General features: G+C 67.8%; 57 protein-coding genes and 1 pseudogene (2 of these 58 cut by a window edge). 27 read left to right on the top strand and 31 right to left on the bottom strand.

All coding sequences use genetic code 11. The annotated features are described in order from the left end of the window. Both L5G28_RS10570 and L5G28_RS10565 read left to right on the top strand, forming a co-directional pair. Positions 1–1,409 carry the 3' portion of a DEAD/DEAH box helicase gene (locus L5G28_RS10570; RefSeq protein ID WP_237001511.1) on the top strand. 1,339 nt of this gene lie to the left of the window's left edge, so only the last 1,409 of its 2,748 coding nucleotides appear in the window; its start codon lies off the left edge, out of view; its stop codon occupies positions 1,407–1,409. Between the two features lie 102 nt (positions 1,410–1,511). Beyond that, the gene (locus tag L5G28_RS10565; protein ID WP_237001510.1) at positions 1,512–2,549 is read left to right on the top strand and encodes a DUF4333 domain-containing protein; all 1,038 of its coding nucleotides are present in this window, start codon (positions 1,512–1,514) and stop codon (positions 2,547–2,549) included. A gap of 81 nt (positions 2,550–2,630) precedes the next feature. Here L5G28_RS10565 and L5G28_RS10560 read toward each other — a convergent pair whose 3' ends face one another. Continuing rightward, positions 2,631–3,581 (bottom strand): 5'-3' exonuclease, encoded by a 951-nt coding sequence (locus L5G28_RS10560; protein ID WP_237001563.1) that lies wholly within the window; start codon positions 3,579–3,581, stop codon positions 2,631–2,633. 55 nt (positions 3,582–3,636) lie between these two features. Here L5G28_RS10560 and L5G28_RS10555 point away from each other — a divergent pair, with 55 nt between their 5' ends. Continuing rightward, positions 3,637–4,749 (top strand): M24 family metallopeptidase, encoded by a 1,113-nt coding sequence (locus L5G28_RS10555; RefSeq protein WP_237001509.1) that lies wholly within the window; start codon positions 3,637–3,639, stop codon positions 4,747–4,749. A gap of 152 nt (positions 4,750–4,901) precedes the next feature. On the opposite strand, the gene L5G28_RS10550 is transcribed toward L5G28_RS10555, so the two are convergent. Together L5G28_RS10550 and L5G28_RS10545 are read right to left on the bottom strand one after the other, a co-directional pair. Beyond that, positions 4,902–5,270: a nitroreductase family protein gene (locus L5G28_RS10550; RefSeq protein WP_237001508.1), complete on the bottom strand. Its 369-nt coding sequence runs from the start codon at positions 5,268–5,270 to the stop codon at positions 4,902–4,904. A gap of 206 nt (positions 5,271–5,476) precedes the next feature. Continuing rightward, a complete protein-coding gene (locus L5G28_RS10545; RefSeq protein WP_237001507.1) occupies positions 5,477–5,890 on the bottom strand; it encodes a PPOX class F420-dependent oxidoreductase in 414 nt (137 codons plus the stop codon). A gap of 65 nt (positions 5,891–5,955) precedes the next feature. On the opposite strand from L5G28_RS10545, the gene dprE2 reads away from it, so the two are divergent. The 4 genes from dprE2 to L5G28_RS10525 are packed head-to-tail and all read left to right on the top strand — an operon-like array spanning position 5,956 to position 9,479. Next, on the top strand, positions 5,956–6,705 hold the full coding sequence (gene dprE2 / locus L5G28_RS10540; protein WP_237001506.1) for a decaprenylphospho-beta-D-erythro-pentofuranosid-2-ulose 2-reductase: 750 nt from the start codon (positions 5,956–5,958) through the stop codon (positions 6,703–6,705). Continuing rightward, positions 6,702–7,961, top strand: coding sequence for a precorrin-6y C5,15-methyltransferase (decarboxylating) subunit CbiE (gene cbiE / locus L5G28_RS10535; protein ID WP_237001505.1), 1,260 nt, complete (start codon positions 6,702–6,704; stop codon positions 7,959–7,961). Before dprE2 ends, cbiE begins: the two co-directional genes overlap by 4 nt. Then, positions 7,958–8,734, top strand: coding sequence for a cobalt-precorrin-4/precorrin-4 C(11)-methyltransferase (locus L5G28_RS10530; protein ID WP_237001504.1), 777 nt, complete (start codon positions 7,958–7,960; stop codon positions 8,732–8,734). Before cbiE ends, L5G28_RS10530 begins: the two co-directional genes overlap by 4 nt. Then, positions 8,727–9,479, top strand: coding sequence for a cobalt-precorrin-6A reductase (locus L5G28_RS10525; RefSeq protein ID WP_237001503.1), 753 nt, complete (start codon positions 8,727–8,729; stop codon positions 9,477–9,479). Before L5G28_RS10530 ends, L5G28_RS10525 begins: the two co-directional genes overlap by 8 nt. Here the strand turns inward: L5G28_RS10525 and L5G28_RS10520 are convergent. The 3 genes from L5G28_RS10520 to cobG are packed head-to-tail and all read right to left on the bottom strand — an operon-like array spanning position 9,467 to position 12,795. Continuing rightward, positions 9,467–10,954, bottom strand: a complete 1,488-nt coding sequence (locus L5G28_RS10520; RefSeq protein ID WP_237001502.1) for a precorrin-2 C(20)-methyltransferase — start codon at positions 10,952–10,954, stop codon at positions 9,467–9,469. The two genes, L5G28_RS10525 and L5G28_RS10520, sit on opposite strands and share 13 nt — an antisense overlap. After that, positions 10,951–11,574, bottom strand: coding sequence for a precorrin-8X methylmutase (locus L5G28_RS10515; RefSeq protein WP_237001501.1), 624 nt, complete (start codon positions 11,572–11,574; stop codon positions 10,951–10,953). Before L5G28_RS10515 ends, L5G28_RS10520 begins: the two co-directional genes overlap by 4 nt. Before the next feature lie 60 nt (positions 11,575–11,634). After that, entirely contained in the window at positions 11,635–12,795 is a 1,161-nt protein-coding gene (gene cobG / locus L5G28_RS10510; RefSeq protein ID WP_237001500.1) for a precorrin-3B synthase, read from the bottom strand. Positions 12,796–12,989: 194 nt separating this feature from the next. Between cobG and cobN the strand changes: the two genes are divergently transcribed. From cobN to L5G28_RS10485, 5 genes are all read left to right on the top strand, one after another. Continuing rightward, positions 12,990–16,604, top strand: a complete 3,615-nt coding sequence (cobN, locus tag L5G28_RS10505; protein WP_237001499.1) for a cobaltochelatase subunit CobN — start codon at positions 12,990–12,992, stop codon at positions 16,602–16,604. 82 nt (positions 16,605–16,686) lie between these two features. Continuing rightward, positions 16,687–17,220 carry an FxsA family protein gene (locus L5G28_RS10500; RefSeq protein ID WP_237001498.1) on the top strand — a complete coding sequence of 178 codons (534 nt, stop codon included), beginning with the start codon at positions 16,687–16,689 and terminating at the stop codon, positions 17,218–17,220. Positions 17,221–17,232: 12 nt separating this feature from the next. Further along, complete coding sequence (locus L5G28_RS10495; RefSeq protein WP_237001497.1) at positions 17,233–18,852, top strand: amidohydrolase; 1,620 nt, start codon at positions 17,233–17,235, stop codon at positions 18,850–18,852. Between the two features lie 53 nt (positions 18,853–18,905). Beyond that, entirely contained in the window at positions 18,906–20,513 is a 1,608-nt protein-coding gene (lnt, locus tag L5G28_RS10490; RefSeq protein WP_237001562.1) for an apolipoprotein N-acyltransferase, read from the top strand. Next, a complete protein-coding gene (locus tag L5G28_RS10485) occupies positions 20,510–21,277 on the top strand; it encodes a polyprenol monophosphomannose synthase (RefSeq protein ID WP_237001496.1) in 768 nt (255 codons plus the stop codon). The genes lnt and L5G28_RS10485 overlap by 4 nt, the downstream gene beginning before the upstream one ends. 47 nt (positions 21,278–21,324) lie before the next feature. On the opposite strand, the gene L5G28_RS10480 is transcribed toward L5G28_RS10485, so the two are convergent. After that, positions 21,325–21,669 carry an RNA polymerase-binding protein RbpA gene (locus L5G28_RS10480; RefSeq protein WP_008376263.1) on the bottom strand — a complete coding sequence of 115 codons (345 nt, stop codon included), beginning with the start codon at positions 21,667–21,669 and terminating at the stop codon, positions 21,325–21,327. A 155-nt stretch (positions 21,670–21,824) separates the two neighbouring features. On the opposite strand from L5G28_RS10480, the gene L5G28_RS10475 reads away from it, so the two are divergent. Then, complete coding sequence (locus L5G28_RS10475) at positions 21,825–22,106, top strand: hypothetical protein (protein ID WP_237001495.1); 282 nt, start codon at positions 21,825–21,827, stop codon at positions 22,104–22,106. Continuing rightward, entirely contained in the window at positions 22,103–23,197 is a 1,095-nt protein-coding gene (locus tag L5G28_RS10470) for a DUF475 domain-containing protein (protein ID WP_237001494.1), read from the top strand. The genes L5G28_RS10475 and L5G28_RS10470 overlap by 4 nt, the downstream gene beginning before the upstream one ends. Before the next feature lie 10 nt (positions 23,198–23,207). On the opposite strand, the gene L5G28_RS10465 is transcribed toward L5G28_RS10470, so the two are convergent. From L5G28_RS10465 to L5G28_RS10440, 6 genes are read right to left on the bottom strand one after another with little or no spacing between them, the layout of a single operon-like run. Continuing rightward, the gene (locus L5G28_RS10465; protein ID WP_237001493.1) at positions 23,208–23,711 is read right to left on the bottom strand and encodes a hypothetical protein; all 504 of its coding nucleotides are present in this window, start codon (positions 23,709–23,711) and stop codon (positions 23,208–23,210) included. Continuing rightward, positions 23,708–24,322, bottom strand: coding sequence for a hypothetical protein (locus L5G28_RS10460; protein WP_237001492.1), 615 nt, complete (start codon positions 24,320–24,322; stop codon positions 23,708–23,710). Before L5G28_RS10460 ends, L5G28_RS10465 begins: the two co-directional genes overlap by 4 nt. Beyond that, positions 24,319–24,936, bottom strand: coding sequence for a hypothetical protein (locus tag L5G28_RS10455; RefSeq protein WP_237001491.1), 618 nt, complete (start codon positions 24,934–24,936; stop codon positions 24,319–24,321). The genes L5G28_RS10460 and L5G28_RS10455 overlap by 4 nt, the downstream gene beginning before the upstream one ends. After that, positions 24,933–25,706 carry an ABC transporter ATP-binding protein gene (locus L5G28_RS10450; RefSeq protein WP_237001490.1) on the bottom strand — a complete coding sequence of 258 codons (774 nt, stop codon included), beginning with the start codon at positions 25,704–25,706 and terminating at the stop codon, positions 24,933–24,935. The genes L5G28_RS10455 and L5G28_RS10450 overlap by 4 nt, the downstream gene beginning before the upstream one ends. A gap of 10 nt (positions 25,707–25,716) precedes the next feature. Further along, on the bottom strand, positions 25,717–26,802 hold the full coding sequence (locus tag L5G28_RS10445) for a FecCD family ABC transporter permease (RefSeq protein WP_237001489.1): 1,086 nt from the start codon (positions 26,800–26,802) through the stop codon (positions 25,717–25,719). Further along, positions 26,783–27,844, bottom strand: coding sequence for an ABC transporter substrate-binding protein (locus L5G28_RS10440; protein ID WP_237001488.1), 1,062 nt, complete (start codon positions 27,842–27,844; stop codon positions 26,783–26,785). The genes L5G28_RS10445 and L5G28_RS10440 overlap by 20 nt, the downstream gene beginning before the upstream one ends. A 236-nt stretch (positions 27,845–28,080) precedes the next feature. Between L5G28_RS10440 and L5G28_RS10435 the strand changes: the two genes are divergently transcribed. Together L5G28_RS10435 and L5G28_RS10430 are read left to right on the top strand one after the other, a co-directional pair. Beyond that, positions 28,081–28,911 (top strand): adenylate/guanylate cyclase domain-containing protein, encoded by an 831-nt coding sequence (locus tag L5G28_RS10435; RefSeq protein WP_237001487.1) that lies wholly within the window; start codon positions 28,081–28,083, stop codon positions 28,909–28,911. A gap of 127 nt (positions 28,912–29,038) precedes the next feature. Beyond that, positions 29,039–29,317, top strand: a complete 279-nt coding sequence (locus L5G28_RS10430; RefSeq protein ID WP_372477209.1) for a hypothetical protein — start codon at positions 29,039–29,041, stop codon at positions 29,315–29,317. Positions 29,318–29,381: 64 nt separating this feature from the next. Here L5G28_RS10430 and L5G28_RS10425 read toward each other — a convergent pair whose 3' ends face one another. The 5 genes from L5G28_RS10425 to L5G28_RS10405 all read right to left on the bottom strand — a co-directional run bounded on the left by L5G28_RS10425 (position 29,382) and on the right by L5G28_RS10405 (position 34,573). Next, on the bottom strand, positions 29,382–29,537 hold the full coding sequence (locus tag L5G28_RS10425; RefSeq protein WP_237001485.1) for a hypothetical protein: 156 nt from the start codon (positions 29,535–29,537) through the stop codon (positions 29,382–29,384). A gap of 93 nt (positions 29,538–29,630) precedes the next feature. Continuing rightward, positions 29,631–30,665, bottom strand: a complete 1,035-nt coding sequence (locus tag L5G28_RS10420) for an LLM class F420-dependent oxidoreductase (RefSeq protein ID WP_237001484.1) — start codon at positions 30,663–30,665, stop codon at positions 29,631–29,633. A gap of 177 nt (positions 30,666–30,842) precedes the next feature. Beyond that, entirely contained in the window at positions 30,843–32,999 is a 2,157-nt protein-coding gene (katG, locus tag L5G28_RS10415; RefSeq protein WP_237001483.1) for a catalase/peroxidase HPI, read from the bottom strand. A gap of 94 nt (positions 33,000–33,093) precedes the next feature. Next, positions 33,094–33,534: a Fur family transcriptional regulator gene (locus L5G28_RS10410; protein ID WP_237001482.1), complete on the bottom strand. Its 441-nt coding sequence runs from the start codon at positions 33,532–33,534 to the stop codon at positions 33,094–33,096. Positions 33,535–33,541: 7 nt separating this feature from the next. Further along, positions 33,542–34,573 carry a phosphotriesterase family protein gene (locus L5G28_RS10405; RefSeq protein WP_237001481.1) on the bottom strand — a complete coding sequence of 344 codons (1,032 nt, stop codon included), beginning with the start codon at positions 34,571–34,573 and terminating at the stop codon, positions 33,542–33,544. A 113-nt stretch (positions 34,574–34,686) separates the two neighbouring features. Between L5G28_RS10405 and L5G28_RS10400 the strand changes: the two genes are divergently transcribed. The 3 genes from L5G28_RS10400 to L5G28_RS10390 are packed head-to-tail and all read left to right on the top strand — an operon-like array spanning position 34,687 to position 39,805. After that, positions 34,687–35,418 (top strand): phosphatase PAP2 family protein, encoded by a 732-nt coding sequence (locus L5G28_RS10400; protein ID WP_237001480.1) that lies wholly within the window; start codon positions 34,687–34,689, stop codon positions 35,416–35,418. 9 nt (positions 35,419–35,427) lie between these two features. Continuing rightward, entirely contained in the window at positions 35,428–37,401 is a 1,974-nt protein-coding gene (locus L5G28_RS10395; RefSeq protein ID WP_237001479.1) for a serine/threonine-protein kinase, read from the top strand. 49 nt (positions 37,402–37,450) lie between these two features. Continuing rightward, entirely contained in the window at positions 37,451–39,805 is a 2,355-nt protein-coding gene (locus L5G28_RS10390; RefSeq protein ID WP_237001478.1) for an ATP-binding cassette domain-containing protein, read from the top strand. Here the strand turns inward: L5G28_RS10390 and L5G28_RS10385 are convergent. From L5G28_RS10385 to L5G28_RS10375, 3 genes and pseudogenes are all read right to left on the bottom strand, one after another. Beyond that, a pseudogene (locus L5G28_RS10385) lies at positions 39,790–40,618 on the bottom strand (MFS transporter); the annotation flags it as partial. The gene L5G28_RS10390 and the pseudogene L5G28_RS10385 overlap by 16 nt on opposite strands. A gap of 216 nt (positions 40,619–40,834) precedes the next feature. After that, positions 40,835–41,014: a hypothetical protein gene (locus tag L5G28_RS10380; RefSeq protein WP_237001477.1), complete on the bottom strand. Its 180-nt coding sequence runs from the start codon at positions 41,012–41,014 to the stop codon at positions 40,835–40,837. A 65-nt stretch (positions 41,015–41,079) separates the two neighbouring features. Then, entirely contained in the window at positions 41,080–42,297 is a 1,218-nt protein-coding gene (locus L5G28_RS10375) for an oxygenase MpaB family protein (RefSeq protein WP_237001476.1), read from the bottom strand. A gap of 150 nt (positions 42,298–42,447) precedes the next feature. On the opposite strand from L5G28_RS10375, the gene L5G28_RS10370 reads away from it, so the two are divergent. Continuing rightward, on the top strand, positions 42,448–42,993 hold the full coding sequence (locus L5G28_RS10370; protein ID WP_237001475.1) for a TetR/AcrR family transcriptional regulator: 546 nt from the start codon (positions 42,448–42,450) through the stop codon (positions 42,991–42,993). Positions 42,994–42,997: 4 nt separating this feature from the next. Here L5G28_RS10370 and L5G28_RS10365 read toward each other — a convergent pair whose 3' ends face one another. Continuing rightward, entirely contained in the window at positions 42,998–43,879 is an 882-nt protein-coding gene (locus L5G28_RS10365; RefSeq protein ID WP_237001474.1) for a hypothetical protein, read from the bottom strand. A 216-nt stretch (positions 43,880–44,095) separates the two neighbouring features. Here L5G28_RS10365 and L5G28_RS10360 point away from each other — a divergent pair, with 216 nt between their 5' ends. Both L5G28_RS10360 and L5G28_RS10355 read left to right on the top strand, forming a co-directional pair. Further along, the gene (locus tag L5G28_RS10360) at positions 44,096–44,980 is read left to right on the top strand and encodes an SDR family oxidoreductase (RefSeq protein WP_237001473.1); all 885 of its coding nucleotides are present in this window, start codon (positions 44,096–44,098) and stop codon (positions 44,978–44,980) included. Positions 44,981–45,065: 85 nt separating this feature from the next. Further along, complete coding sequence (locus L5G28_RS10355; RefSeq protein ID WP_237001472.1) at positions 45,066–45,494, top strand: ChaB family protein; 429 nt, start codon at positions 45,066–45,068, stop codon at positions 45,492–45,494. Between the two features lie 91 nt (positions 45,495–45,585). On the opposite strand, the gene L5G28_RS10350 is transcribed toward L5G28_RS10355, so the two are convergent. Both L5G28_RS10350 and L5G28_RS10345 read right to left on the bottom strand, forming a co-directional pair. Then, the gene (locus tag L5G28_RS10350) at positions 45,586–46,140 is read right to left on the bottom strand and encodes a Dps family protein (RefSeq protein WP_237001471.1); all 555 of its coding nucleotides are present in this window, start codon (positions 46,138–46,140) and stop codon (positions 45,586–45,588) included. Positions 46,141–46,177: 37 nt separating this feature from the next. After that, positions 46,178–46,582: a hypothetical protein gene (locus L5G28_RS10345; RefSeq protein WP_237001470.1), complete on the bottom strand. Its 405-nt coding sequence runs from the start codon at positions 46,580–46,582 to the stop codon at positions 46,178–46,180. Between the two features lie 192 nt (positions 46,583–46,774). Here L5G28_RS10345 and L5G28_RS10340 point away from each other — a divergent pair, with 192 nt between their 5' ends. Next, positions 46,775–47,437 carry a PAS and ANTAR domain-containing protein gene (locus L5G28_RS10340; RefSeq protein WP_237001469.1) on the top strand — a complete coding sequence of 221 codons (663 nt, stop codon included), beginning with the start codon at positions 46,775–46,777 and terminating at the stop codon, positions 47,435–47,437. A gap of 140 nt (positions 47,438–47,577) precedes the next feature. Continuing rightward, positions 47,578–47,868, top strand: coding sequence for a hypothetical protein (locus L5G28_RS10335; protein ID WP_237001468.1), 291 nt, complete (start codon positions 47,578–47,580; stop codon positions 47,866–47,868). Positions 47,869–47,902: 34 nt separating this feature from the next. On the opposite strand, the gene L5G28_RS10330 is transcribed toward L5G28_RS10335, so the two are convergent. From L5G28_RS10330 to L5G28_RS10320, 3 genes are all read right to left on the bottom strand, one after another. Beyond that, positions 47,903–48,229, bottom strand: a complete 327-nt coding sequence (locus L5G28_RS10330; protein WP_237001467.1) for a hypothetical protein — start codon at positions 48,227–48,229, stop codon at positions 47,903–47,905. A 76-nt stretch (positions 48,230–48,305) separates the two neighbouring features. Then, positions 48,306–48,734: a VOC family protein gene (locus L5G28_RS10325; protein WP_237001466.1), complete on the bottom strand. Its 429-nt coding sequence runs from the start codon at positions 48,732–48,734 to the stop codon at positions 48,306–48,308. 106 nt (positions 48,735–48,840) lie between these two features. After that, positions 48,841–49,689, bottom strand: coding sequence for a helix-turn-helix transcriptional regulator (locus L5G28_RS10320; RefSeq protein WP_237001465.1), 849 nt, complete (start codon positions 49,687–49,689; stop codon positions 48,841–48,843). Positions 49,690–49,826: 137 nt separating this feature from the next. Between L5G28_RS10320 and L5G28_RS10315 the strand changes: the two genes are divergently transcribed. Next, on the top strand, positions 49,827–51,437 hold the full coding sequence (locus L5G28_RS10315; protein ID WP_237001464.1) for an AMP-binding protein: 1,611 nt from the start codon (positions 49,827–49,829) through the stop codon (positions 51,435–51,437). 64 nt (positions 51,438–51,501) lie between these two features. Here L5G28_RS10315 and bluB read toward each other — a convergent pair whose 3' ends face one another. The 3 genes from bluB to L5G28_RS10300 are packed head-to-tail and all read right to left on the bottom strand — an operon-like array spanning position 51,502 to position 53,465. Beyond that, positions 51,502–52,161: a 5,6-dimethylbenzimidazole synthase gene (bluB, locus tag L5G28_RS10310; RefSeq protein ID WP_237001463.1), complete on the bottom strand. Its 660-nt coding sequence runs from the start codon at positions 52,159–52,161 to the stop codon at positions 51,502–51,504. 25 nt (positions 52,162–52,186) lie between these two features. After that, positions 52,187–52,654 (bottom strand): nuclear transport factor 2 family protein, encoded by a 468-nt coding sequence (locus L5G28_RS10305; protein WP_237001462.1) that lies wholly within the window; start codon positions 52,652–52,654, stop codon positions 52,187–52,189. 28 nt (positions 52,655–52,682) lie between these two features. Then, a complete protein-coding gene (locus tag L5G28_RS10300; RefSeq protein ID WP_237001461.1) occupies positions 52,683–53,465 on the bottom strand; it encodes an SDR family oxidoreductase in 783 nt (260 codons plus the stop codon). A 101-nt stretch (positions 53,466–53,566) separates the two neighbouring features. On the opposite strand from L5G28_RS10300, the gene L5G28_RS10295 reads away from it, so the two are divergent. Continuing rightward, the gene (locus L5G28_RS10295) at positions 53,567–54,436 is read left to right on the top strand and encodes a MarR family transcriptional regulator (protein ID WP_237001460.1); all 870 of its coding nucleotides are present in this window, start codon (positions 53,567–53,569) and stop codon (positions 54,434–54,436) included. Between the two features lie 4 nt (positions 54,437–54,440). On the opposite strand, the gene L5G28_RS10290 is transcribed toward L5G28_RS10295, so the two are convergent. Continuing rightward, positions 54,441–55,106, bottom strand: a complete 666-nt coding sequence (locus tag L5G28_RS10290) for a TetR/AcrR family transcriptional regulator (RefSeq protein ID WP_237001459.1) — start codon at positions 55,104–55,106, stop codon at positions 54,441–54,443. Positions 55,107–55,408: 302 nt separating this feature from the next. On the opposite strand from L5G28_RS10290, the gene L5G28_RS10285 reads away from it, so the two are divergent. Next, a protein-coding gene (locus L5G28_RS10285; RefSeq protein WP_237001458.1) for an acyl-CoA dehydrogenase family protein crosses the window boundary here: on the top strand, positions 55,409–55,440 show its beginning. Its footprint extends 1,114 nt past the window's final position; only the first 32 of its 1,146 coding nucleotides appear in the window; the start codon lies at positions 55,409–55,411; its stop codon lies beyond the right edge, outside the window.

Raw genomic sequence — 55,440 nt, 5'->3', positions numbered from 1 at the left:
CGGGCGCGCGGACGTTCCCGCTGAAGAGTTCGTTCGCGCCCGAATACAACATGGCCATGAACCTGATCGACCGACTCGGGTTGGACGGTTCGCGCACCCTGCTGCGGCGTTCATTTGCCCAGTTCCAGACCGATCGGTCGGTGGTCGGCCAGGCCCGTCAGCTCGATTCGACGCAGCGGTCGCTGCGCAAGGTCGACACCGAACTCGATGCGGCGTCGACGAGGCACTCCCTCGACCCGGATGTGTTCGCCGAGTACGTCGACCTCCGTGCGGCCATCAAGCAGCGGGAGCGTGCCCAGCGGTTCGTGCGGCGTCTCGACGGTGAGCAGGCGGTCGCCGAGAGCCTCGGTGCGCTCACCCGCGGACAGGTCGTGTCGGTGCAGTCCGGCAGGCATCGAGGTCTTGCCGTGGTCCTCGATCCGGCGTGGAAGGGCGCCGACCCGAAACCGCTCGTGTTGAGCGAGGACGGCTGGGTCGGCCGCATCGGTTCCGCCGAGTTCGTCAATCCGCCGGATGTCCTCGGCGATCTGCGGGTCCCGAAGGACACGCGCACGCGCCACGCTCGACGCGAGATCGCGGCGGCGCTGCGCAAGTCGGGCATCGAACGGCCGCGCGGCAGAGTCAAGAAGAAGGCCGCGCCTACCGACCACGAGTTGGAGGAGATGCGGGGGCGACTCCGCCGCCACCCGGTACACAAGGCGTCCGGCCTGGACGATCTGTATCGGCTCGCCGAGCGGAAGGCCCGCGTCCAACGTGAAGTCGACTCGTTGAGGACGGCCGTCCAGGAGCGGACGTCCCAGTTGGAGAACGACTTCGACGCAGTTGTCGGGGTGCTGCTCGACTTGAGTTATCTGGAGGACGACGGCGAAGGATCGATCCGGGTGACGCCGACGGGCGCGGTGCTGCGCCGCATCTACAGCGAGAGCGATCTTCTGGTCGCCGAATGCATCCGCGCTGGAGTCTGGGATCGGTTGTCGCCACCGGATCTGGCCGCGGTCGTGTCGGCGGTGCTGTTCCAATCGCGCCGTGATTCGTACCGGGGAGGCGTCGACTCGATGCCCGGGAACCGCGCGCTGCGCGATGCGTTGACTGGGACGCTCGAGGTGTGGGAGGCGACCAATCGTGTCCAGGAACGCCACGGAGTCGTTCAAACACGTGAGCCGGATACCGGCTTCTGCGTGGCCGTCTCGGCGTGGGCGTCGGGCCGTTCGCTGAGGGAGGCGTTGCTCGCGGCGACCGAACAGGGAAACCTGTTGTCACCCGGCGACTTCGTCCGCTGGAACCGGCAGGTCATCGACCTGCTCGAACAGATCCGCGGCAGTGTCGATCCCAATGCGCCGCTGGCGGGCGCCGCCCGCCGGGCCGTCGCCGGGGTGCGCCGCGGCGTCGTCGCCTCCGAACTCGATTGACGGGTCGACACCGAGGATTCATACCGGGTGCACCGGTCACGCTGCGGTAGCGTGACATCCAACGCAGATCGGGTATGTGAGAGTGATGAGGAGAGGTCCGAGATGACCAACGGTAACGAGCCGACTGACGCGGGTACGCCGGACGACGACAGGACGTCGATCGTGCAGCGTCCGGACCTCCCGGCGGCCCCGTCGCCGACCGAGGGGCCGGAAGGCTCAGACGCGACGACTATCTCGCAGCTGCCGGCGACACCAGCTCCCGAATCCGGTGCGCCCCAACAGGGTTCAGCCCAGCAGGGTTCAGGTCAGCCGGATGTGCCGCCGGCCGCGCAGCAGCAGTCGGCGTACCAGCCGACCGAGTTCGCGCAGCAGCCGGTGCAGGCGGGCCAGCAGCCGTTCGCAGCGGGCACCACACCGTTCTCTCAGTCGGGAGTTCCGTCGGACCCGACGACGGTCCAACAGGCACCCCAATACGGTCAGGGCCAGTACGGTCAGCCCCAACCCGGCCAACCCCAGTACGGCCAAGCCCAGCCCGGGCAAGCCCAGTATGGGCAGTCCCCGTACGGGGCGCCGGCCTACGGTGCTGCCGGTCAGCCCCAGTTCGGGCAGGGTCAGCCCCAGTACGGGCAGGGTCAGCCCCAGTACGGTCAGGGTCAGTACGGCCAACCCCAACCCGGCCAACCCCAGTACGGCCAACCCCGGTACGGGGCGCCTGCGTACGGACAACCCCAAGCCGGCCAACCCCAGTATGGCGCCGATCCGACGTTGAACCCGTACACCCAGCAGCCGGGCGCGGGCGGCAGCTCCGGTGGCAAGGGCAAGTTGATCGCGATCATCGGTGGCGCCGTGGTGATCATCGCCGCGATCGTGCTGATCACGGCTTTCGTGTGGCCGAACTGGGCGAAGGGCAGCCTCAATCAGGACGCCGTCCAGTCAGGTGTGCAGAAGATCCTCACCGACCCGCAGCCGGACGGCTACGGCATCTCCGACGTGAAGGATGCCAGCTGCCCCGACGGCCAGAAGGCCGAGTCGGGCACCACGTTCACCTGCTCGGTGACCGTCAACGGCGAGAACAAGCACGTGACCGTCACTGTGAAGGACTCGGACGGCACATACGAAGTGTCACGTCCAACCAACTGATCCGTCGTCCCTAGTCTGTCGTCCCTAACCTGTCGTCCCTAACCGGTCGTCACTGTTTGACCCGTTGGAGTGGGGCGCGACCTATGCGAAGGTCTCGTCCCACTCCAATGCTTTGGCGAGCCGGTTGACGCTGGCGGAGACGCCGAGTTCGGCGACGAGTGCGCGTAGACCGTCGACGTCGTCGGGCGTGGTGGGCAAGCGATCGTCGGTCCGACTCTCGACGGTGTCCGCGTCGGTCCGGACGGCGACGACGACGCGCGCCGCGGTCAGGTAGTCCGTCGACGCGAGGATCGACTTCCGGGCACGGGCGGCCAGCGCCGACCCCGGGTCGTGGGCGGCGACTTCGAGCGCGTCGAGGTCGCCGTACTCGGTGATGAGTTTGGCTGCGGTCTTGTCGCCGATGCCGGGGACGCCTGGCAGCCCGTCGGACGGGTCGCCGCGCAGGATCGACATCTCGGCGTACGCGGTGCCCGCACGGTCTTCGGGCACGTTATATTTCGCAGCCACCTCGGCGGGCCCCATGAGTTCGGCGTTCTTGAGGCCGCGTCCGACGTAGAGGACACGGACCGTCACCGGGTCATCGGCGACTACTTGCAGCAGGTCGCGGTCGCCGCTGACGACGAGGACTGAGTCGGCGGCTTCGGCGAAGGCGAGTGTTCCGATCACGTCGTCCGCTTCGCATCCGCGCGCGCCGGACGTCGTGATGCCCGCGCAGCGGAGCGCTTCGATGATCATGTCGACCTGTGGGGTCAGCGTGTCGGGGACCTCTTCGACGTCGCCTGTCGTCGTGCCGTCGCCCGGGGTCGCGACGCGGTGCGCCTTGTAGGACGGGATCAGGTCGGTCCGGAACGTCGGCCGCCAGTCGAGGTCGAGGCAGACGACGAGGCGCGTCGGCCGGTGTTCGGCGACGAGTGCGGCGATCGTGTCGACGAATCCGCGTACCGCATTCACGGGACGTCCGTCGGGCGACGTCATCTTCTCGGGCAGAGCGTAGAAGGAACGGAACCACAGGCTGGCACCGTCGAGCAGCATCACCGATCCGGTCATGAACAACACTCTTGCATATGCGTGCAATACCCTGGGGCGCATGGCAGCCCGATTCGACTCCACCGTGTACGCGCAACGACTCGATCGCGCAGCGATCCTGGCCCGGGATGCCGGGATCGACGCGATCATCGTCGGAACCGGCCCCGACTTCCGTTATCTGACAGGTTCGGATGCCGATACCTTCGAGCGGCTCACCGCTCTCGTCGTCCCGGCGGACGGTCGTGCGCGGGTCGTGACCGCTCGCCTGGAGTTGGCGTCGCTGCGTGATTCGGCGATTGGTGACCTGCCGGTCGACGTCGTCGACTGGGTCGACGGCCAGGACCCGTACGCGTTGGCGACCGAGTACCTCGCGTCGGATGCCCGACTGGCCGTGTCCGACGCGCTGCCCGCACTTCACCTGATTCCGTTGGCGGCTCGGACACCTCGAGCACCAGAGCTGGCGACCGCCGTCCTCCGCGAGCTCCGCATGATCAAGGACGACGCCGAGATCGAGGCCTTGCGCCGTGCCGGGGCCGCGATTGACCGCGTCCACGCACGAATGGGCGAGTTCCTGGTCCCCGGGCGCACGGAGGCCGAGGTCGCCGCGGACATCGACGCCGCGATCCTCGCGGAGGGCCACACGCGCGCGGAGTTCATCATCGTCGGTTCGGGTCCGAACGGCGCTGACCCGCACCACGAGCACTCCGACCGGGTGATCGGTGCCGACGACATCGTGGTGATCGACATCGGCGGCCCCGTCGATCCCGGCTACAACTCCGATTCGACACGCACCTACTGCTTCGGTCCGCCGCGCGCCGACATCGCCGCCGCGTACGACGTCCTGGAGAGGGCCCAGGCTGCCGCGGTCGCGGTTGCGCGACCGGGGGTCACCGCCGAAGCCGTCGACGCTGCCGCGCGGACCGTCATCGAGGACGCGGGGTACGGGGATCAGTTCATTCACCGGACCGGACACGGTATCGGTCTGTCCGTGCACGAGGAGCCGTACATCGTCGCTGGCAACGACGACGTGCTGCGCGAGGGTATGGCGTTCAGCATCGAACCCGGCATCTATGTCGCAGGGGAATGGGGCGCCCGCATCGAAGACATCGTCGTGCTCACCGCGGACGGCTGCGAGCCGTTGAACTCCCGTCCGCACGGTCTGGTGCAACTCTAGTGTCGGCGCTCACACGTTCTCGTCACCAGTCCGCCGTCTCGTCAGTCCGGCAGTTCGTCACTGTGGTCGTCGGCCTCGTGGGGGATGTGGGTGTCAACCCCGCAAACCAACACCGCTCAGGCCGCGCAACGTCGTGGCGACGGTGTCGGGCCTCAGCGGTGTTGGTTTGGTTGGCGGCGGCATGTCATGCGACCGCGATCGTGCGCGGCCGACCGCGGGCCCCGGCCAACGCGGCCGGGGCAGCATTCCCGCGAAGACTCAGTGCGGAACTGTGCCGACCGGCATGACCGCGGTGACGATGTGCCCCGGCGGGAGCCACGGTGCGGTGGCCACGGTGCGGGGGCCGCCGCGATCGCGTCGTCGTCGACGCCGCCGAGGAGGACGGTGCCGAAACCGGTCTCGGCCGCCCAGAGGTAGACGTTCTGCGCGATCAGGCCGGTCTCGATCCAACAGAAGCGTGTGCCCCGGTCCTTCCCCTGATCGGCGAACGCGTGGTCGGCTGCCGCGGTGTCGGCGGACACCGGTCACCGCGTGCGTGATCACGGTGATGTGGACGTCGTATCGGGCGTGTGCAGACCCGTGCCCGCGCCGCCCATGACGACTCGGTCCGGCCACCGTGGCGACGAGATCGCGCAGCACGTCCGCATCGATCGGATCGCGCCGGTACGCCTTCGTAGACCGGCGACGGGCCAGGAGATCGGCCAGTCCTGTCATCCGACAGCCGCGATCATGCGTCGGGCCCGGTGAACATCGTGGCCGAACCGAGGACCCGCTGGCACGTCACCTCGATCACCACGCGCTTGGGGTTCTCCCTCGGCTGTCGATACCGAGCCTCGTAGCGGACTTCGGCGTCGTGGACCGAGTCTGCGTCGGTGAGCACCCGGGCCGGACCTTCGACGGTCAGCCATCGAGCACCGTCGACGTGCGTCAGAGCGGCGTACCCGCCGCGTGCCGCGTTCGTCGCCTTCTGGTTACCGCCGGAGGTGATGACCCGTGCGACTCCGGCGTCGAGGTCGACGGTGACACCGACCGGGCAGACGTGTGGCGTGCCGTCGGCACGCACCGTTGCCAACGTCGCTATATGCCGCTCGGTGAGCAGGTCGTGGGCGGCGGGCGAGAGGTCCGAGAGAGTGTGCGGCATGTGTTCGACACTATCGGCGCGCGCCGTCTCGACACCCATCGGCGGGCGACTGGAATACTGCAGGGGTGGGAACCATTGTGCTCTTCGGCGGACGCAGCGAGATCGGCGTCGCCACCGCAGTCAGGCTGGCCGCAGGCAATACGGTCGTGCTCGCGGCCAGACGACCGGACGATCTGGCCGTGGAGTCCAGGGTGTTGCAGGCCGCGGGCGCGACGCGGGTGCACACGGTCGCCTTCGACGCCGACGACGTGTCGTCGCACCCCGGTCTCATCGCGTCGATCGTCGCCGACCACGGGCCGATCGACGCGGCGATCATCGCGTTCGGCATTCTCGGCGACGCCGCGCGCGCCGAGACGGACGTCGAACACGCCCTCGCGATCGCCCACACCGACTATTACGCGCAGATCAGCGTCCTCACGCCCCTCGCGGTGGCGCTTCGCGAGCAGGGATCGGGCACCATCATCGTCTACTCGTCGATCGCCGGAGTCCGGGTCCGCAAGGGCAATTACGTCTACGGGTCGACCAAAGCCGGCCTCGACGGTTTCGCGAGCGGCCTTGCGGATGCGTTGCACGGCAGCGGCGTCCACCTGCTGTTGGCCCGCCCTGGTTTCGTCATCGGTGCGATGACCCGGGATCTGATGGCGTCCGGCGTCGAACCCGCGCCGATGTCGGTGACTGCCGATCAAGTCGCCGACGCGGTCGCGACCGCCTACCGCAAACGGCGTGGCGAGGTCTGGATCCCCGGCAGGCTGCGGGCGGTCGCGTTCGCGATGCGTTTCGTGCCGCGCGCGATCTGGCGACGGTTGTCGCGGTGAGCGCCGACGTCATCGTCGTCGGCGTCGGCGCCGACGGCTGGTCCGGGCTCGCCGCCGCCGCACAGGCCGAACTGTCGCGGGCCAGGATCGTCTACGGATCGATCCGGCAATTGCGCCTCCTGCCCGGTGAGGTCCGCGCCGATCGCGTGGTCTGGCGGAGCCCGATGAGTGCGCACCTGGCCGAACTCGCACGCTCGATTGACCCAGACTCGACCAACCCAGACTCGATTAACCCAGACTCGACGGCCGCGGGGGCGCCGATCCACGTGTTGGCCAGCGGCGACCCGATGTTCCACGGCGTGGGTGCCTCGCTCGTCCGCGCGTTCGGCGCTGAGCGCGTCCGGGTGATCCCGCACCCGTCGAGCGCATCCCTGGCCGCGGCACGTCTCGGCTGGGATCTCGCCCGCACCCGCGTCGTCAGCCTGGTGACCGCGCCCGTCGAGACACTTCTCGGCCATCTCACCGGCGGTGCGCGGACGCTCGTCCTCTCGCGAGACGCCGCGACCCCCGCCGACGTCGCAGATCTGTTGACCGCCGCCGGATTCGGCGCGTCGTCGATGACGGTGCTGTCCGACCTCGGCGCACGGACCGAACGCGTCGACAGCGGGCACGCCGCCACCTGGACGGGCACGCCGTCCCCACTCAACATCGTCGCCGTCGACTGTGTCGGGCCCGCACACAGTCGCGCGCCGGGACTCGACGACGACGAGTTCACCAATGACGGCCAGTTGACCAAGCGCCCGATCCGCGCGCTCACCGTCAGCGCGCTGCGGCCCGCCGACGGTCAAACCCTCTGGGACATCGGCGCAGGCGCCGGGAGCATCGGCATCGAATGGTTGCGGCTGGCCCAGACGGGCCGCGCCGTCGCCTTCGAGGCCGACCCGGCCCGAACATCGCACATCGTCGACAACGCGCGTAGGCACGGCGTCGCCGACCGACTGGAACTGCGCGGCGCCGCACCGGACGCATTGACCGACGCGCCGAGGCCGGACACCGTCTTCGTCGGCGGCGGACTGTCCGCCGACCTCCTCGAACGGGCATGGGCCGCACTGCCTACGGGGGGTCGGATCGTCGCCAACGCGGTCACGTTGCAGACCGAACGCCTCATCTCCGACGCGGCCGACCGGTGGGGAGGCGACCTGATGCGCGTCAGCGTCGAACGTGCTGCACCGCTTGGCCGTTCGACGGCGTGGCGGCCTGCACTTCCGATCGTCCAGTGGACGGCTGTCCGAACCGATGACGAAGGAATGCGATGACCGTCTACTTCATCGGGGCGGGCCCCGGAGCCGCAGACCTGATCACCGTGCGCGGCGCCGACCTCCTCGCACGATGCCAGACCTGCCTGTACGCGGGATCGCTCGTACCCAGAGAACTCCTCGACCGGCTGCCGGACGGGGCCGTCGCCGTCGACACCGCGACGATGCCGCTCACCCGGATCGTCGCCGAGATCGCTGCAGCCCACGCCGCCGGCCACGACGTCGCACGGCTGCATTCGGGCGACCTCGCGCTGTACTCGGCGCTCACCGAGCAGACTAAGCGGCTGCGCGACCTCGACATCCCGTACGAGTTGGTGCCCGGTGTTCCGGCGTTCGCAGCGGCCGCCGCGGCACTGGACGCCGAACTCACCGTGCCGGGCGTCGCGCAGAGCCTGCTCATCACCCGCGTGTCGACGCTGTCGACGAACATGCCGCCGGGGGAGGACCTCGCGTCGCTCGCACGCACCGGGGTGACGTTGGCGCTGCACCTCGCCGCGCACCGTACCGAGCAGATCGTCGCCGACCTCACGCCGCACTACGGCGCCGGCTGCCCGACCGCCACCGTCGCGTTCGCCTCGCGCGGCGATCAGCAGATCGTGCGAGCGCCACTCGCCGACCTTCCGCACTCATTGGCCGACGCCGGTATCACCAAGACCGCGGTCATCTTCGTCGGAGCCGCGCTCGACGGAGCCGCACATCCGGCTCTGGTGGACAGCTACCTGTACTCGCATGCCCGGATGAGCAAGCTGCGCACCGGTGCCGCCGATGCCTGACGTCCTCGTCCTGGGCGGCACCGGCGACGCGCGTGCCGTCGCCGCCGCGCTCGTCGACGACGGCGTCGACCTGGTGAGTTCACTGGCGGGCCGGGTGCAGAGTCCACGGTTGCCGGTCGGCGAGGTGCGGATCGGCGGGTTCGGCGGCCGGGACGGGCTCGCGGACTACCTTCGCGGGAACGGGGTCCGCGTCGTCGTCGATGCGACGCATCCGTTCGCCGCACGGATCACGCCGAACGCCGTGGCGGCGTGTGCGGCCGCCGGAGTGGCATACCTACGCGTGGCGCGCCCGGCGTGGGAGCCGGAACCGGCGGACCGCTGGACTCGTGTGCCGGACGTCAATGCGGCGGCGACCGTCGTCGCCGCACGCGGTGGCCGGGTCTTCCTCACCACCGGTCGCCAGGATGTTGGGGCGTTCGCCTGCGTCGACGACGCCTGGTTCCTGATCCGCGTCGTCGATGCGCCGGACACGGAGCTCCCGCCGCACCACGAGCTCCTGCGCTCGCGGGGACCGTACACGGTGGAGTCCGAGCGGGAGTTGTTGGAGCGGCACGCGATCGATCTGCTCGTGACGAAGAACAGCGGCGGGCCGCTGACCTCCGCGAAACTCCGTGCGGCCGCCGAACGGGGAATCGAGGTGGTCGTCGTCGACCGGCCGAGTGAGCCGACGTCGATCGAGACGGCGCCGAGCGCCGACGACGCGGCCGCGCGGGTACGGATGCTGCTGCAGCGCTATCGGCCGTAATGGCGGGGCGTGAACGCCAGGTCGCCGCCCGAGCGACGCGCCGCGACCGTCGACGACGAACCGATGATCACCAGGGTGCGCATGTCGACCGTCGACGGATCGAACTCGGCAGCGGTCGTCACGGACACGCGTTCGCCGTGGCCTCCGACGTCGCGCCCCTGGATCACGACGCGGTCCGCGGGGACGAGCTCGGCGAGGAGTTCCGTCAACCGGACGATCTGCTCGGTCCGCTTCGACGAGGCCGGGTTGTAGATCGCGACGGCGAGGTCCGCGGCGATCGCGTGGCGTAGTCGGTCCTCGATCACCGCACCGGGTTTGAGCAGGTCGGACAGTGAGATGACCGCGAAGTCGTGCCCCAACGGCGCACCGGCGGCGGCAGCGACGGCGTGCGCGGCGCTCACTCCCGGAACCACGCGGACGCGGACGTGCTGCCAGGCAGGTTCGGACGCCACCTCGGCCACCGCCGCCGCCATCGCGAACACGCCGGGGTCGCCGGATGAGACGACGACGACGCGGGCGCCGCGCGACGCGAGGTCCAGCGCGAACTCGGCGCGTTCGGCTTCGACCCGGTTGTCGCTGGCGTGCACGCGTTGCCCGGGCCGTGCGGCGACCCGCTTGAGGTAGGTGCGGTAGCCGATGAGGTCGGTCGCGGCGGCGAGCTCTGCGGACACCTGCGGCGTCGTCTGGTCCACCGGGCCGGGGCCCAGGCCGATGACGACCACTTCGCCGCCGCTCGACGTCTCGCCCGCGAACGGATTGTTGCGGCCGCCCGGCACGACGATCAGCGAGAAGTAGGGGACCGTCGCCGGGTCGACGTCGGCGACGCGTTCCACCCGCTGGCGATCGGTCGACGCACGCTCGACATACCACGCCTCGTCGAGCCGGCCGGCCGCCACGAGAGCGTCGCGGACCTTGACGAAGGTTCGACCGAGCTTCATCACGGCGAGCGCTTTGCCCGAACGGAAGCCGGCGACGAGCTCACCCGGCTCCGCCGTCCCGGGCAGCACCGTCAGGGTCTCCTCGCCCTCGACCAGCGGGATGCCGACGGCGGCCGATGCCGCGCTGACCGAGGTGACGCCCGGGATGATCTCGGCGTCGAACCGGTCGACGAGACGCTTGTGCATGTGCATGTACGAGCTGAAGAAGAGGGGATCGCCTTCGGCCAGCAGGACGACGTCGCGGCCGGCGTCCAGATGCTCGGCGAGTCGGGCCGCACTCGCGGTGTAGAAGTCGCTCATCGCGCCCGCATATCCGCCGGGGTGGTCGGTGGTCTCGACCGTCAGCGGATACATGAGTCGTTCGTGGGTCTGCCCGTCGCGCAGGTAGGGGCGCGCCACCGACAGCGCGATCGAGTTGCCGTGTCGCGCCGAGTGGAAGGCGATGACGTCGGCCGCACCGATGACGCGTGCGGCTTTGACCGTGACCAGTTCGCTGTCGCCGGGGCCGAGCCCGACACCCCACAGCTTGCCGCTCATTCGACGACGCTCGCGAGTGCGTTGAGGGCGGCGGCGGTGATCGCCGAACCACCGCGTCGACCGGTGACGGTGAGGTATTCGAGGTCGGTGCGCGCGGCGAGCGCGGCGCACGACTCGGCCGCTCCGATGAAGCCGACGGGGGCACCGATGATGGCTGCCGGGCGGGGCCAGCCCTCGTCGATCAGGTCGAGGAGCGCGAACAGTGCGGTCGGTGCATTGCCGATCGCGACGACCGAGTGCTCGAGGTCGTCCCGCCAGTACTGCAGCGCGGCAGCGGTTCGGGTGTTCCCCAGCTTCTCGGCGAGCTCGACGACGCCGGGTTCACGCAGGTGACAGCGCACGTCGTTGTCGGCGGGAAGGCGAGTCCGGGTGACGCCGGAGGCGACCATGTTCGTGTCGCACAGGATGGGGCCGCCCGACGCCAGCGCGGCGCGGGCCGCGGCGACCACACCCGGTGTCGCGACGACGTCGTCGGCCAGATCCGTCTGCCCGGACGCATGGATCATGCGTACGACGACGGGCTCGACGTCGGCCGGGAAACGGGCCAGATCCGACTCCGCTCGGATCGTTGCGAAGGACTGGCGGTAGATCTCCGCGCCATCACGGACGTAGTCGGTCATAGTGCGTTCGACAGTACTGAGTGGGTCGATGCGAAAGTCGTCGTGGGTCTCGGGTGGGCGCTAGCGTGCTGCGTCGCGGCGCTCGTGGACGTAGCCGTCGGACGATGCGAGCACTCGTACATGGGTGCGGGCCGGCGAGCCGCAGCCGCGCGCGCAGCCGACCCAGTGTTCCGGCGTTCGGGCGCCGACCTCCGAATCGAGGTCGGCGACCCGGCCGCGCAGATCGCCGCGGACGTCCGCGAGCGACTTCGCACAGCCCGACGAGCCGATGCACGCGGTGAGCGCGGTCCACGGAGATCTCGCGTCGAAGTCGAAACCGAGCGGGGCCAGGACACGGACCACCGCGTCGGCGACGGCGTCGTCGAGGTCTCCCACCAGGATCTCGCGTTCAGGGGTCACCGTGACCGGAGTCCCGATCGCTGCGACGTAGCGGGCCTGTTCGGCGGTCAGGCGACCGAACGGCACCACGGCGCCGACCGTCACCCGGCCGTCCGTCTGCGTGAACCAGCCCACTCGCGGCTCCCGATGTCGAGCCTGCGGCACCGCCGTGTCGCAGGCGCCCAGCCGCGCGTAGAGAGCGTCGGTCCGGTCGGCGTCGAGGTCGGCGACCCGCCACGCGCCGTCGGCGACTTCGACGAACACGGCGGCGGCGGCGACCATCGCTTCGGCGAGACCGGCAAGGCGCACGGGTTCGCCGACGGCACGACCACCGACGACGACCGCCGCACTGTCGCCGTCGAGCGCCACGCCGGTCACGTCGGTTCCGTGCGCCACGACATCGCCGCGACCGTCGTCGAGACCGAACCAGAAGCGTCCCGACAGCCCCGACGACCACGGGCGGTCGACGATCGCGGTGTGCAGCGCAGGCGCGACCGGACGCAGATCCGCTGTGCCGCCGACCCGGCCGGTGAGCGGCGACATCGCGATGTTCCGCACCCGGTCGTGCGCGGACCCGCGCACGAGGCCGGCTGCGGTCACCGCGGCGGCGAACTCCGGGACCCGACCGGTCGGGATCCCGCGCACCTGCAGGTTGCCGCGGACGGTGATCTCGATGCCGCCGTCGCCGAACTCGTCGGCCGCGTCGGCCATCGCCTCCAGAGCGGCCGCGCCGATGACGCCGCCCGGCACCCGGATTCGCGCCAGTTCGCCGTCGAGGGCGCTGTGCGTCGCGAAGACGCCGGGACAGCGGTCGGGGACGGGGCCGGACGCGGGTGAAGTCACCTCTCCACAGTAGGCCGCACCGCTGCCGATACTCTGATCGAGAACCAACGACGTGGAAGCCGGTGAGAAGCCGGCGCGGACGCGCCACTGTGAGGGCCGCAGGCTTGCGGCCCGAGCCAGACCCACGTCGTTCGACCGGGACAGCCGGTCGGTCCCAACGACGCCGGGCGCGCCAACCCGGCTAGGAGCGATCAGTGATCACGCTGCTGTCCACATCCGACACCGACCTGCGCACCGCCGCGACCTGTGGAGCCGACTACCGAGTCGCCAACCCGAGCCGCATTCTGCTCGACGAGATCGCGTCACTGGTCGACGGAGCCGATCTCGTCGTCGTCCGAATCCTCGGCGGGCGCCGCGCGTGGGAGGACGGCCTCGACGCTGTTCTCGCGCAGCCGATCCCGGTCGTGGTGCTCTCCGGTGAACTCAATCCCGACCCCGACCTCATGGCGCTGTCGACGGTGCCGACCGGGGTCGCCGCACAGGCCCACAGCTACTTCGTCGCAGGCGGCCACGCGAACCTCGCCGCCGTTCACGATTTCCTGTCCGACACGGTCCTGCTCACCGGTCTCGGGTTCGCGGCACCGGTGCAGACACCAGCCTGGGGTGTGCTCGAGCGGACGACCGCGCCCACCGCGCGGCCCGAACGCATTGGCGTCCTGTACTACCGCGCCCAGCACCTCGCCGGGAACACCGAATACGTCGACGTGCTCTGCACCGCGATCGAAAGCGCAGGCGCCGAGGCGGAGGCCGTGTTCTGTGCGTCGCTGCGGGCGGCTGACGACGACCTGATCGACCACCTCGGAACGTTCGACGCGTTGATCGTGACCGTGCTCGCGGCGGGCGGCACCCAGCCTGCCACGGCAGGTGCGGGCGGGGACGACGAGGCATGGAATGTCGAGCGTCTCGCCGCGCTCGACATCCCGATCCTGCAGGGGCTCTGTCTCACGTCGTCGCGGGAGGACTGGGCGTCGCAGGACGACGGTGTTTCGCCGCTCGACGTCGCGAGCCAGGTCGCCGTACCGGAGTTCGACGGCCGGATAATCACAGTCCCGTTCTCGTTCAAGGAGTTCGACGAGAACGGCCTACCGTTCTACGCGCCCGACGCCGAACGATGCGCGCGGGTGGCGGGCATTGCCGTCCGTCACGCGCGTCTCCGTCACCTGCCCGCGGCCGAACGGCGGGTCGCCTTGCTGCTGTCGGCGTACCCGACCAAGCACGCGCGGATCGGCAACGCCGTCGGCCTGGACACGCCCCGCAGCCTCGTCCACCTCCTCCGAGCCCTGGCCGATACCGGGTATCAGGTGACCGGCGACGTTCCCGGACTCGGTACGACTCCCGACGACGACGATCCCGACGCGTTGATGCACGCGCTCATCGACGCGGGCGGACAGGACCAGGACTGGCTCACCGAGGAGGCGCTCGCCGCCAACCCGATCCGGGTGTCGGCGGCCGACTACACGGCGTGGTTCCAGACGCTGTCCGACGGGTTGCGGGAGTCGGTGACCGGGCACTGGGGGCCGCCGCCGGGGGAACTGTTCGTCGACCGCACCCACAACGCCGACGGCGACATCGTCATCGCGGCGATGACGTTCGGGAACGTGGTCCTGCTGGTGCAGCCGCCGCGCGGATTCGGGGAGAACCCGGTCGCGATCTACCACGACCCCGACCTGCCGCCGAGCCACCACTATCTGGCGAGTTACTGCTGGCTCGCGTCCCGCAACGACGACGACGGTTGGGGATTCGGCGCTGACGCGATCGTGCACATCGGCAAGCACGGCAATCTCGAATGGCTGCCGGGAAAGACGCTCGGCATGTCAGCCGACTGCGGAACCGATGCCGCTGTCGGCGATCTGCCGCTGATCTACCCGTTCCTCGTCAACGATCCGGGCGAGGGCACCCAGGCGAAACGCCGTGCGCACGCGGTACTCGTCGACCACTTGATCCCGCCGATGGCGCGCGCCGAATCGTACGGGGACATCGAACGTCTCGAACAACTCCTGGACGAGCATGCGAACATCTCGGCTCTCGACCCGTCGAAGCTGCCTGCCATCCGGCAGCAGATCTGGACGTTGCTGACCGCCGCGAAGATGGACAGCGACCTCGGATTGGACCAGCGTCCCGACGAAGACGTGTTCGACGACATGCTGCTGCACGTCGACGGCTGGCTGTGCGAGATCAAGGACGCGGCGATCCGCGACGGCCTGCACGTCCTCGGACAGGCGCCGGACGCCGAGACCGAGGTCGACCTGGTGCTGGCGATGCTCCGGGCGCGGCAGATCTGGGGCGGATCTCAGACGCTTCCCGGTCTGCGTGAAGCGCTCGGCCTCGCCGAGAACGAGTCGGCACGCGGGGACGTCGACCGGGTCGAGGCGACGGCCCGCGGCCTGGTGTCCGCGTGCGCCGCAGGCGATTGGTCGGACGACGCCGTCGCCGCGGCATCCCACGGGCAGCCGGACCAGGTCGGGAAGATCCTGGCGTTCGCCGCCCACGAGGTGATTCCCCGACTGCGCCAGACCTCCCGCGAGATCGACCAGGTGCTCCACGCGCTCGACGGAGGGTTCATCGAAGCGGGTCCGAGCGGATCACCGCTGCGCGGGCTGATCAACGTGCTGCCCACCGGCCGCAACTTCTACTCGGTCGACCCGAAGGCCGTCCCGTCGCAACTCGCGTTCGAGACCGGTCGCGCGATGGCCGATTCGCTCGTCGAGCGATATGTCGACGATCACGGCGAGTTCCCCGCGTCGGTCGGCCTGTCGGTGTGGGGGACCAGCGCGATGCGCACCTCCGGCGACGATGTCGGCGAGATCCTCGCGCTGCTCGGCGTCGCACCGGTCTGGGACGAGATGTCGCGCCGCATCACCGGGCTCGAACTGGTGCCACTGGCCGAGCTCGGCCGTCCGCGCATCGACGTGACGATCCGGATCTCCGGGTTCTTCCGCGACGCGTTCTCACACGTGGTCACGATGCTCGACGACGCCGTCCGGCTCGCCGCGGACGCCGACGAACCCGACGACCGGAACTATGTGGCCGCGCACGCCCGGGCGGCCGTCGCCGACCACGGTGACGCCCGCCGCGCCACGACCCGCGTCTTCGGGTCCCGGCCCGGCACCTACGGTGCGGGCCTGTTGCAGTTGATCGACTCCAAACAGTGGCGGACCGACGAGGACCTCGCCGCCGTCTACACCGAGTGGGGCGGCTACGCCTACGGCCGCGACCTCGACGGGGTGGCCGCCGTCGACGACATGCGCGCCGCCTACCGGCGGATCGCCGTCGCCGCGAAGAACACCGACACCCGCGAACACGACATCGCCGACTCGGACGACTACTTCCAGTTCCACGGCGGCATGGTCGCCACCGTGCGCGCGCTGACCGGCGAGAATCCGGAGGCCTACATCGGTGACTCGACTCGGCCTGACTCGGTGCGCACCCGCACCCTGCACGAGGAGACGTCGCGAGTGTTCCGGGCGCGCGTGGTGAATCCACGGTGGCTCTCGGCGATGCGCCGTCACGGATACAAGGGCGCCTTCGAGATGGCGGCGACCGTCGACTACCTGTTCGGCTACGACGCGACGACCGACGTCGTCGCCGACTGGATGTATGAGCAGTTGACCGAGCAGTACGTCCTCGACGAGACGAACCGCGACTTCCTCGAGCAGGCCAACCCGTGGGCGTTGCACGGCATCTCCGAGCGGCTCCTCGAAGCGGTCGAGCGCGGCATGTGGCATGAGCCGCCCGCGGAACTCCTCGACCGGTTGCGGCAGGTGTACCTGGAAGCCGAAGGTGACATCGAAGGACGCTCCGAGGACTGACTCGTCCCAGTCGGGAACTCTTCGGGCAGGCCGGGCGTTGCACCAGTGAACACCACCTCGTGTATCGGAGAGTGACGAAGCAATGATCAGGCTCGCAATCGTGGCCTACCTCGTCGTGGAGATCGCGGCGTTCTGGGCGCTCACCCACTTCCTCAACTTCGGGTGGGCGCTGTTGATCACCGTCGGCGCGGCGGCCGTCGGGTTCGCAGTCCTCGGCCGACGTGCGCGGACACTCACCGCGGACCTGCGTCGGGCCGCACGCCGCGAACCGACCGACGCCCGACCGGCGGGCGACAGCGTCCTGTTCGCGGGCGCCGCACTGTTCACCGTCCTGCCCGGAGTCGTGTCCACCGTCGTCGGACTGCTCCTGATGACCCCGCCCGCGCGGAAGATCCTCCGGCCGGCCGTCGAAGCGGGCATGATGCGCCGCGCGTCGATCTTGGTCGCAGGTGTGCCCGGTGGGCGCGCGCCGGGCGGCCGGTACGTGGACGGGACCGTCGAGGGCAGCGTCGTCGACGAGACGTCGGACGTCGTCGACGTCACCGCGCGACGTCCCGACGGCTCGGTCTACATCGACTTGCCCGGCCTCCCCGAGCCGCCCACCGCCCGTCCCTGACACAATCGTCGTGTGACGACTCAACTGCTCCTCGGCGGGACGGTCTATTCCTCGCCCGCGGCCCCCGATGCCACCGCCCTCGCGATCACCGACGGAATCGTCGTGTGGGTCGGAACCGATGACGTGGGACGCGCTCTGCACCCGGACGCGGAGATCGTCGACCTGGGCGGGCATTTCGTGGCGCCCGCGTTCGTCGACTCGCACGTCCATCTGACCGACACCGGCCTGCGGCTCACCGGACTGGACCTGAGCGGGGCCACCAGCCGCTCCGACTGTCTGCAGCGGCTCGCCGCGCATCTGGAGACCTCTGACGACGCGATCGTCTGGGGGCTCGGGTGGGACTCGTCGACCTGGGACGGTTCGGACGCCGAAGGGCTGCCGCCGACGACGGCCGACCTCGACGCGGTGGCCGGGGACCGCCCCGTCTACCTGGCGCGCGTCGACGAGCATTCGGCCGCCGCGTCCAGCGCACTGCGCGAGCTCGTCCACGGCATCGAGGCTGCCACCGGGTTCGACCCGCAGACCCCGCTCGTGGCCGACGCCCACCACCGCGTCCGCGCCGCCGCACGTGCCCTCATCACCCCGGAGGCGCGGCGCCGAGCCCAACTGACCGCGCTCGACCACGCCGCGTCACGCGGGGTGGTCGTCGTCCACGAGAACGGCGGCCCCGACATCAGCGGCGTCGACGACTTCCGGTCGATCGCCGACCTCGACCATCCGGTGCAGGTCCGGCGCTATTGGGGGCAACCGGTCAGCACCCTCGAAGAGGCCAGAGCCGTGATGTCGGCGATGGGTGCCGACGCGATCGGCGGTGATCTGTTCGTCGACGGAGCGATCGGCTCGCGCACCGCGTGGCTGCGCGACGAGTACTCCGACGCCCCCGGTGAGTACGGCGTCAGCTACCTCGATGAGGAGACCATCGCGGCGCACCTGCGCGCGACGACCCTCGCCGGCGTGCAGGCGGGCTTCCACATGATCGGCGACGGGGCCGTCGCCGCCGTCGCCGCGGCGATGACCGCAGTCGCCGACGAACTCGGCACGGCTGCGCTCGCCCGGTGCGCCCACCGTCTGGAACACGCCGAGATGGTGACCGCCGACCAGGCCGAACTGTTCGCCCGGTGCGGAGTCATCGCATCGATGCAGCCGCTGTTCGACGACGAATGGGGCGGCGACGACGCCCTCTATATACACCGTCTCGGCGAACGCGCCGCGGCTCTCAACGACTTCGCCGGACTGGCCCGGGCAGGCGTCGCACTGGCGTTCTCGAGCGACGCCCCGGTCTGCGACATCGACCCGTGGGCGACCATCCGCGCCGCCGTCCACCACCACACCCCGACCAACGCCATCTCGCCACGAGCGGCGTTCGCCGCGTGCACACGCGGCGGATGGCGGGCAGGCGGAGTCAACGACGGCCTGACCGGAACGCTCGTGCCCGGTGCGCCGGCCCACTACGCGGTGTGGGACGCCGACGAATTGGTCGTCGCAGCCTCCCACCAGGGTGTCCAGCGCTGGTCGACGGATCCGCGGTCCCGGGTCCCCGCGTTGCCCGACGTCGCACCCGGCGCGCGTCTACCCGAGTGCGTCCGCACCGTGATCGGTGGCCAGACCGTGTACGAACGGCCGACTGCGTGAGTCTGCCCGCCTGGGCGTGGCGTCTGATCGGCGCTGCGGCCGGCGGTGGACTGATGTTCGCGGCGTTCCCGCCGCGCGACCTCTGGTTCCTTGCGCCGGTATCACTCGGCATCCTCTACGCGGTGCTGCGAGTGGGGCGCCCCCGCATCCGAGTCGGCGCGCTCACCGGCCTCGTGTACGGCCTGGTGTTCTTCGTCCCGCTGCTCCCGTGGATAGGTGAGTACGTCGGTCCGCTGCCGTGGCTCGCGCTTGCGGTGATCATGGCGCTCTATCTGGCCGCGTTCGGCGCCGTCGCCACGGTCACCATGCGCCTACGGTGGGCTCCGCTCTGGTTCGCCATCGCGTGGACGGGCGTCGAAGCCGTTCGCTCGTCCTTTCCGTTCGGCGGATTCCCGTGGGGGAGGGCGGCGTTCAGCCAGACATCGGGCCTGTTGCTGCCCACTGCCTCCGTCGTCGGAGTACCAGGCCTGTCGTTCCTCGTCGCGCTCGTCGGCGCGGGCGCGGCATCGCTCGTCCTCGCGGCAGCGGCGGCGCGCACGGGCTCCTGGTCGTGGCGGCGGGCGACCGCGGCGGCCGCGGCGCTGATCGTTCCGTTGATCGCCGGCGGCGTCCTGCTGGGCACCGGTGCGCCCGGAACGCACTCGACGTCCACGCTGGAGGTGGCGGCCGTTCAGGGCAACGTGCCGCGTTTGGGCCTCGACTTCAACGCGCAGCGGCGCGCAGTCCTCGACAACCACGTGAACGAGACGATGGAACTGGCCCGACAGGTGCAACGCGGTGAACGTCGCCGACCCGACCTCGTCCTGTGGCCGGAGAACGCCTCCGACATCCCGCCTCTGCAGAACGAGGACGCGGCAGCCGAGATCCGTACCGCGGTCACCATGGCCGGCGTCCCGATCACAGTCGGCACCCTCATGCCGAACGCTGATGGGCCGACCAACAGCGTCCTGCTGTGGGGGCTGACCGACGGGGTCGCCGACCAGATGCCGTCCGACCGGTACGACAAGCACATCATCCAGCCGTTCGGCGAATACCTGCCGTGGCGCGACTTCTTCCGCCACTTCTCCTCGTACGCCGACCGCGCAGGCAATTTCCAAGCCGGTACCGGCCCCGCGATCCTCACCGCCGACACCCCGAACGGGCAGGTGCGGGTCGGGGTGTCCACCTGTTGGGAGGTCGCCTTCGACCGCTCGCCGCGGCAGGCGGTGAACGACGGCGCACAGTTCCTGTACGTGCCGACCAATAACGCGACGTTCGGCCTCACCGACATGAGCAGCCAGCAGTTGGCGATGTCCCGGGTGCGTGCCGTCGAGACCGGACGGTCGGTCGCCGTGGTGTCGACCAGCGGTCTGAGTGCGCTGATCCGCCCGGACGGATCGATCATCACCGAGAGCGGGCTGTTCGAGCCGGCGATCCTGCAGAGCCCACTGGACCTGCGGGACGGGACCACCCCGGCCGTCTGGTTAGGCGCCTGGCCCGAGCGTGTGGCGCTGCTCGCGTTGCTCGCGGGATTTTTGTACGCGCTGTGCACAACGACTAGCCTCGAAATGTTCGCCGGTGGATCACGGCTCCGCTCGATCAGCGGGGGAACGAATCGACCGGTGGACGAGGACAGCGGTCGGCACGACACTGCCGCACGCACAGACGAAGGAGCACGATGAGCGGTACCGATCAGAACGTGGTCACTGAGCACGGTGGCCGGGCCCTCGTCGTCGTGCCGACGTTCAACGAGCGCGAGAACCTGCCGCTTATCGTCGAGCGACTGTTCTCCGCACTCACCGACATCCACCTCCTCGTCGTCGACGACTCAAGCCCCGACGGCACCGGCGAGGTCGCCGACCAGCTCGCACGCGAGGACTCTGCGGGCCGTATCCACGTCTTGCACCGCACCGCCAAAGACGGTCTCGGCAAGGCGTACCTCGCCGGATTCGCATGGGGACTCGGCCGCGACTACCGAGTGATCGTCGAGATGGACGCCGACGGTTCGCATGCACCCGAGCAACTGCATCGTCTGCTGGCCGGAATCAACGACGGCGCCGACCTCGTCATCGGTTCGCGCTACGTCCCCGGCGGCGCGCTCGTCAACTGGCCGAAGCGACGCGAGCTCCTGTCGAAGGGCGCCAACACGTATGCGCGTCTGGCTCTCGGCGCCAAGATCAACGACATCACCGCGGGCTACCGCGCGTTCCGTCGCGAAGTGCTTGAGAAGATCGGACTCGACGAGGTCGAGTCGGCGGGGTACTGCTTCCAGATCGATCTCGCCTGGCGCACCCTGCAGCATGGGTTCACTGTGCGCGAGGTCCCGATCACGTTCACCGAGCGAGCCATCGGCGAATCGAAGATGGACGGCGGCGTGATCGCCGAATCGTTCATCAGCGTGGCGCGCTGGGGGATTCAGGGACGCCTCGGCACACACCGCCGCTGACACACCGAAGGCCCCGGCGCGAGCCGGGGCCTTCGGAATGTGTTCTCTTACGCGGTTCCGCCGCGACGGCGCTGCTTGAGCAGGTCCAGTCGTTCGGCCAGAAGCACTTCGAGCTCCTCTTCCGAGCGACGCTCCAGCAGCATGTCCCAGTGGGTGCGCGGGGGCTTGCCCTTCTTCTCCTCGGGCTCGGCGCCTTCGAGAATGGTGCCTTCCATACCGTTCTTGCACGGCCACTTCGACGGGATCTCCGCGTCGTCGGCGAACGGGATGTCGAAGATCTCGCCATTGTCGGTGCGGTACTGGACGATCCGCCGCGGTGCGAGGTCGTGGTCGCGATCGGTCTCGTAGCTCACCGCTCCGAGTCGGCTACCGCGCAGTACTCGATCAGCCATTCATGGTTCCTCTCAACAGACAGTCGATCCCTAACAGTCTACGCGTCACCGCGCGTGGGCGCGCAGACGCGTCGTATCAAGCGAGTAACGTCCACGGAGTGTCATCGACGTCCCAACACAAGCGCCCCTACGCATGCGCGTGGTGTGGGCGACAGATGGTCGACTCCGTGTCAGGCCGCCGACGGAAGTATTGCAAGCGGTCCTGCCGCCAGCGGGCCTACGAACAGCGAACGCTCGTAGCGGGTACCGCTATTCCCGGCGACGCTCTGATCCTGTCCGCCGACGAGGCCGAATCGCTCGGCGACCGACTGTTCGCACTGCGGTGCGCGGCGCAAGACGTCCGGACCGCGATCGGTGAGATGGCCGATCCGGCGACGTTGCAGGAGATGGCCGACGAACTGGTGCGCCTCGCCGAAGAATCGGAGCGTCTGCGTTGATCGCGCGAGTATTCGGCGCGTCGTTCGTCGTCACGATCCTCGCGCTCGTCGTCGCATTCCTGTACGCGGGCTGGTCGGGAGTCGCGCTGTGCGCGATTCTCGGCATCCTCGAGATCTCCCTGTCGTTCGACAACGCCGTCATCAACGCGACCATCCTCGAACGCATGAGCCCGATGTGGCAGAAGATCTTCCTCACCGTCGGCATCCTCATCGCCGTCGTCGGCATGCGTCTGCTCTTTCCGCTCGTCATCGTGTGGGCCACCGCCGGCCTCAACCCGGTCGACGCCATGGATCTCGCGCTGAATCCGCCGGCCGACGGTGCCGCCACGTTCGCGGACGGATCGGCGAGCTACGAGACGCTGCTGACCGACGCCCATCCCCAGATCGCGGCATTCGGCGGCATGTTCTTGATCATGCTGTTCCTGGACTTCGTCTTCGACGACTCCGGCATCACCTGGCTCAGCCCGATCGAGGGGCCGCTCGGTCGCCTCGGGCGGCTTCCGGGCGCGTCGACCGTCGTCGCGCTGGCGGCTCTCGTCACCGCAGCCCAGTTCGCCGCCGACGACGCCACCGTGTCGGTGTTGACCGCAGGCATCCTCGGCCTGTTCACGTATCTGGTGGTCAACGGTCTGACCGGCCTCATCGAACAGGATGAACCCGACGATTCCGCCGGGCCGAGCGAAGCGGCCAAGGCCGTCGGCAAGGCTGGCCTGTTCCTGTTCCTGTACCTGGAGGTCCTGGACGCATCGTTCTCGTTCGACGGAGTCATCGGCGCCTTCGCGATCACCTCGGACCCGATCCTGATCGCGCTCGGACTCGGCTTCATCGGAGCCATGTTCGTCCGCTCGATCACCGTCTACATGGTCCGCGCCGGAACGCTGTCCGAATACCGGTACCTCGAACACGGCGCACACTGGGCGATCGGCGCGCTCGCCGTGATCATGCTGGTGAGCGTCGACGAGAACATCGAGGTGCCCGAGATCGTGACCGGCCTGATCGGCGTCGCGTTCATCGGTGCGGCGACCCTGTCGAGCATCTGGGCCAATCGCCGCGACGCGGCCCGTCAGTCGGCGAGTCCGGTCGCCGACTGACGGGGTCGCACTAGCCGATCTGTTCGTACACTTCACCGACGGGGCGGGCGAGCAGCCGGTCGGTCATCTCACGTTTGAGGACCCGCAGATGCGCGTCCTCGTCGGCAGAGCGGTCCACTTTGGCGCCGAGCGCGATGAACTCGTCGGTGACGAGGCCGTCGTCGCGCAACTGCAGCAGGACGGTGCGCCCGTCGTAGGAGAACTCCCACACGTACCGGGCCAGCGTGGTGCCGCGTTCGGGCTTCGCCAGGTCCGGGTCCACCACGAACCGGTCGCCGGTGACCGCCCGCAACACCATTTCGATGGCGTCCCGGCCGCCCGGTCCCGGGAACGCGGTCCTCACCTGCACGCGCCGACGCTCGACGTCGCCGAACAGCGCGACAGCGTGCTGCAGTGCGCAGAATCCGTGCGCGACACCGCCGGGGAAGGTGGGCCCGTGGTACTTCATCACGTCGTCGACGGCCAGCTCGATCGGCGTTCCATCCTCGTACACGGTCAACATCTGATCTCTCATCCTCTCGTCGCCCAGTGCAGGGCGGAATACAGCATCTGGGTGGCACCGGGCATGAACCCGGAGCCGTGGTGGTAGACGGGATCCATCGTGGTCACCAGCAGCCGACCTGCGGTGGTGTTCTCGTCGACGTAGAGAATGGATCCGTCCCGTTCACCGTCCTCGGTGTGCAGGTCGACGAGGCTGACCGCGCCCGCCGGCGGCTCGAGAACCCCGTGGTAGTGCCAGATCACGGACTTCTCGGAGAAGAACTGCCACGCGGCATGCTCCGGGTGCTGGGTGCGGAGACGATGATCCTCGCCGGTCCGCCACCACCAGAAGACGGTCGGTCGGGGCTGTTCGCGGACACCGGGAAGCCAGTCGCCGACATGGTTCTCGCCGAACGCGACGACCGTCGCGCCGCGTGCGAGCGCTGCGGAGATCTCGCTCGCCCAGGCGGTCAGCAGATCCGGTCGCAGGCGATCGGCCACCACGAGCACGTCCGCGTCCCGCACCGCGTCGGGGCGATCGGTCCGCACATGCATCGGTGCAAGGCGGTACGGCGCGAGAGCCGGATCGGCGAGCGTCGCGAGGTGGCTGTGACTGCCCCCATGCAGGAATGCGATTCGCGTCATCGGCCCTCCAACCATTCGATGATCTGTGTTCGCAGGGCGGCGGTGCCGCGGTGTTCGCCCGCGAACTGCAGTAGATCGTTTCCGCCGTGCACGAGCACCCGGCCCGCGCCGATCGGGTACTCGTAGTCGATCGGGGCCGCGGTGCGGCCGATCGTGTGGACCACTCGCGCCTCGTCTGGCAAGTCGAGATAACAGCCGCGTCCATAGAACCCGGCCACGCCGATCTGTTCCAGCTCGTCGAACGGGACCGGGCCGGTGCGGCCGCTGTTGTACAGCAACGCCTTCGGATCGACACCCGAGAACACCGGGTGGTCGCACACTCTGTTGAGGGCGAGGTCGGCCGGCGACCGGAAGTCGAGTCTGCGCCAGCGGCTCAGTCCGTCGAGGAAGATCCGCTGCACGTGGCCGTTGACGAGCATCCGACCGCCGTCGCGCACGTACGCAGTCAAGTCGTCGCGGTGTGCGGCGAGGAACTCCTGGTCGACGTCGCCGGTCAGGTAGACGCCGGTCGTCTCCGGTGTGCACGCCCCGAGAAGGTCGTACACGTCCACCTCGTGGAAGCCGTCGACGAGTTCGCCCTGGCGCGGCGCCATCATCGCCTTCAGAACACTCATGCCACTCCTCGCCCGAAGTCGGGCACGGTCAATCGTCGGATCGCGCTCGGGGTCGTGACGTCGGCGGTGACGATCGGGACGCCGTACATCTCGCTGAGCAGTTCGTCGGTGAGCAGTTCACGGGTGGGGCCGACGCGTTGGTCGGCGCCGGACACCATGAGCATGGACCGCTCGGCGATGTGCAGGGCGTGGTCGGGATGGTGCGTCGTCATGATCACCGACATGCCTTCGTCCGCGAGTGCGCGGAGCACCGTCAGAACGCCTGCCTGGTTCCGCAGGTCGAGCGCGGAAGCAGGCTCGTCGAGGACGATGGTGTCGCATTCGGACACCAGTGCCCGTGCGATGAGGACCAGCTGCCGCTCGCCGCCGCTGAGCCCCGTGTAGTCGCGTTCGGCGAGGTGCTCGGCGCCCACGCGCACCAGTGCCTCTTCGGCGGCTCGGCGGTCGGCCGCCGTCGGCGCGCTGTAGAGCCGCACCTTGCGGGCACGACCCATCAGGACGATGTCGAGCACGCTGAACGAGAACACCACCGAATGGCTCTGCGGAACGTATCCGACGCTCCCGGTCGTGGCAACCGATCCGGACACCGGCCGCAGCAGACCCGACAGACATTTGAGCATCGTCGTCTTTCCACGCGCGTTCGGCCCGAGTACGGCGAGTACTTCCCCCGCGTGTGCGGCCACCGAGACGTCCTGGAAGATCCAGGGGCGGCCGGCGGCGTACCGGAACGAGATCGAGTGCGCTTCAAGCAATGGCATTCCCTTAGACATGGGAACCCCCTTAGACATGGGAGCCCCACAGTCTGGACCGGTTCCGAATCAGGAGCAGGACGAAGAACGGGGCACCGACGAGTGCGGTCAGGATGCCGATCGGGATCTCCGTGCTCGTGGCCGAGCGGGCGATCGTGTCGATCACCGTCAGGTAGGTGGCGCCGAGCAACACGCTGATCGGCAGGACCCGGCGGTTGTCGGTGCCGACCATCATGCGGACCAGGTGTGGGACGACGAGCCCGACCCACCCGACGACGCCTGCGACGGCGACCGATCCGGCGGTGATGAGCGCGACGCCGACGAGGAGGACTGCCCGGAGCACGCCCGGCCGCAGCCCCATCGCGGTGGCGTCCTCGTCGCCCATCGACAGGATGTTGAGTCGCCACCGCAGCGCGAGCATCACCGTGCCGGCGATGATGATCGGGACCGCTGCGATCATCAACTTGGTGTAGGTGGCCGACCCCAGTGATCCCATGAGCCAGAACACGATCGACGGCATCTCGCTGTACGGGTCAGCGATGTACGTGATGAAGGAGACGAGCGCCTGGAACATCGCGCCGACGACGGTGCCGCCGAGGATGATCATCAGCAGCGGCGCACCCGGCACAGCTCGGGCGATGGCGAGCACCAGCAGAAGGGCGGCGATGCCGCCGAAGAAGGCTCCGCCGACCAACGCGGCACCGCCGGCCCCGGTGAGCAGGATGAGCACGCCGCCGAACGACGCACCCGACGAGACGCCGAGCATCTGCGCGCTGGCGAGCGGATTCCGGAACACACCTTGCATCACGGCACCGGTGAGTGCGAGGCCTCCGCCGATCAGGATCGACAGGAGAACGCGGGGGAGTCGGACGTCAATGACGGTCGAATACTCCTGCGGGTACCACGTCTGTTCGATCGGGAGCACCTGTCCTAGGAGGATTCTGACGATCTCGTTGACCGGGACGAAGTAGCGGCCGATGGCGAGCGAGCCGATCGCTACCACGATGAGGACAGCGGTGAACGTGAGAATCAGCAGGACGTTGGCTTCGGACAACCGGCGACGTACGGGGGCTTCGGGCGCCGGCGCCGGTGCGAGGTCAGCGGCGGAACTGGTCATAATCTGCCGCATCGCCGTTCATGTCGAGTCGGAGCACCTGGTCGATCTCGTCCTCGGAGATGTCGTAGGCGAACAGATCGTCGAACGCGTCGCGCATCTGTGTGCGCAGTTCACCGTTGCGTTCGGTGGGGTAGAGGATCTGGTTCATCCACTGCCACATCAACGGTGACTCAGCACTCGGCACCTGCCAGCGGTAGCCGCCGAGGGGTGTCTTGTAGACGCGCTTGTTCTTCACGGCACTGGTGCCCGCGAGTCGCGAGTCGGCGTAGATATCGGCGGGCGTGCTCGTGTCGAAACCGCTGAGCATGATCACCTCGGGGTTCCACGCGAGGATCTGTTCGGCGTTGACCTGGCCAGAATCGGAGACGAAGCCGTCGGTCACCAGGTCGGCGCCGACCAGGTCGAACTGGAAACCGTCGTAGCCGTCGGCAGTCGTCGTGCTATACGTATCACCGGTCTTCGACAGGATCATCGCTCGCGGGCGCTCGCCGCTCTGCTTCGCGACGCGGTCGCGCATCTTCGCGATCTCGGCGTGTTGCCAGTCGACGAGTTCGGTGCCGCGTTCGGGTTTGCCTGCGATCTGTGCGAACAGGGTGATCCAGTTCTCGAGGTCTTCCTGGGTCCCGTACTCGAGACCGACAACCGGCATCCCCGCGGAGTCGATCGGTTCGGTGACCCCGGTGCCGCGGTCGCCCCACTGCACCACCACGTCGGGGTCTAGTTGCAGCAGGGTCTCGACGTTGGGCACGAAGTCGTTTCCGGCGACGACGGGCGACTCTGCCGACGCGGGGAACATCGTCGCGAACATGCCTCCTCGGTTCGCGGTCAGCGTCGACTCGTTGATGCCGACGATGCGGTCATAGCTTCGGTCGACGGCGGCGAAGATCGCGGGCGCAGGCATCACGGTGAACGCCACCTTGTCGGCGGGACCGTCGAGCGTGATCGTCTGGCCACGTTGATCGACGATCGTGAGGGCCGATGGACCGGCCGAATCGTCGGTGGTCACAGCGTCGCGGCTGGAGCATCCCGCAGTCAGTGCCATGGCCGCGATCATGGCGGTCGCCATCCATCGCCTGCCGCTGTCGGAATGTGGTCGACGTCGTCGGGACATCGTGGAAGTGGGCATGGGAGGGCCTTCTTTCAAGTAATCCTAAGCTAACTTAGGTTAGCGTTGGGTCAATCATTCGCACGGACTGGGTCGCACGATCGGGTGGCGGCCACGATCAGGCGGCATGATGGAAGCGAACCGATCCGATGACCCGTCGTAGACTCTGATTCGTGACCGAACCGCGCTCGGATGAGCCGTCCGACGACGACCAGTCGTCACCCCTGCATCGGGCCGGAGACTTTCTCTCGCGCACCGATTCGTCGAAGGCTGCGGTGCGAGCGGCGCGTCTGGCGCGCAAGCTGGCGCCGCAGGAGAACACGGTGTTCCCGAGCCACGAGCGGACCTCGGACCGGCTGGCTCGCCTGATCGGCGACACGAAGCCTGGTCGACAGAGTGCGACTCGAGAGCTCGGTCTGGCCTCGGTGTCGTTGTGGCAGAACATGATCGAACGACGACGACCGTCGGCAAGCAACGTCCCCGTACCGGTGACGATCCTGTTCACCGACCTCGTGAGCTTCTCCTCGTGGGCGCTCCGCGCGGGTGACGACCAGGTCCTCGACCTGCTCAAGCAAGTGAACGATGCATGCGCCCAGGTGATCCGCAGTCACGGCGGCCATGTGGTCAAGACTCTCGGCGACGGCACGATGGCGGTGTTCATCGACGCCACTCAAGCGGTCGAGGCGGCCTACGAGTGCGGGGAGGCGGTCGCCGCGATCACGGTCGGCGGTCATCGGCCCGCCTTACGCGCCGGACTGCACACCGGCGAGCCGCGCGCCGTCGGCGATGACTTCATCGGAGTCGACGTCAATATCGCGGCGCGCGTCTGCGACGCTGCGGGCGCGGGCGAGGTGTACGTCAGCGAGGCGACGCTCGCGGACCTCGACACCGGCCGATACCTGGTCAAGAAGCGGCGGTTCCGCGCGAAAGGCGTTCCGAAGGACCTGCACGTCTTCCGCGTGCTGCCGCGCTACGACGACACCGATCCGGTTCCGCCGCAATAGCGTTGCGCCCGCAATAGTGTTTCGCCCGCAATAGTGTTCGCGCCAGTCGGCAGTCCCCGGCATCGATGAGGCTGTCGATGTGTGGCGTGCAGCGGCGCACGATCGGTCCCCGAGGATAATGGACGACGTGGCACTCTTCGACGACGACGAACTCGAGCATTTCTATCGTCGTATCGAATCTCGTACCGAGGCGGCCAGCGCCCGCCCTCGGCGGCGACGGCGCGTCGTGACGACAGCGGCGATCGTCTGCCCGACACCCGAGAAGATCGCCTACCCGGATTATGCTGCGGTCACCGGCGCCATTCTCGCGCTGACTCGGCAGTCACGGTCGCGCCCGTCCCTGCGCTCCTACGAATGCCGATGCGGCTACTGGCATCTCACGAGCGGTGTACCGCGACCGGAATGACCCCAACGTGAACGGGCCCCGACCGTGATGGTCGGGGCCCGTTCACTCAAAGGTGTGGTCAGTATCAGCGACGACGCGGCGTGGGGCCGAGTACGGCGACCGGCGAGTTCGACAGGTGGAGTGCCGCGCGGTCGGAGTTGCTCATGTTCATCATCTTGTTGATACGGCGGGTGTACCCGCGGAGTGTCGACGCAAGCGCCGGACTGGTGCTCTTTCGCATGGTGGAGTCCTCCTCCGTCTTCTTCAGTCCACACTAAGGTAACCCAGAATCCACCCGCAGTCAACTACCGTTCCGGAGTCGTTAACCTCGCGTTCACCTTGTGAGGTTGGCGAGCCTCGCGATCTCGTCGGCGGAACCGGGGGAGACGAGCATGGTGGTCACGCCGGCCTGCTCCCAGACACCGATCTGCTCGCGGACGTGCGTCTCGTCGCCGACGATCGCCGAATCGTCGACAGCCTCGTTCGGAATGATCTGCGCGGCTTCGTCCTTCCGACCCGAACGGAAAAGGGCAGTCACCTCGTCAACGACGTCCGAGTAGCCCATCCGGCGATACACCTCGGCGTGAAAGTTCGTGTCCTCGCTGCCCATGCCGCCCATGTACAACGCGAGAAACGGTTTGATCGCCGCGTACGCGGCTTCAGGGTCGTCGGTGAGGACGATCTGCGCGGTCGCGCAGATCTCGAACGTGTCGCGTGTATTCCGGGCGCCCGGGCGGGCGAAACCTTCGTCGAGCCACTCGTTGTACTGGTCAGCCAGCCGTGGCGTGTAGAACAGCGGCAGCCAGCCGTCCGCGATCTCGGCGGCGAGCGCGATGTTCTTCGGACCCTCCGCGCCGAGGAACACCGGGATGTCGGGGCGTAGCGGGTGAACGATCGGCTTGAGTGCTTTACCGAGCCCGGTGGTGCCGTCCTGGGTGGCGGGCAGCGTGTAGTGGGGGCCGCCGCTGGTGACCGGAGCCTCACGCGCCCAGACCTGGCGCATGATGTCGATGTACTCGCGGGTGCGCGCCAGCGGCTTCGGAAACCGTTGGCCGTACCAGCCCTCCACCACCTGGGGCCCTGAGACGCCCAACCCGACGATGTGTCGGCCGCCGGACAGATGATCGAGTGTCAGAGCCGCCATCGCGCACGCCGTCGGTGTCCGCGCGGACAACTGCAGCACCGACGTCCCGAGTCGGAGCCGCTGCGTGTCCGAACCCCACCATGCGAGCGGGGTGTACGCGTCCGACCCCCACGCCTCCGCGGTGAAGACGGCGTCGAAACCGTGCTCCTCGGCGGCCGCGACGAGTTCCCGATGATTGTTCGGCGGCTGTGCGCCCCAGTATCCGAGCTGAAGTCCGAGTTTCATGATGCCGACTGTATCGGTCGTCACAGATCATCGACGGCGGCACACCCGAGAGCCCACACGCCGGTCGAGCGGAATCGAGACCCGCGTCGTGGGGTCTCGACTCCGCCCGATCAGAAACGGGGCCCGATCAGAAGGGGGCCCGATCAGAAACGGGGCCCGATCAGAAACGGGGCCCGATCAGTTGTGGAGGTCGAACCGATCGGCGTTGACGACGTGGTTCCAGGCGGCGACGAAGTCCTCGACGAACTTGCGTCCCGCATCGTCGGCGCCGTAGACCTCGGCGACGCCACGCAGCTGCGAATTGGCGCCGAAGACGAGGTCCGTACGCGTACCGGTCCACTTCCTCTCACCGGTCGCGCGGTCGGCGCCGACATAGGTGCCGTCGGGCTCCTCGGTCCACTCGGTCTCCATGTCGAGGACGTTCACGAAGAAGTCGTTCGACAGGACGCCTGGACGGTCGGTGAAGACGCCGTGTGTCGAGTCGCCGTGGTTCGCGCCGAGCACGCGGAGGCCGCCGACGAGGGCAGTCATCTGCGGCGGTGTGAGCTGCAACAGGTAGGCGCGGTCCACCAGCAGGTACTCGGGCTGCGTGTCGACATCGGCCGCGACGTAGTTGCGGAACCCGTCCCACCGCGGCTCCATCTCGGTGAATGATTCGACGTCGGTCTGCTCCTGCGTCGCGTCACCGCGGCCGAGCGCCACCGGAACGGTGATCGCGTGGCCCGCGTCGGCCGCAGCCTGCTCGATCGCGGCGGCGCCGCCGATGACGATCGTGTCGGCGATCGACACGTGCGCGGTCGACGCCGCATTGAACTCCTCGGCGATGGTCTCCAGTACCGGCAGGACCTGCGCGAGCGCCTGGGGATCGTTGACCTCCCAGCTCCGTTGTGGCTCGAGGCGCACGCGGGCGCCGTTGGCCCCTCCGCGGTAGTCGCTGCCACGGAACGACGCAGCCGCCGCCCATGCCGTCGAGACCAACTGCGACACGGTCAGACCCGACGCCAGAATGCGGCGCTTGAGCTCAGCGACGTCGGCGTCGCGCGGCTGCGGGCCCTCGGGTGCGTCGACGACGTCCTGCCAGATCAGTTTCTCCTCGGGAACCTCCGGGCCGCGGTAGCGGGCCAACGGGCCCATGTCGCGGTGCGTCAGCTTGAACCAGGCGCGGGCGAACGCATCCGCGAACTCGCGCGGGTTCTCCAGGAACCGTCGCGAGATCTTGCCGTACTCCGGATCCTCGCGCAGTGCGATGTCCGTGGTGAGCATCATCGGCTGGTGGCGCTTGTCGGGGTCGGCGGCGTCCGGGACGCTCGTCGAACCGGCGTTGTCCTTCGGCCGCCACTGCGTGGCACCCGCGGGCCCGGTGTACGTCTCCCACTCGTAGCCGTACAGAGTCCAGAAGAAGTTGTTGTCCCAGGTGATCGGAGTGCTGTTCCACGCGCCCTCGATGCCGGAACTGATCGCGTCCACGCCGACACCCGAGTTGTACGTGCTCTTCCAGCCGATACCCATCTGCTCGAACGGAGCGCCTTCGGGGGCGTCGCCGACGTTGTCGGCCGGGCCTGCGCCGTGCGTCTTGCCGAACGTGTGGCCGCCGGCGATCAGCGCGACGGTCTCTTCATCGTTCATCGCCATGCGAGCGAACGTCTCGCGGATGTCGCGAGCGGCGAGCAGCGGATCCGGATTTCCGTTGGGGCCTTCCGGGTTGACGTAGATCAGACCCATCTGGACCGCGGCGAGCGGGTTCTCCAGGTCCCGGTCGCCGGTATAGCGCTCATCGTCGAGCCACCCGCGCTCTGGGCCCCAGTAGATCTCCTCCGGCTCCCACTTGTCGGGACGTCCGCCGGCGAAACCGAAGGTCTCGAAGCCCATCGACTCGAGTGCGACGTTGCCCGCGAGCACGATCAGGTCCGCCCAGGAGAGCTTCGCGCCGTACTTCTGCTTGACCGGCCACAGCAGGCGTCGTGCCCGGTCGAGACCGGCGTTGTCCGGCCAGCTGTTGAGCGGGGCGAAACGCTGCATGCCGTGGCCCGCGCCGCCGCGACCGTCCGACACCCGATACGTGCCTGCGGCGTGCCACGCCATGCGAATGAACAGGGGGCCGTAGTTGCCGTAGTCGGCGGGCCACCACGACTTGGAGTCGGTGAGGAGAGTCGTCAGGTCGGTTTTCACCGCTGCGAGGTCGACGGATTCGAACTCGGTGGGGTAGTCGAAGTCGGGCCCGTTCGGGTCACCTTCGGCCGGGTTCTCCGCGAGGAGTCTCAGATTCAGTTGGCCGGGCCACCAGTCGCGATTGCCGCCGCCTGCAGCGGGCAGCGGCATCCTGCCGCCGTGCATCGGACATCCTTCTACTGCGGTCGCACTCTGCTGTTCAGACACGGTGTTCCTTCGTTAACGTTTCGGGTGTTCTCGTCATGGCTGATGTTCGGATTCATTTTGATGTGGTCCCGCGCCCGGATGCGGCGCAGTCGGGACAGGCGCCCCAGTACACGATCTCGGCCTCGTCAATGACGAAGCCGTGGTCGTCTGAGGCGTCCAGGCATGGAGCCGCTCCTACGACGCAGTCGACATCGACGACCTTGTCGCAGTACCGGCACACCATGTGGTGGTGGTTGTCGGTGACACGTGTCTCATACAGAGACACGTGACCGGAGGGCTGGATTCGTCGGATGAGTCCGACGTCCGTCAGTGCGCGAAGCACGTCGTAGACCGCTTGTTTCGAGACTCCGTCGAGCATGTCTCGCACACCGGACAGGATCGTCTCCGTGTCGGCGTGCGGGTGCGCGTCCACGGTGTGCAGGACCGCGAGTCTCGGTCTGGTCACCCGCAGTCCTGCGCCCCGCAGGGCTTCGGTGTGCGTGTCGGTGACCATGACCCGATTATGCCTGCTTTTCTGGACTCAGTCCAGTTATTTCGGAAATTGGTCGGGCCCCGCCGACTGCGCTGCCACTCGGCGTCAAGAGACGGGCCGGAACATCGCGAAGCATCATCGAGACCACCGAATCGGAGACCCCGTGACTGCGCAGGTCAGGAACCACCCGGCCGGTCACCTGGAAGTAGTCCCACTGATCGGCCACCACGTCGATCGCGTGCTGATCGAACCAGTCGCTGTAGCAGAACGCATCCTGCGACAACACGATTCGATCGCCGTATCCGCGATCGATCAGGGCGAGGACGGTGTCGACGCGGTCGGCATGGGGGAGCAGCAGATCCACACCGAACCGGTCCATGCCAAGCACCGAACCCGCGTCGGCCACCCGCATCAGGTAGTCCAAGTCGGTCGAGTCGCCGCTGTGCGCGAGGATCACGCGAGTGAGGTCCACCCCCTCCTCGGCGAGCACACGCTGCGCGACCAGACCCGACTGGGTGTGCGGATTGGTGTGCACGACGATCGGCAGACCGGACTGCGCCGCGACCCGGCCGACCGACCGCATGACCCGTTCGACGCCGACGGTGAGCCCTTCGGCTTCGATCACGCACACCAGGAAACCCGCTTTGATCTGGGTGGGTCCGATCCCCTCGGTGATGTCTCGCATGAACAGGGCGTCGAGCGGTTCGGGGACGTCGAAGCCGAGCGCCGGCCCCGTGTAGTGCATCTGGAACGGCAGATCGTTGAACGTGAAGAAGCCGGTCGCCGCCACGATGTTCAGGTCCACCTGTGCTGCCACGCGGGCGACTCGCTCGATGTTTCGTCCGATGCCGAGCACCGAGACGTCCATGATCGTGTCGATGCCCGCGGACTTGAGCCGCGTCAACGTGGCGACCGCGTTGTCGACCTCCGCGTCCTCATCCCACTCGGGCAGATAGTTCAGCCGGAAGTCCTCTTGGACGACGAACACGTGCTCATGAGTGAGCACGGCTCCCAACTGATCTGCGCCGATGCGCCCGGCGACAGTGTCGATGCGGTCCATGTGGCCTCTCGTAAGACCGGTCCACTCGACGGGGCCGGCAACGATCCCCACGGTAGTGCGAACGTCGGGTCGACGCGGGCGAATCCGCCCGACCTCTCAGGTCCGATCAGACGATGGCAGAGTTTGTTGGCAATGAGTCGACCACGCACGGTGTCGACCTCGCAGAGGAGTACGGAAGAGCCGAGTTGATCCAGAATCCACCGACGCGTCGTCCGTCCGCCGTCGGCGCCGCAGCGGCCGCGGGCGCCTTCGTCGTCGTGGCCGTCGCCGCAGCGATCGTCGCTCGCCCACTCCACGACGACCGCGTCGCCATCCGGTTCGTCCGCCGGCATCAGTTCGACTGGCTGACCGACCTCGCGCGCGGGTACTCGGCGGTCGTCGGGCCGCTGACCGTCGTCGTGCTCGCGGCCGTCGGCGCACTGCTTTTAGCCGCCCACGATCGTTCGGCGCGTCGTCCGATCGCGATGATCGCCGGGCCCTGGGGCGCGGTCGCCGTGTCCGCGATCGTGAAGTGGATCGCCGACCGGCCACGACCTCCGGTCGGGTGGCAGCTCGGCGGGCCGGAGACGACGCCTGCGTTCCCGTCGACGCACGTCGCGGGCCTCACCGCGATGGTTCTGGTCACCGTACTGCTGGTCACGGCGGCGCACAGTCGGGCCCGGTGGATCTCGTATGCGATCGCGACGTGTGTCGTCGTAGCGATGGCCGCGGCACGCGTGTACCTGTGCATGACGTGGGCGTCCGACGCGGTCGGCGGCCTGTTGCTCGGCGTCGCGACAGGCCTCGGAACGGTGTGGGTCGTCGACCGAATGACGGACGGTCGACGCGCGTCGACGATGCCTTAGTCTGTATCCATGTTCAGTCCAGGACAGCAGTTCGCCGATTACCGGATCGTGCGAGTCCTGGGTGCAGGCGGTATGGGCGAGGTGTATCTCGCGAAACATCCGCGACTGCCTCGCGAGGACGCGCTGAAGGTTCTGCCGACCGAACTCACCGACGATCCGACCTACCGGGCGCGCTTCATCCGGGAGGCCGATCTCGCCGCCGGACTCGATCATTCGAGCATCGTCAGCGTGTACGACCGAGGTGAGGACCAGGGGCAGCTCTGGATCACGATGAAGTACATTCCGGGGTCCGATGCCAACGTGCTCATGAAACAGAGTGGGCCGTTCGCCGTGCAGGACGTGGTCGACGTCGTCACCTCGGTTGCCGACGCACTCGACTACGCCCACGGCAAGGGGCTGCTGCACCGCGACGTCAAACCTGCGAACATTCTGATCGACGGGACGTCGGCGACCCGCCACAAGATCTACCTGACGGATTTCGGCATCGCGCGGACGCTCGGGAACGACACGGCGCTGACCGCAGCCAATCTGACCGTCGGATCGATCCAGTACACCTCACCCGAGCAGTTGCGGGGCGGCGATCTCAACGGACGGGCCGACCAGTACTCGCTCGCGTGCACCGCGTTCAAGCTCCTCACCGGCCGCGCGCCCTATCCCGAGCGCAAGCCGACAGAGATCATCAACGCCCACTTGAACAGTCCGATCCCACACGCACGAGCACTCCGCCCCGAACTGCCCGGGGAGGTGGACGCGGTCCTGGCGCGCGGGATGGACAAGAAAGCCGTCAATCGCTACCCGACCTGTGCCGACTTCGCGCGCGACCTGAAAGCGGCGCTGCGTGCGTCCGACGGAGCGCCGCGGTTTCCGGCGACGATGATCAATCCTGGCCCGAGCCGTCCGCCGACGCCACCGGCGCCCCCGCGCCCGAGCCCCGCGCCGCCGCATACTCCCGCACAACCGTCTCCCGCCCAACCGACTTCCACACCGTCGCCGTGGGCCCAGCAGCAGTCCGGTCCGCAGCCGTCCGGTCCGCAGGCTCCGGGGCCGCAGACGCCTGGCCAGCCACCTCAAAACGCCGGGCTTCCGTACCCCGGAACCCAACAGCCGGGACCCCAACAGTTCGCGCCCCAGCAGTTCGCATACGGGTCGGGACCGCTCGGACCGCAGCCGCCCTACGGTGGTCCGCCGCAACCTCCATACGGTCCGACCGGGCCGAACGGTTCCGGGCCGGGCGGTGGACGAGGCAAGCAGATCGCCCTGATTCTCGGCGCGATCGTTCTCGTCGCGGCGTTGGCGACCGGTCTGGCGTTCGTCGTGAAGGCCGCGACCGGAGACGACGGCGACGACGAGGCCGACGGACCCAGCAGCACCGTGCCGTCATCGGTGACGACGTCACCGTCGACGAGCAACTCGAATCCCGCCGTCGTCAACGGCGTCCCGACGCAGTGCGTCAACGGGCAGCCGGCGTCGAACACGTCCACCCGGCAACTCTCGTCGGGCAAGATCTCCATCCCGTCGACTGTGCTGCCGATCGGGTGGGACCCCGACCGTGGAACGTACTTCCCGTTCGTTGCGCAGGCCGACGGCGTCACGCTGAATCGGCCGCCGGGCGCGGCCACCTGGGTCGCGCAAATCGCGGTCGGCGTCCTGCCGTCCGACTTCAACGCCCACACCGAGGAGATCGCGCGCAAGTACATCGAGTGTCTGTCCGTCGGCCCCGGCTACGACACGGTGAGTGTCGGCGCCCTCCGGTACGGGCAGGTCATCAACGCGAAGGTCGACAACCGCGACACCGATTACACGCTGTTGAATGCAACCATCCCGGTCAGCAACGGGCCGTCGGGCGTCACCGGCGACGATGTGCTCGTCGTCGTCGTCGACAGCAGGCCGATGACCGTCGCGATCGGGATCAGCCCCATTGGGGACGCCTCGACGAAGCAGGCCGTCGACAAAGCGGTGCGCGGGCTCCTCGTGAGGGACTGACTGGGCTCGTCGTCGGAGAACTGTCGGCGGCTCGTATTAGAGTTCACGCATGGTGGAGAACCCGCGACCGGCCGACAGTCATGACCGAATCCGAGTGAGCGGTGCTCGCGTCAACAACCTCAAAGACGTCGACGTCGAACTACCCAAGCGACGCCTGACGGTCTTCACTGGCGTGTCCGGGTCCGGGAAGAGTTCGCTGGTGTTCGGCACGATCGCGGCCGAGTCGCAGCGGCTCATCAACGAGACGTACAGCGCGTTCGTTCAAGGCTTCATGCCGAGTCTCGGACGGCCCGACGTCGACCTGCTCGACGGCATTACGACGGCGATCATCGTCGACCAGGAGCGGATCGGCGGCAACCCGCGATCTACCGTCGGCACGATCACCGACGCGAACTCGATGCTCCGGATCCTCTTCAGCCGGCTCGGCACACCCCCGGTGCCGACGGCGAATGCCTTGTCGTTCAACGTGCCGTCGGTCTCGGGCGGCGGTGTGATCAAAGCGGAGGGAAAGAAGGCTGCGAAGGCGTCGTTCGAACGCGTCGGCGGAATGTGCCCGCGGTGCGAAGGCATGGGGACGGTCTCGGACATCGACCTCACGCAGATCTACGACGCCGACAAGTCACTCAACCAGGGTGCAATCACGGTGCCCGGTTTCAGTGCCGACGGCTGGTACGGCCGCGTGTACGGCGGCTCGGGCTTCTTCGATCCGGACAAGCCGATCGGCGAGTACACCACACGTGAACTCGACGATCTGTTGTACAAGGAGTCCGTCAAGATCAAGGTCGACGGCATCAACATCACGTACGAGGGGCTGATCCCTCGGATCACCAAGTCGATGCTGTCCAAGGACATCGACTCCGTCCAACCGCACATCCGGGCGTTCATCGAACGGGCCGTGACTGCCGATACCTGTCCGGACTGCGGCGGCACCCGGCTCGCCGAACATGCTCGCGAGTGCCGCATCGACGGGATCAGCGTCGCCGACGCGTGCGCGATGCAGATCTCCGACCTCGCCGCGTGGGTCGGCGGCCTGTCGGAGCCGAACGTCGCGCCACTGCTGACCAAGTTGCACGCGACGCTCGAGTCGTTCGTCGAGATCGGGCTCGGGTACCTCGCGCTGGACCGGCCGACAGGCACCTTGTCCGGGGGCGAGGCGCAGCGCACCAAAATGATCCGCCACCTCGGATCGGCGCTGACGGACGTCACATACGTCTTCGACGAGCCGAGCATCGGACTGCACCCGCACGACATCGCACGCATGAACGATCTCCTGCTGCGCCTGCGCGACAAGGGGAACACGGTCCTCGTGGTCGAGCACAAGCCGGAGACCATCGCCATCGCCGATCACGCCGTCGACATCGGACCGCGCGCGGGCACCGACGGAGGCGAGATCTGTTACGAGGGCGACGTGGCCGGGCTGGCGGCGAGCGACACACTGACCGGACAGCACCTGGGCTATCGCAGTTCCCTGAAGGCAGACTTCCGGACACCGACCGGCGCCATCGAGATTCGCGGCGCGTCGACGAACAATCTGCGCGACGTCGACGTCGACGTTCCCCTGGGCGTCCTCGTAGTCGTCACCGGCGTCGCGGGGTCGGGCAAGAGTTCGCTGATCCACGGCAGCATGCCTGCGTCCGCCGATGTCGTCACGATCGATCAGACTGCGATCCGCGGATCGAGACGGAGCAACCCGGCCACGTACACCGGGCTGCTCGACCCGATCCGCAAGACCTTCGCGAAGGTCAACTCCGTCAAACCCGCGTTGTTCAGCGCCAACTCCGAGGGCGCCTGCCCCACGTGCAAGGGCAACGGCGTGATCTACACCGATCTCGCGACGATGGCCGGGGTCGCGACGGTGTGCGACGACTGCGAGGGCAAACGTTTCGCCGCAGGCGTCCTCGAGTACCGGGTGGACGGCCGCGACATCAGTGACGTCCTCGCCATGTCCGTCGACGAGGCCCTGGACTACTTCGACGACGGCGAGGCCAGGACTCCTGCCGCGCACAAGATCCTGGTCCGTCTGCACGACGTCGGTCTCGGCTATCTGACGCTCGGCCAACCGTTGACGACCCTGTCCGGCGGGGAGCGTCAACGGATCAAGTTGGCGACGGCGATGGCGGAGAAGGCGACGACGTATGTGCTCGACGAGCCAACGACCGGCCTCCACCTAGCCGACGTCGACCAACTGTTGCGGCTGCTCGATCGGCTCGTCGACGCGGGCAAGTCGGTGATCGTCATCGAACACCACCAGGCGGTCATGGCGCATGCCGACTGGATCATCGACGTCGGCCCAGGCGCAGGCCAGGACGGCGGCACCGTGGTGTTCGAGGGCACGCCGGCCGACCTCGTCGGCGAACGAGCCACCGTGACCGGTGAGCACCTCGCGGCCTACACCGGCGTCTGATCCGCCTGTGCTTCGTCCGCCTGTGCTTGGTCCGCTGCCTCGCCGCCGTCTGACACGCCGCCTGACACGTCGACGGGCACGCCCCCTGACACGTCGACCGCGGTGACCTTCGGGGTCCGGTTCCCAGTGAACAGCGAGAAGATCGCCCCGAGGACACAGCCCACGACTGCGAACCAGAACGCGGCCGACAGACCGTCGGCGAACGGTTCGGAGATCAAGTGTGGGAAGAAGTCCAGGCCGATGAGGTGGTCCATGTCGACGCCTGGCAGTGGTCCGCTGCCCGCGAGCAGTTCCTGAATCGGGTTGTAACCCAAGAACGCGGCGAACAGGATGCCGACGGTCGGCAGGTTCGCCACCGTCTCGGCTTGATCGGCGGGCACGCCGTTCTCGGTGAGTCCGGAGAACATCACGTCGGGCAGGTTCGACGAGAGACCCACGATCATGAGGGAGAAGAACAATCCGATCGACAGCACCATCGCGGCGTTCTGGAACGTCGTCATCATGCCCGCGCCCGAGCCCCGCGAGGTCGCTGGCAGCGAGTTCATCACCTCCGCCCGGTTCCGGCGAGCTGAATAGGCCCATTCCGATTCCGTTGATCAACGGGATCACCGCGAAGGCGGGGTACGCGAAGTCGACGGGCAGCAGAATCAACGCGACGAAGGTGCCCGCGGTGATCAGCATGCCGAGCGTGGTGAACCACTTGGTGCCCAGCTTGTCCGACAGCGCGCCGGACACCGGTGCGACGAAGAGGAAGCCGATGGTCATCGGAACCATGTAGATGCCCGCCCACAGCGGTGACGACGAGGAATCCCATCATCATCATCCACAGCAGGTAACTGGTGTTCGACGGAGTCAACGCATTGAGGCCGATGCCTTTGAAGATGTCCGGCAGCGCGATCAGCACGATCGAGCTGTTGACCGTCGCGATGAGCATGCCGAGGGTGGTGTTCGACAGCGCTATCCACTTGTAGTGGGGGTCGTCGCCGGCCTGTGGTGAGTCGCTGTGGGATCGCGCTGGTGGGGACGAGGTCATAAAATGGCGTCCTTCTGTCGATCGGAGGAGTCGAGTCCGGGAGCGAGTGCTGTCGACAGCAGTCGCAGGCCTGCGTCGACGGTGTCTCGGTCGGCGGGCGACATCGTCTCGAGGTTCGCGACGATCTTCGACATGGTCGGTGCCGCGACCGATTCGACCTCGGCCAGCGCGGTCACCCGGATGGGGGCACAAAAGAAGAATCCCCTCCGCGATGACTGCGGAGGGGACACTTCTGAGCAGGTCAGGCAGCGTGCTGCGACAGGTGCGTCGTATGGCCGATGGTCACTGGACTGTCCTGCATGGTCTGCATGAACCGCAGTTGCTCGGCCCGTCCGCGGGCAGAAGCGCGGACGCTGCCGCCCGGCAGCAGCTTGGCGATCGAGTGCAGGGTGTTCACCGGAATCCGAAGGATCGGGTACCAGGGGACCGTCCGGGTCGGCAGGCCGAGGGTCCGCATTGCGCCGCGTCCCAGGAAGAACGCGCTGACCGACAGGTGCTGCGACTGGGCTATCCGACGGCGGAGCGTCTGGAACCTCGGGTAGTGCCACCGCAGCGGGTCGTCCGCCATCGGCCTGGCCAGTTGGGCGGAGGTCTCGTCGGGGGTGGAGAGCGCAGCCGAGGTGTGGTGCAGGATGCGGATGCCGTCCCGGAAGTCCACGGGCAGGAATTCGTCGGCGACGCCCATGAGCCACCCGACGTATCGGGCCAGGTGCGCGACGGCCTGGTATTCCGCCGGCGTGTTGAACAATCCCATCGCGAGTCCGCCGACCATCGGCGCGATGAGTGAACCGACCATGGTCGCAGCCATGTCCGCCTGGTTGATCGGGAGCCCCCACTCGTCCGAGTCCCAGTCGTCCATCGCGGCGACGTGCCTGCGCACGAGGGAGTGGATGAACCGGACGCGCAGGGTGGACCGATAACCGACACCCTGCGCGAGTAGACCGCCGTCCTCGATCACGTCCAGCGCCCACTGCGACGTCTCGGCGAACCGGGTGTTCGACCCCTTCTCCAGTGCACCGGTGCGCAGCAGCGTCTGGTTGAAGCCGGAGAACGCGTAGCCGCCGACGAGCGCGACGTCACGTGCGACGTACAGTCCGTCGGCGCCGCCGCTGTTCATCGTCCGTGCCGCGACCTCGAGCTTGCGTTGATCGACCCAGTCGGGCGTCCGTTCGACGACGGCGAAGAAGCCGCGCAGATACTCCGGCGCGTCGGGGACAGCGTCGATGCCGTGCTCGAGGGCCTGTTCGAACATCGGACGGAGGGCTCGGACGCCCGCGCCCTTGATCATCTCGTCCACGACGTGATCCATCAGAGGATCGCCCTCGGTGAGGGCTTCGCCGATACGCGCGAACTCCGTCTCGGTGACGGGCTGGATGCGCAGGAGTCGGGCGAATCCGTCGACGCCGACCGGAACTCGCTGCGGGGATGCGGGATGCCTGCGAGGAATGCCAGCACTCATTCGCGTGACCTCTGTTCGACGATTTAATGGATAACGGTCGTTTCCCAAACTAGTGCGGACTAGAATCCGATGTCAATGACACGCAGAGAAGTAGTCCGTGATTACGGCGGAGTGAGTGCTGGTGATCGTCGTGACGATAGACGGCGGCGGTTGGTCGCCGCCGGCCGGCGGATCTGGGGCGATTCCGGGATCGGCGACGTCACCGTCCGCGGAACGGCTCGCGAAGCCGGCCTGGCGTACCGGTACTTCTATGAGCACTTCCCGAACCGGGACGCGCTCATCGTCGCCGTCGCCGACGAGGTGCGCACCGAACTGGTGACGACCCTCATCGAGTCGAGCGTCGAAGCCGGCGGCGGAACTGAGCAACAGTTGCGGGCCGCGCTCCGCGCGTTCCTGTCGGTCATCGCCGACGATCCGCAGATGTTCCGGATCATGACCAGTGACGACGCAGGCGTCGAGGGGCTCGATCGTCGTCGTCGCGACACGCTGGACTTGGTCGCCGAAGCCGTCGTCGCGAACCTCGCCGAACAGTCGGACGCCGCGGAGACGGACTTGCGTCGCACCGCCCGGTTCGCGGTCGGTGGCGTCTACCGTCTGATGGAGACGTGGCTCGTCGAGCGCGACGTCGAGGCTGACGAGTTGGCCGACATCTGTACGCAGTTGGCGATGTCGCTGAGGGCGTTTCAGCGACCGTAAGGGTTCAGGGATCGTAGGCGTCGCGGTCGTAGGCGTCGAACAATTTGCGGCGTTCGTACCATCGTTTGCTGAACGTGGCCTCCCGCACCGACTCCTCGCTGTCGAAGTTCGAGCCGAGCGCCCCAGCGATGGTGCCGAGCGATGCGGCGAACCATCCCAGCCGCACGTAACTCGACGTCCCGACGTCGTGTCCGAGCTGACTGGCGAAGTACCCCGAGTCGACGACGACGAACGCCAGCCCGGTGAGTCCTGCTACGAGCAGGACGTGCATGAGTGCGACAGCCGAACAGACCGTGATCACCGTCGACGCATTGTCCACTGCGCGTCCGGGTGGGTGCGGCCGGGACGAATGCGTCCATAGCCCGTTGCTCACTATCAGCCATGCGACGAGGGCCGCGACGACTACGAGACTGATCGCGCCCAGCCGGGCGAGCGAGAGAGCGTCCGCGATCTGCCAGACGCTGCCGTAGAAGACGCCGAACGCTCCGGACGCGAAACCGAACGCGGTACAGCCGGTCAGTGCGCCCAGCATGCGGCCGGGGCGATTACTGTGCACCATGCCCGCGAGCATCGCGAGACGACCTGCCGGGCCGGAGATCTCGCGCCCGGGTACGACGTCGTCGGACGGCGGGCGGCCCGCCGCAACGGCGGCGACGAGCCCGGCCAGCAGGCGGACGGTGCGAGCACGCTGGCGCCACACACCGAGTGCGGGTACGAAGACGACAGTCGCCGGATCAGGGCTGCACACCTCGTAGCGGATGGGCCGACCGTCGCGGTAATGCGTCAGATCCGTCAGATAGACGACGACGTCCCACTTGTTTCGCTCCATCAGGGCGGGCGCCTGCGCAGCGAGGGGGATCTCGCCGTCCGGGTCGACCGGAAGCACTTCCTGGCTGCGCCTAACTTCTCACTGACCGCCGACATCCCGACGCAGGTCACGCGCGAGGCGCTCGCAGACGGACGCCGCAATGCGGTTCGGGACACCCCGGTCGGCCATCAGCCCGACGACTGTCACGTCATCACTCATCGACCCGAACGTACTGCATGAGCTTCTGGTTTTCACCTATGTTTGACCAGCGCGATTCCCGGGAATTCGTCAGCTATGGACTCACTCGGCACAGATGATTCAACCGATCCTCGCGCGCCAGGGAAGACCGGGCCGATCCCGTATCCAGGGCACACCTCACAGATGGATGAGCAGCCGTCCGACGAGATGCGCTCGTACCATGGCCGGGGGCTGCTGGCCGACAAGTGCGCCCTCGTGACCGGGGGCGACTCGGGCATCGGGCGAGCCGTCGCGGTGGCGTTCGCGAAGGAGGGCGCCGACGTCGCGATCGCGTACCTCTCGGAAAGCGACGACGCCGCGAAGACCGTCGAACTCGTCGAGGAGCAGGGGCGCCGAGGTGTGGCCTACCCTGGCGACCTCGCCGAGCCCGACCACTGCTCCGACGTCGTCGCGAGGACGGTCGCCGACCTCGGCGGACTCGATGTCCTCGTCAACAACGTCGCGTATCAGGCGCCCGTAGACGACTTCGCAGAGTTGACCGACGAGCAGTGGCGGCGGACGTTCGCGGTCAACATCGACAGCTTCTTCCATACGACGCGCGCGGCGCTTGAGCATCTGACGCCCGGCGGGTCGATCATCAACACCGGCTCCGTGAACGGGCTGCGCGGAAACCAGACGTTGATCGACTACGCCGCGACCAAGGGGGCAGTCCACACGCTCACCAAGTCGCTCGCGCAAGCGTTGCTCGATCGGAAGATCCGCGTCAACTGTGTGGCGCCCGGGCCGGTGTGGACGCCGCTCATCCCGGCGACGCTTCGCGACGAGGACGTCGAGCATTTCGGCGAACAGGCGCCGTACGGTCGCGCCGCGCAACCGGACGAGATCGCGCCGTCGTACGTGTTCTTCGCGTCCCCGCTCCTGTCGTCGTACTACACGGGGGAGGTTCTCTCACCGATCGGCGGCGAGACGCACCCCGGCTGATCACCGATCCGACCTGCATCAGAGTCGACTGTCACATCTGAGCGACCCTGTCATACAGCCATCCGCCCGACAGAAGGAGGAGAAGATGCCGAAGACAGACAAGAAGGGCCGTCCGCGTCGTTCCGAACTGCCCGATACCGTGGCACGTTCGTCCGCGAAGGCGCAGCGGACCTTCGCCGAGGCGCACGACAGCGCCCTCAAGGAGTACGACTCCGAGGAGAGCGCACACCGTGTCGCGTACGCCGCCCTGAAGCACTCGTACGAACGGGTCGGCGACCGGTGGGTCGCCAAGTCGTCCCGCGGACCGTCCGACCAGCGGGACAAGAGCGGCGGCCCGAACGCGGCGGGAAAGAGCCACTCCGGGGTGAACGCCGAGGCGACCAAGGACCATCTCCTTCACGTCGCACGAGACCTCGACATTCGTGGACGCTCCACGATGCGCAAGGGCGAGTTGATCGACGCCATCGAAGACGCCAACGCCCGCAGTGCCCGATCGGCACGCAAGAAGCACTGACAAGCCACGCAGGCCACGCAGAAGGACACGCCACGCAGAGGGAAGCGCCGCTCGACGAAGATCGTCGAGCGGCGCTCACCTGTCGGTCGGGTCAGCGAGCGGTCGAGGCGGCCCCCGCCTCGGTGGCCTGCGCAGCGTGCGGCAAGTCGCCGAACGGGTCTTCCAGGTGTGCCCGCATGAACCACTGGAATTCCTCGAGTTCCCCAGTCTGCCCGATCAGCATGTCTTCGGACACGGGGTCGATCTTGCCCGCCAGTTCGATCGCCGCGCGGTGTGATCCGACGACGCCGTCGTAGACGACGTCGAGCGCCGCGAGGTGTGCGGACACGGTGTCACGACCGAGACTGTAGTCGTCCCAGGTCCGGTTGTCGGCGATAGCGGCGGTCGTACCGCACGGCGAACCACCGAGTGTCGCGATCCGCTCGGCGAGATCGTCAGCGAACCCGCGTACGGTCTCCACCTGCGGATCGATCATCTGGTGGACGCCGATGAACGACGGGCCGACCACGTTCCAATGCACGTGCTTGAGAGTCAGGTGCAGATCACTGAGGGCGCTCAACCGCCCTTGAAGTGCGGCGATCAACCTCTCCGAGTCGTTGGTGTTGGTGTTTGTGTTGTTGTTGGCGATGGTGTGCTGAACGGTCATCGCGGTAGTGCTCCCTTCGTTGATCATGCAGGCGATGTCATCGAGGATCCGGCGATTCGTCGCGGTGGACGCGGCGGCCGTGGAACTCGCGCTCGTACTCAGCCGCCTCTTCGGCGGTGACCTCGGGAACGATCGGATCGTGTCCCGGACGGTCGAGTGAGTCGTTGGCGGTCAGACGTGTGCGAGCGAACACCAGGCAGCCGATGCCGATGATTCCGAATACGACGGTGGCCACGATCCAGGGCGTCACCATCATGTCGAATCCGGCGGCGGCGATCGTCAGCGCGAGCGATGCCACAGCGAGGAGGAGCGCGCCGTAGCCGACGAGTCCGACCGCCTTGAGTGGCCGAGCCGTCCTCGCGAACAGATGTGACCGTACCGGGTCGGTCGGGCCGCCGTTCGCGGGTCCGCTCCCGCCGCCCGGGGTTGGTTCGACGTTCATTAGAAGACCTCCCATAGATCGTGACGATCGATGACCGTCATATTCGGCGATTGGAGCTCAGCGCACTGGTTGTGCGCTCAGGCCCCCTGAGTACCCGGTCACGCTCATCGGCAAACACTGTGCCGCGAGTACCCGCGGTGTTCTCCTCGTTCACGGCAGCGGGCGAGGTCGCCGAACGCTAATGTCAGTACAGTGACGAACTCAACCAACGCGGGAGCGGATTCGGCGAGCCAGAGGGCATCGGGTAATCGCGTCGGCAGTTTCCGATACTGGTTCGACGAGGACCGGTGGGAGTGGTCGGACGAGGTGGCCGCGATACACGGGTACCGGCCGGGAGAAGTGCAGCCGACGACCGCGCTGCTCATCTCGCACAAGCACATCGACGACCGCCAATCATTCACCGAACTCGTGCGGACCATGCGCGAGAGGCGAACCCACTTCTCCAGTCGGCATCGCATCGTCGACACGGCGGGCCGCGTTCATCACGTCGTCGTGATGGGTCGCACGTTCCGGGGTCGAGACGGCGAGGTGGCCGGTACCGGCGGCTTCTACGTCGATCTCGGGCCCGCGGTCGACGACACGGTCCGTGACCGCGTCGACGAACAGGTACAGCATTTCCGCGCCCGGGGAGCAGTCATCGAGCAGGCGAAGGGCATGCTCATGCTCGTCTACGGCATCGAAGACGACCGCGCGTTCGACGTGCTCCGCTGGCTCTCGCAGTCGCGCAACGTGCCCGTCGTCGACGTCTGTCGAACGATCGTCGAGGGCGCGCTGGCCGATCCGTGCATACCGGAGAGCGTCCGGCGCGAATTCGACCTCGTCGTGCTGAGCGGGGCGGCAGAATCCGAGCCGTAGACCGGCTCGGCACCTACCGGTCGCGGCCGTGGCGGCTGCCGCGGTAGGCGGCGCGCCGGATGTCGGCCAACCTCGCTTCTTGGGTGTGGAGTGCGGCCGCGAGCGAATCGAGATCCAGCCCGGGCGGTGTCGGTGGGCAGGTGAGTCGTCCGGTCGCTGGTGACGAGGACGGTCTCGGGCGCGAAGCGTACTGCGACACCGACGAGGTCGGGCAGCGCGCCCGGCGTACCGATGGCCTTCGAGACGCGGAGCGTGACCGGTCCGGATCCGACCGGCAGCACATCGCGCTCGACGGTCGCCGAACCAGGCAACGTCAGTCCGCGGCGGTGCACCGCCCGGCCACTGCGCAGACTCGCGACGGCGTTCCCGGCCCGTTCCGCGGCACCGGTGAATCTCGACTCGGTCATGGCCTTGTCCTGACTGTGGTGTGACTGTCGCTGGCATGAGCACGGCGGACGGGCACGGTCACTGCGCGGTGAGGGCGAGGGGGAGAGCGACGAGCATCAACGCGAGAAGAGCCCACGCAGCGCCCTGCCAGTACACCCACATCCGCCCGCGCCGATACGCGGCGAAACCGATGCCCAACGCCAGCAGACCGCCCACACCGAACACTGCAGGCACCGAAGCACCGAGTATCACGCTCGTGCCGCCGGTCGCCGCGAAGACGACGAGCAGGACCGCACCGACGACGAGCACCGCAGCCGCATAGCGGGCCGCGGCGCGAAACGCGTTCGGATCGGACCACCGCTTCTCGGCGTCCCGCCGTCCGGCGCTCGGCGTGTCTGGCGTCATGCCGGACGAGTACCCAGTCGGCAGCGAGTCCAAACATCGGGAATCAACTGTCGGGGCTCAACTCGCCGGGGCTCAACTATTGGGGGTCGGGGCTGTTGCGTGCGGTGATCTCGACAGTGTTGCCGTCGGGATCGACGACGACGGCGTAACCGGGCCGATCCGGATACGGCGGGCTCGGCGTCGAGGCACCGAGTGCGACGAACCGTTCGACCGCTGCCGTCACGTCCTGGGTGTCCCACCCGCGTATCCCGATGCGTGCCGGACGCGGCTGTGTCTTAGGCGGTGGTGTCTTAGGCGGTGGCGGGGCGGCGATGATGAATCGCGTGCGATCATCGTCGTCCACCAACTCGATTTCCTGGCCCCCAGGCTTGCCCCCACGCTGGCCGTCGTCTTCGCCGCCGAGTGGTCGCCGAGTCAGGTGCAACGCACGACTCCAGAACTCGGCGGTGCGATCGATGTCGTCGGTTGCCAGGCGGTGCGGCGTGTCGGACTCGAGGATGAACATGGGTCCCTTCGTGGCACGTGGGCGATTCTCGACGTCTGGGTTCCCCGCCACTGTCGGGCCGAAACACTCGGCTCCCCACAACGGATGTGGTCACAGCGGCGTGTGGTCACACAAGCAGTCCGTGCCGACGTGCGGCAACTACGGCCTCCCGACGGTTCCGTACTTCCAGTTTGGTCATGATCGTGCGGAGGTACGACTTGACGGTCTCCGGGCGCAGTCCGAGCCGATCGGCGATCTCACCGTTGCCGCACCCGAGCGCCACATGGCTGAGCACCTCGTACTCGCGCGGGGACAGGTGCGGGCCGTCACCATCGTGCGCGGTACCGACGCCGCGCAAAACCTTCTCGACGCCGTGCAAGCGTTCGGCTAGAGCGGGATCCGCCGTCGAACGGGCGATGTCGGCGAGCTCGACATAGCTGGAGATGATCGCCTCGGACACCCCGGCCGGAACTGGGACCGACTGCGCGGCAGCTGATTCCGCGATGAGTGAGACGCGACGATCGACCTCGTCGCGGATCTCGATCTCGCCTGCCAGCCGGGCAGCGGATGTCGCGATCCGGTTGATCGCGAGGTCGCCGATCAGTTCGACGCGCCGCAGACCGCCGTAGATCACCGCGCGCGTGCGGCCGCGTACGACCGCTGGCACGGCCAGCAGCGACTCGATGCCCTCGCCTGCGACCTCCCGGTCGTACTCGTGGGTGATTTCGGACGAGTTCGCGTAGTCGGCGACGGCGCCGACCCGACCTTCGGCGATCGCACGTCCACCGAGCCCGCGCGAGGAATCGATCACCAGATTCTGCAGGATACGGCTGCGCGTCCCGACGAACCCGGTGAGCAACGCGCTCGCACGCTCGCCGACCAGGCCGCCGAACATCACCGGCAGACCGGTGTCGCGGCCCCCCGCGCGCAAGACGGCGGCGAGCGCGTCGGCATCGCTCGGGCGTTTGGTGTCCATCGTCTCTCTCCGCCGCCCCTCTCCGCGCCAATCGTGCCAGATCACCCTACCTACTTTCGGGGGTGGTGGCCGAGCCCGGCGTGGACCTACCGTCAACAATCGAGCCCGTCCCAGATGCATCGACCGGAGGAACCGTGATGGCACCCGTCCCGAACCGCAGTGAACTGAGCCCGCTCCGCTTCCTCGAGCGCGCCGCCGATGTCTTCGGCGACAAGGAGGCGATCGTCTACGGCTCGCGGCGGTGGACCTACACCGAGTTCGCTGCGGAAGCGCAGGCGATGGCCCGGGTCCTGCGAGATCACATCGACGACGGCGACCGCGTCGCGTTCCTGACGCCGAACCTGCCGGAGACACTGGTCGCGAACTTCGGCGTCCCGCTGTCCCGCGGCATCCTCGTCGCATTGAACTCGAGGCTCGCCGGACCCGAACTCGTCTACATCCTCGACCACGCCGAGGCCACCACCCTGTTCTACGATGCAGAGTTCCGTGACGTGGTCGCCGCCATCGTCGGGCAACTGCCGAAGCTGACGACACTCGTCGAGATCACCGACACCGAGTTCGGTCCCGCGCCATCGGAGACGACCGTCGACGGGGCCGTCTCGTACACCGATTACCTCGCCCGTGCGGGCACCCTCGACTCGCCGCCCATCCCGTGGGTCGTCGACGACGAGAACCGCATCATCAGCATCAACTACACGTCCGGCACCACCGGTAAGCCCAAAGGCGTCATGTACACCCATCGCGGCGCCTACCTGAATTCGTTCGGCGAGACGTTCCACAACAGCTTCACGCCCGAGACCCGCTATCTGTGGACGTTGCCGATGTTCCACTGCAACGGCTGGTGCACGCCGTGGGCCGTCACCCAGGCGTCGGGCACCCACATCTGTCTGCGCGCGGTGCGCGGCGACGCGATCTGGGACGCGATCGACGATCTCGGCGTCTCTCATCTGTGCGGTGCGCCGACGGTGTGCACGACCATCGTCAGCGCCGATCGCGCCCATGCACTCGACGCGCCGTTGAACATCACCACGGCCGGGGCTCCGCCGTCGCCGACGGTCATCGGTCAGCTCGAGGCGATCGGCGTCACAGTCGTCCACGTGTATGGACTCACCGAGGTGTACGGGCCGTACACGATCTGCGAGTACCAGCCTGCGTGGGACGATCTGCCCGCCGACGAGCGGGCGGGGAGGCTGTCGCGCCAAGGCGTCGGCATGGTGCAGGCCGAGGCGGCACGCGTCGTCGACAGCGAGATGAACGACGTGGCCGCCGACGGCGAGACCATGGGCGAGATCGTCCTGCGCGGCAACAACGTGATGGCGGGGTACTACAAGAATCCGGAGGCCACCGAGGATGCGTTCGTCGGCGGCTGGTTCCATTCCGGCGATCTCGGGGTCATGCACCCCGACGGCTACATCCAGTTGAAGGATCGGGCCAAGGACATCGTGATCTCCGGAGGCGAGAACATCTCGACGGTGGAGGTGGAGCAGGCTCTCGTCAGTCACGACGCGATCCTCGATGTCGCGGTGATCGGCGTGGCGGACGAGAAGTGGGGTGAACGGCCCCGCGCCTATGCTCAGCGCAGGCCGGGCGAAACGGTGTCCGCGGACGAGTTGATCGCCCACGCCCGCAAACTGCTCGCCGGATACAAGATTCCGCGAGACATCGTGTTCGTCGACGATCTGCCCCGCACCTCGACCGGCAAGATCCTCAAGTTCACGCTGCGAGAGCAGGCCAAGCGAGAAGCCTGAGAGCTCGCACCTGTTGATCGAGCATCACGACGGCGGGCCGACTGGCCTGTTCGGTACCGACTGGTCAGCGGGTCTCGTAGCGGGCGTGCGGGTCGGTCCGCTTCTGCCAGCCGAGCCGTTCGAGTTCCGGGGTCTCGTCGAGCGACTCCGGATAGCCGACGCACAGATACGCGATCAGGACCCAGTCGTCGGGGACGTCGAGAGCGGCGACGACGTCGCCGGGTTCGAGGATCGACACCCAGCCGACCCCTACGCCGCGGGCACGCGCCGCCAACCAGAACGCGCTGACGGCCATCACCACGGAGTATTCGAGTGTCTGCGGCATCGTCCGACGTCCCAGGCCCGCGCCCTGGTCGGGGTCGGGCCGACAGAACACCGCCAGATGGACCGGCGCGTCGTCGAGACCCGACAGCTTCAACGTCGCGTAGTCACGGGCGCGGTCGCCGTCGTAGCCGGCGAGGGCGGCGGAGTTGCACCGCTCGAAAGTGGCTTTCACCAGGGCGCGCCGGGCAGGCGACCGGACTTCCACCCAGCGCCACGGTTGGCTGTTGCCGACCGAGGGGGAGAGCTCCGCCGACGCGAGGATCTCATCGAGCACCCCCGGGTCGAGCGGGTCTGTGCGGAAACGCCGAACATCCCGACGCCAGCGCAGGAGTTCGTCGAACTCGGCGACGAACTCGCGGTCGAAGCCGCCTGCGCCGGTGGATGAGGTTCGTTCGACCATGACCCGAACGTACTCGGGCGCGTCGTCAGGTGAGCGCCGGGCCGGGATGGACCTGCCAACCGCCCGCCGAGAGACTGCCGACCGCTTCGAACGTCCGCTCGTAGCCGGTTCGGCTGATCCGCCAGCCGTCCTGCGTCAACCGGTACTCGTCCGCATAGAACGCCGCTCCGATGATGAGCGTGTCGAACTCGGGCACCATGACGCGATCCTGCAGATACCAACTGCCGGTGGCGGTTTCACCGTCGACATTGATGATCGGATGATCGACGCGGTGTTCGGTGAGGATCGAACCGCTCATCGCCCGGCTCAAATACTCGATCACCGACTTCCGGTCGGTGAACGACAGCTCCTGGCCGCCCATCTTGGTCCCGTAATCGGTGTGGACGTCCTCGGTCAGCGTCGCCGACAATCCGTCCCAGTCCTTCGTGTCGACTGCACGCAGGTAGCGGTACTTCAGATGTTCGATCTCGCGAACGGTCTCGAGCAGAGTCATCGGGCGATCCTTGCGCTAGTCGGGCGGGTCACAGATCGGGGATCGGGAGTACGAGGTTCGGCGCCTCGAGGCCGCCGTCCACCTCGATGATCTTGCCGGTCACGTACGCGGCGGCGGGGCTCGCCAGGTAGACGGCGGTTGCTGCGATGTCGCCCGGATCGCCGATTCGCCGGAGCGGGGTGTTCGACTCGAGTTCGCCACGCATCTCGTCGTTCTCGGCGACATAGCTCAGTGACGAGGTAAGGATGGCGCCGGGTGCGATCGCGTTGACGCGGATCTTCGGTGCGAGGTCTTCGGCGGCCAGCCGCGTGTAGTGGGCGAGCGCGGCCTTCGCCGTCCCGTATGCGAGGAACGCTCGGCCCGCCAGGCGGCCCATCGACGACGTGATGTTGATGATCGAACCGCCGTCGTTCTCCAACATGACCGGGACCGCTGCGAGCGAGAGTCCATGCGCGGTGCCGACGTTGAACGAGAACGCACGCTCGAGGTCTTTCACCCGGGTGTTGAGGAAGGGCGTGGGCATCGCACCGCCGACGTTGTTGACGACGATGTCGACTCTGCCGAAGTTCTCCACTGCGTGGTCGACGAGCTGTCCGGGTTCGTCGGTGGCGAAATCCAACGGCACCGGCACCGCACGGCGGCCGGCTCCGGCCACCTGGTCGGCGACCTCGGACAGGTCGGCCTCGGTGCGCGCCGAGATCACCACATCGGCGCCTGCCTGCGCGAGTCCGACAGCGATCGCGGCACCCAGCCCACGGCCCGCACCCGTCACGATGGCAACTTGTCCGTCCAACTTGAATGTGTCGAGCAACCGAGACTCCCTTGCTATTCGAATAGTCGATTCATATGGTGTGAATATCCGACACACCGTAACTGTGTCGCTCAGCCCAGACAAGAGAGGCGGACCCACACGTGCCCGGTTCACCCCCGACCCGTCGCGTGGTCGACACGCTCGAGCATCTCGCGAGCGCCCAGACCCCGTGCACGATCGCCCAGATCGCCGATGCTGTCGGGGTGGCGCGCCCGACGATGTCGGCGATCCTGGCCGAACTGGATGCGGCTGGATGGGTCGAGCGAGACACCTCGCGCGCGTACCGATTGGGCGTCGGCGTCGCAGCCCTCGGAGGAGACGGCGGAGCCGGTACGGCGATGACGCCGGACATCATCTCGATACTCGACGATCTGGTGGCGGCCACGTCGTGCGGTGTGACGGTGAGTCGACTCGTCGACGACCGGATGACGGTGGTGGCGAAGGTCCACTCGCCGATCCGCCCGGTCCCCGGCCTGGGGCTCGGGCAGACATTGACGGTGTCGTATCCCGCGGTGGCCGCTGTCATGGCGTGGCGGGCGCCTGCCGATCAGCTCAGGTGGCAGGGCGACCGTCCGGACAACGGCGACCGGGCGCGAGCGGTTCTCGACAGTGTTCGCGAACTCGGTTATGCGGCGTACCGGCCCATGTCGTCCGATGCCTCGCTCGTCGAGTCCCTGGCTGATCTGTTGAGCGCTGTCGGGCCGATGCTCATCGACCCGGCGGTTCGCCGTACAGCAACCCGACAGCTCGCTGGCCTGACGTCGCGCGCCTACCTCTCCGACGATCTCGCAGCGGACGAGGCGTTGCCGGTGAGCTATCTGGCGGCGCCGGTCTTCCACCACGGAGAGGCAGACTACGAGTTGCAGCTCGGAGTTCTGCGATCGGCCGTGCATCCACGCGAGCGCGCCGAGTTCGGGCTGGCGCTCACGGAAGCGGCCACGCGCATCTCGGCGCTGCTGGACGCCGCCTGACGGGTCAGCGGTCGAGCAGGTCCGAGTACTCGGCGCGCAGGTCTGGTCGAATCAGCGCCTGGAGCATCAGTGCCAACTGTGCCTCGACGTATTCGTCCAACGTCATGGTCTGCTCGAAGTACCAGTGCTTGAGCGCCCACGCGTGCGCGAGGAGCAGCAGGTCGTAGGCGACGAGGTCGGCGTTGGGCGTCGAGAGCACCCCGGCGTCGACCCCGTCGCGGACCGCCGTACGCAGCGGCTGGCTCGTCTCGACCTCGAGCGTCTTGATGGTCTCGCGGCCCTCGGCGGACAACGCGTTCGACTCGCGATAGGTCAACACGGCCGCGTGGCGGTATCGCGCGATCACGTGGCAGTACGCGGTGAACGCGGCGGCGAGACGTCGCACGGGATCGTCTCCCGCGGCGTCGACAGCCTGCGGCACGCTGGTCCGGAACGCGTCGAGGACCTCGACGATCACGGCAAGGAGGACGTCGTCCTTTCCACCGAAGTAGCGGTAGATCAATCCGACGCTGACTCCGGCCTCGGTGGCGAGTGCCTGCATCGAGACGGCCTCGGACCCGGTGCGCTCCATCAGCCGGGCCGCCGCGTCGAGAATCTGTCGTGATCGCATCGACGCGCTGACCACTCGCACCGCGTCACTGACTGACGCACGTTGTGGATCCGCGGACATGACGCCTCCTGGGATGAATCTGCGGGAATGAATCTGCGTTCATTCTAGCCGAGGGTGCGTGACTCCCTCGCTGCGGCACAGATGGGGCGTGACCCTTGACACTCCGTCGGAATGAACATAGATTCATCATTAGTGAATCGATATTCATTCTAATCGGCGCTCTCACCCCCGACATCGATCAGGAGTACGCCATGAATCACTGCACTGGCAATCACTGCACTGGGAATCACTGCACTGGGAATCACTGCGGCGGCCGTCACGTCCTGCACGTGCGCTAGAAGCCAAGAACAGAGGAGATGCACGTGCACTACGGATTCGACGACGACCAACGGGC

Origin of the sequence: Gordonia liuliyuniae (assembly GCF_021739025.1) — a bacterium.
Lineage (GTDB): Bacteria > Actinomycetota > Actinomycetes > Mycobacteriales > Mycobacteriaceae > Gordonia > Gordonia liuliyuniae.
This window is presented reverse-complemented; position numbering and strand designations above follow the sequence as displayed.

What these genes read in the sequence shown, in the direction of transcription:
- L5G28_RS10515 (WP_237001501.1), bottom strand. Translation starts at nt 11,574, where the DNA reads ATGACCGACTACGTCCGTGATGGCGCGGAGATCTACCGCCAGTCCTTC.
- L5G28_RS10500 (WP_237001498.1), top strand. Translation starts at nt 16,687, where the DNA reads ATGATCAGGCTCGCAATCGTGGCCTACCTCGTCGTGGAGATCGCGGCG.
- L5G28_RS10315 (WP_237001464.1), top strand. Translation starts at nt 49,827, where the DNA reads ATGGCACCCGTCCCGAACCGCAGTGAACTGAGCCCGCTCCGCTTCCTC.
- L5G28_RS10445 (WP_237001489.1), bottom strand. Translation starts at nt 26,802, where the DNA reads ATGACCAGTTCCGCCGCTGACCTCGCACCGGCGCCGGCGCCCGAAGCC.
- L5G28_RS10420 (WP_237001484.1), bottom strand. Translation starts at nt 30,665, where the DNA reads ATGAAACTCGGACTTCAGCTCGGATACTGGGGCGCACAGCCGCCGAAC.
- L5G28_RS10555 (WP_237001509.1), top strand. Translation starts at nt 3,637, where the DNA reads ATGGCAGCCCGATTCGACTCCACCGTGTACGCGCAACGACTCGATCGC.
- L5G28_RS10325 (WP_237001466.1), bottom strand. Translation starts at nt 48,734, where the DNA reads ATGTTCATCCTCGAGTCCGACACGCCGCACCGCCTGGCAACCGACGAC.
- L5G28_RS10305 (WP_237001462.1), bottom strand. Translation starts at nt 52,654, where the DNA reads ATGACTCTGCTCGAGACCGTTCGCGAGATCGAACATCTGAAGTACCGC.
- L5G28_RS10425 (WP_237001485.1), bottom strand. Translation starts at nt 29,537, where the DNA reads ATGCGAAAGAGCACCAGTCCGGCGCTTGCGTCGACACTCCGCGGGTAC.
- L5G28_RS10355 (WP_237001472.1), top strand. Translation starts at nt 45,066, where the DNA reads ATGCCGAAGACAGACAAGAAGGGCCGTCCGCGTCGTTCCGAACTGCCC.
- bluB (WP_237001463.1), bottom strand. Translation starts at nt 52,161, where the DNA reads ATGGTCGAACGAACCTCATCCACCGGCGCAGGCGGCTTCGACCGCGAG.
- L5G28_RS10400 (WP_237001480.1), top strand. Translation starts at nt 34,687, where the DNA reads ATGGCAGAGTTTGTTGGCAATGAGTCGACCACGCACGGTGTCGACCTC.
- L5G28_RS10410 (WP_237001482.1), bottom strand. Translation starts at nt 33,534, where the DNA reads ATGGTCACCGACACGCACACCGAAGCCCTGCGGGGCGCAGGACTGCGG.
- L5G28_RS10390 (WP_237001478.1), top strand. Translation starts at nt 37,451, where the DNA reads ATGGTGGAGAACCCGCGACCGGCCGACAGTCATGACCGAATCCGAGTG.
- L5G28_RS10330 (WP_237001467.1), bottom strand. Translation starts at nt 48,229, where the DNA reads ATGACGCCAGACACGCCGAGCGCCGGACGGCGGGACGCCGAGAAGCGG.
- L5G28_RS10530 (WP_237001504.1), top strand. Translation starts at nt 7,958, where the DNA reads ATGACCGTCTACTTCATCGGGGCGGGCCCCGGAGCCGCAGACCTGATC.
- L5G28_RS10450 (WP_237001490.1), bottom strand. Translation starts at nt 25,706, where the DNA reads ATGTCTAAGGGAATGCCATTGCTTGAAGCGCACTCGATCTCGTTCCGG.
- L5G28_RS10395 (WP_237001479.1), top strand. Translation starts at nt 35,428, where the DNA reads ATGTTCAGTCCAGGACAGCAGTTCGCCGATTACCGGATCGTGCGAGTC.
- L5G28_RS10460 (WP_237001492.1), bottom strand. Translation starts at nt 24,322, where the DNA reads ATGACGCGAATCGCATTCCTGCATGGGGGCAGTCACAGCCACCTCGCG.
- L5G28_RS10440 (WP_237001488.1), bottom strand. Translation starts at nt 27,844, where the DNA reads ATGGCACTGACTGCGGGATGCTCCAGCCGCGACGCTGTGACCACCGAC.
- L5G28_RS10350 (WP_237001471.1), bottom strand. Translation starts at nt 46,140, where the DNA reads ATGACCGTTCAGCACACCATCGCCAACAACAACACAAACACCAACACC.
- L5G28_RS10345 (WP_237001470.1), bottom strand. Translation starts at nt 46,582, where the DNA reads ATGAACGTCGAACCAACCCCGGGCGGCGGGAGCGGACCCGCGAACGGC.
- L5G28_RS10455 (WP_237001491.1), bottom strand. Translation starts at nt 24,936, where the DNA reads ATGAGTGTTCTGAAGGCGATGATGGCGCCGCGCCAGGGCGAACTCGTC.
- L5G28_RS10560 (WP_237001563.1), bottom strand. Translation starts at nt 3,581, where the DNA reads ATGCTGCTCGACGGTGCCAGCCTGTGGTTCCGTTCCTTCTACGCTCTG.
- L5G28_RS10480 (WP_008376263.1), bottom strand. Translation starts at nt 21,669, where the DNA reads ATGGCTGATCGAGTACTGCGCGGTAGCCGACTCGGAGCGGTGAGCTAC.
- L5G28_RS10545 (WP_237001507.1), bottom strand. Translation starts at nt 5,890, where the DNA reads ATGCCGCACACTCTCTCGGACCTCTCGCCCGCCGCCCACGACCTGCTC.
- L5G28_RS10485 (WP_237001496.1), top strand. Translation starts at nt 20,510, where the DNA reads ATGAGCGGTACCGATCAGAACGTGGTCACTGAGCACGGTGGCCGGGCC.
- L5G28_RS10320 (WP_237001465.1), bottom strand. Translation starts at nt 49,689, where the DNA reads ATGGACACCAAACGCCCGAGCGATGCCGACGCGCTCGCCGCCGTCTTG.
- L5G28_RS10360 (WP_237001473.1), top strand. Translation starts at nt 44,096, where the DNA reads ATGGACTCACTCGGCACAGATGATTCAACCGATCCTCGCGCGCCAGGG.
- L5G28_RS10565 (WP_237001510.1), top strand. Translation starts at nt 1,512, where the DNA reads ATGACCAACGGTAACGAGCCGACTGACGCGGGTACGCCGGACGACGAC.
- L5G28_RS10525 (WP_237001503.1), top strand. Translation starts at nt 8,727, where the DNA reads ATGCCTGACGTCCTCGTCCTGGGCGGCACCGGCGACGCGCGTGCCGTC.
- lnt (WP_237001562.1), top strand. Translation starts at nt 18,906, where the DNA reads ATGTTCGCGGCGTTCCCGCCGCGCGACCTCTGGTTCCTTGCGCCGGTA.
- L5G28_RS10475 (WP_237001495.1), top strand. Translation starts at nt 21,825, where the DNA reads ATGGTCGACTCCGTGTCAGGCCGCCGACGGAAGTATTGCAAGCGGTCC.
- L5G28_RS10520 (WP_237001502.1), bottom strand. Translation starts at nt 10,954, where the DNA reads ATGAGCGGCAAGCTGTGGGGTGTCGGGCTCGGCCCCGGCGACAGCGAA.
- L5G28_RS10290 (WP_237001459.1), bottom strand. Translation starts at nt 55,106, where the DNA reads ATGTCCGCGGATCCACAACGTGCGTCAGTCAGTGACGCGGTGCGAGTG.
- L5G28_RS10405 (WP_237001481.1), bottom strand. Translation starts at nt 34,573, where the DNA reads ATGGACCGCATCGACACTGTCGCCGGGCGCATCGGCGCAGATCAGTTG.
- L5G28_RS10465 (WP_237001493.1), bottom strand. Translation starts at nt 23,711, where the DNA reads ATGAGAGATCAGATGTTGACCGTGTACGAGGATGGAACGCCGATCGAG.
- L5G28_RS10375 (WP_237001476.1), bottom strand. Translation starts at nt 42,297, where the DNA reads ATGAGTGCTGGCATTCCTCGCAGGCATCCCGCATCCCCGCAGCGAGTT.
- katG (WP_237001483.1), bottom strand. Translation starts at nt 32,999, where the DNA reads ATGCACGGCGGCAGGATGCCGCTGCCCGCTGCAGGCGGCGGCAATCGC.